General features: G+C 67.6%; 61 protein-coding genes (2 of these 61 running past the window's edge). 31 read left to right on the top strand and 30 right to left on the bottom strand.

What is annotated here, in order from left to right; genetic code table 11:
* Positions 1 to 1,355: the 5' portion of a primosomal protein N' gene (locus KB874_RS12260; protein ID WP_212536829.1), read on the bottom strand. 832 nt of this gene lie to the left of the window's left edge; only the first 1,355 of its 2,187 coding nucleotides appear in the window; its start codon is at positions 1,353 to 1,355; its stop codon lies beyond the left edge, outside the window.
* 116 nt (positions 1,356 to 1,471) lie between these two features.
* Between KB874_RS12260 and fsa the strand changes: the two genes are divergently transcribed.
* A complete protein-coding gene (gene fsa / locus KB874_RS12255; protein WP_212536828.1) occupies positions 1,472 to 2,125 on the top strand; it encodes a fructose-6-phosphate aldolase in 654 nt (217 codons plus the stop codon).
* A gap of 35 nt (positions 2,126 to 2,160) precedes the next feature.
* On the opposite strand, the gene KB874_RS12250 is transcribed toward fsa, so the two are convergent.
* Positions 2,161 to 2,550: a hypothetical protein gene (locus tag KB874_RS12250; protein WP_212536827.1), complete on the bottom strand. Its 390-nt coding sequence runs from the start codon at positions 2,548 to 2,550 to the stop codon at positions 2,161 to 2,163.
* 225 nt (positions 2,551 to 2,775) lie between these two features.
* Between KB874_RS12250 and KB874_RS12245 the strand changes: the two genes are divergently transcribed.
* The 4 genes from KB874_RS12245 to uvrC all read left to right on the top strand — a co-directional run bounded on the left by KB874_RS12245 (position 2,776) and on the right by uvrC (position 7,654).
* Positions 2,776 to 3,573, top strand: a complete 798-nt coding sequence (locus KB874_RS12245; protein ID WP_212536826.1) for a S49 family peptidase — start codon at positions 2,776 to 2,778, stop codon at positions 3,571 to 3,573.
* A gap of 169 nt (positions 3,574 to 3,742) precedes the next feature.
* Complete coding sequence (locus KB874_RS12240; protein WP_212536825.1) at positions 3,743 to 4,693, top strand: calcium/sodium antiporter; 951 nt, start codon at positions 3,743 to 3,745, stop codon at positions 4,691 to 4,693.
* 9 nt (positions 4,694 to 4,702) lie between these two features.
* A complete protein-coding gene (locus KB874_RS12235; RefSeq protein ID WP_212536824.1) occupies positions 4,703 to 5,497 on the top strand; it encodes an SDR family oxidoreductase in 795 nt (264 codons plus the stop codon).
* A 294-nt stretch (positions 5,498 to 5,791) separates the two neighbouring features.
* A complete protein-coding gene (gene uvrC / locus KB874_RS12230) occupies positions 5,792 to 7,654 on the top strand; it encodes an excinuclease ABC subunit UvrC (RefSeq protein WP_212536936.1) in 1,863 nt (620 codons plus the stop codon).
* A 94-nt stretch (positions 7,655 to 7,748) separates the two neighbouring features.
* Here uvrC and KB874_RS12225 read toward each other — a convergent pair whose 3' ends face one another.
* The gene (locus KB874_RS12225; RefSeq protein WP_212536823.1) at positions 7,749 to 8,732 is read right to left on the bottom strand and encodes a calcium-binding protein; all 984 of its coding nucleotides are present in this window, start codon (positions 8,730 to 8,732) and stop codon (positions 7,749 to 7,751) included.
* A 157-nt stretch (positions 8,733 to 8,889) separates the two neighbouring features.
* Between KB874_RS12225 and KB874_RS12220 the strand changes: the two genes are divergently transcribed.
* A complete protein-coding gene (locus KB874_RS12220) occupies positions 8,890 to 10,278 on the top strand; it encodes a S8 family serine peptidase (protein WP_249200424.1) in 1,389 nt (462 codons plus the stop codon).
* Between the two features lie 52 nt (positions 10,279 to 10,330).
* Positions 10,331 to 11,038, top strand: a complete 708-nt coding sequence (locus KB874_RS12215; RefSeq protein WP_212536822.1) for a DUF6065 family protein — start codon at positions 10,331 to 10,333, stop codon at positions 11,036 to 11,038.
* A 55-nt stretch (positions 11,039 to 11,093) separates the two neighbouring features.
* On the opposite strand, the gene KB874_RS12210 is transcribed toward KB874_RS12215, so the two are convergent.
* The 15 genes from KB874_RS12210 to KB874_RS12140 form a co-directional block, all read right to left on the bottom strand.
* On the bottom strand, positions 11,094 to 11,816 hold the full coding sequence (locus KB874_RS12210; protein WP_212536821.1) for an anti-sigma factor family protein: 723 nt from the start codon (positions 11,814 to 11,816) through the stop codon (positions 11,094 to 11,096).
* Positions 11,813 to 12,319: an RNA polymerase sigma factor gene (locus KB874_RS12205; protein WP_212536820.1), complete on the bottom strand. Its 507-nt coding sequence runs from the start codon at positions 12,317 to 12,319 to the stop codon at positions 11,813 to 11,815. Before KB874_RS12205 ends, KB874_RS12210 begins: the two co-directional genes overlap by 4 nt.
* A gap of 145 nt (positions 12,320 to 12,464) precedes the next feature.
* Entirely contained in the window at positions 12,465 to 12,806 is a 342-nt protein-coding gene (locus KB874_RS12200; protein WP_212536819.1) for a hypothetical protein, read from the bottom strand.
* 210 nt (positions 12,807 to 13,016) lie between these two features.
* Complete coding sequence (locus KB874_RS12195; RefSeq protein WP_212536818.1) at positions 13,017 to 15,077, bottom strand: 3-hydroxyacyl-CoA dehydrogenase NAD-binding domain-containing protein; 2,061 nt, start codon at positions 15,075 to 15,077, stop codon at positions 13,017 to 13,019.
* A 40-nt stretch (positions 15,078 to 15,117) separates the two neighbouring features.
* The gene (locus KB874_RS12190; RefSeq protein ID WP_212536817.1) at positions 15,118 to 15,555 is read right to left on the bottom strand and encodes an acyl-CoA thioesterase; all 438 of its coding nucleotides are present in this window, start codon (positions 15,553 to 15,555) and stop codon (positions 15,118 to 15,120) included.
* Positions 15,552 to 16,316, bottom strand: coding sequence for a TIGR02186 family protein (locus KB874_RS12185; RefSeq protein WP_212536816.1), 765 nt, complete (start codon positions 16,314 to 16,316; stop codon positions 15,552 to 15,554). Before KB874_RS12185 ends, KB874_RS12190 begins: the two co-directional genes overlap by 4 nt.
* A complete protein-coding gene (locus KB874_RS12180; RefSeq protein ID WP_212536815.1) occupies positions 16,316 to 17,227 on the bottom strand; it encodes a sulfite exporter TauE/SafE family protein in 912 nt (303 codons plus the stop codon). Before KB874_RS12180 ends, KB874_RS12185 begins: the two co-directional genes overlap by 1 nt.
* 224 nt (positions 17,228 to 17,451) lie before the next feature.
* Complete coding sequence (locus KB874_RS12175) at positions 17,452 to 18,417, bottom strand: ABC transporter permease (RefSeq protein WP_212536814.1); 966 nt, start codon at positions 18,415 to 18,417, stop codon at positions 17,452 to 17,454.
* Between the two features lie 5 nt (positions 18,418 to 18,422).
* Positions 18,423 to 18,854 carry a hypothetical protein gene (locus KB874_RS12170; protein WP_212536813.1) on the bottom strand — a complete coding sequence of 144 codons (432 nt, stop codon included), beginning with the start codon at positions 18,852 to 18,854 and terminating at the stop codon, positions 18,423 to 18,425.
* Complete coding sequence (locus KB874_RS12165) at positions 18,851 to 19,948, bottom strand: ABC transporter permease (RefSeq protein WP_212536812.1); 1,098 nt, start codon at positions 19,946 to 19,948, stop codon at positions 18,851 to 18,853. The genes KB874_RS12170 and KB874_RS12165 overlap by 4 nt, the downstream gene beginning before the upstream one ends.
* A 134-nt stretch (positions 19,949 to 20,082) precedes the next feature.
* Positions 20,083 to 21,681 carry an ABC transporter ATP-binding protein gene (locus KB874_RS12160; protein ID WP_212536811.1) on the bottom strand — a complete coding sequence of 533 codons (1,599 nt, stop codon included), beginning with the start codon at positions 21,679 to 21,681 and terminating at the stop codon, positions 20,083 to 20,085.
* Positions 21,682 to 21,818: 137 nt separating this feature from the next.
* Complete coding sequence (locus KB874_RS12155; RefSeq protein WP_212536810.1) at positions 21,819 to 22,823, bottom strand: BMP family lipoprotein; 1,005 nt, start codon at positions 22,821 to 22,823, stop codon at positions 21,819 to 21,821.
* 128 nt (positions 22,824 to 22,951) lie between these two features.
* Positions 22,952 to 23,365, bottom strand: coding sequence for a GNAT family N-acetyltransferase (locus KB874_RS12150; protein WP_212536809.1), 414 nt, complete (start codon positions 23,363 to 23,365; stop codon positions 22,952 to 22,954).
* Positions 23,355 to 24,020: a tRNA (adenosine(37)-N6)-threonylcarbamoyltransferase complex dimerization subunit type 1 TsaB gene (tsaB, locus tag KB874_RS12145; protein WP_212536808.1), complete on the bottom strand. Its 666-nt coding sequence runs from the start codon at positions 24,018 to 24,020 to the stop codon at positions 23,355 to 23,357. Before tsaB ends, KB874_RS12150 begins: the two co-directional genes overlap by 11 nt.
* Positions 24,010 to 24,573 carry a NifU family protein gene (locus tag KB874_RS12140; RefSeq protein ID WP_212536807.1) on the bottom strand — a complete coding sequence of 188 codons (564 nt, stop codon included), beginning with the start codon at positions 24,571 to 24,573 and terminating at the stop codon, positions 24,010 to 24,012. The genes tsaB and KB874_RS12140 overlap by 11 nt, the downstream gene beginning before the upstream one ends.
* A 154-nt stretch (positions 24,574 to 24,727) precedes the next feature.
* Between KB874_RS12140 and KB874_RS12135 the strand changes: the two genes are divergently transcribed.
* Positions 24,728 to 25,015 (top strand): hypothetical protein, encoded by a 288-nt coding sequence (locus KB874_RS12135; protein WP_212536806.1) that lies wholly within the window; start codon positions 24,728 to 24,730, stop codon positions 25,013 to 25,015.
* 13 nt (positions 25,016 to 25,028) lie between these two features.
* Here KB874_RS12135 and KB874_RS12130 read toward each other — a convergent pair whose 3' ends face one another.
* Together KB874_RS12130 and KB874_RS12125 are read right to left on the bottom strand one after the other, a co-directional pair.
* Complete coding sequence (locus KB874_RS12130) at positions 25,029 to 25,526, bottom strand: HugZ family pyridoxamine 5'-phosphate oxidase (protein ID WP_212536805.1); 498 nt, start codon at positions 25,524 to 25,526, stop codon at positions 25,029 to 25,031.
* 36 nt (positions 25,527 to 25,562) lie between these two features.
* Entirely contained in the window at positions 25,563 to 26,225 is a 663-nt protein-coding gene (locus tag KB874_RS12125; RefSeq protein WP_212536804.1) for a hypothetical protein, read from the bottom strand.
* Between the two features lie 123 nt (positions 26,226 to 26,348).
* Between KB874_RS12125 and parA the strand changes: the two genes are divergently transcribed.
* From parA to KB874_RS12110, 3 genes are read left to right on the top strand one after another with little or no spacing between them, the layout of a single operon-like run.
* Complete coding sequence (parA, locus tag KB874_RS12120) at positions 26,349 to 26,987, top strand: ParA family partition ATPase (protein WP_212536803.1); 639 nt, start codon at positions 26,349 to 26,351, stop codon at positions 26,985 to 26,987.
* 9 nt (positions 26,988 to 26,996) lie between these two features.
* The gene (locus KB874_RS12115; protein ID WP_212536802.1) at positions 26,997 to 27,854 is read left to right on the top strand and encodes a DUF6206 family protein; all 858 of its coding nucleotides are present in this window, start codon (positions 26,997 to 26,999) and stop codon (positions 27,852 to 27,854) included.
* 44 nt (positions 27,855 to 27,898) lie between these two features.
* Positions 27,899 to 28,588, top strand: a complete 690-nt coding sequence (locus tag KB874_RS12110; RefSeq protein WP_212536801.1) for a hypothetical protein — start codon at positions 27,899 to 27,901, stop codon at positions 28,586 to 28,588.
* Here the strand turns inward: KB874_RS12110 and KB874_RS12105 are convergent.
* Entirely contained in the window at positions 28,585 to 28,995 is a 411-nt protein-coding gene (locus tag KB874_RS12105; protein WP_212536800.1) for a L,D-transpeptidase, read from the bottom strand. The two genes, KB874_RS12110 and KB874_RS12105, sit on opposite strands and share 4 nt — an antisense overlap.
* The gene (locus tag KB874_RS12100) at positions 28,992 to 29,396 is read right to left on the bottom strand and encodes a c-type cytochrome (RefSeq protein WP_212536799.1); all 405 of its coding nucleotides are present in this window, start codon (positions 29,394 to 29,396) and stop codon (positions 28,992 to 28,994) included. The genes KB874_RS12105 and KB874_RS12100 overlap by 4 nt, the downstream gene beginning before the upstream one ends.
* Before the next feature lie 125 nt (positions 29,397 to 29,521).
* Here KB874_RS12100 and KB874_RS12095 point away from each other — a divergent pair, with 125 nt between their 5' ends.
* On the top strand, positions 29,522 to 30,223 hold the full coding sequence (locus KB874_RS12095; RefSeq protein WP_212536798.1) for a DUF1194 domain-containing protein: 702 nt from the start codon (positions 29,522 to 29,524) through the stop codon (positions 30,221 to 30,223).
* Here KB874_RS12095 and KB874_RS12090 read toward each other — a convergent pair.
* The gene (locus KB874_RS12090; RefSeq protein WP_212536797.1) at positions 30,220 to 31,653 is read right to left on the bottom strand and encodes a bromoperoxidase; all 1,434 of its coding nucleotides are present in this window, start codon (positions 31,651 to 31,653) and stop codon (positions 30,220 to 30,222) included. The genes KB874_RS12095 and KB874_RS12090 overlap by 4 nt on opposite strands.
* 252 nt (positions 31,654 to 31,905) lie before the next feature.
* Here KB874_RS12090 and KB874_RS12085 point away from each other — a divergent pair, with 252 nt between their 5' ends.
* Positions 31,906 to 33,948, top strand: a complete 2,043-nt coding sequence (locus tag KB874_RS12085; RefSeq protein ID WP_212536796.1) for a S8/S53 family peptidase — start codon at positions 31,906 to 31,908, stop codon at positions 33,946 to 33,948.
* 105 nt (positions 33,949 to 34,053) lie between these two features.
* Here the strand turns inward: KB874_RS12085 and KB874_RS12080 are convergent, their stop codons facing one another.
* Positions 34,054 to 35,124: a phosphatase PAP2 family protein gene (locus tag KB874_RS12080; protein ID WP_212536795.1), complete on the bottom strand. Its 1,071-nt coding sequence runs from the start codon at positions 35,122 to 35,124 to the stop codon at positions 34,054 to 34,056.
* A 162-nt stretch (positions 35,125 to 35,286) separates the two neighbouring features.
* Between KB874_RS12080 and KB874_RS12075 the strand changes: the two genes are divergently transcribed.
* Entirely contained in the window at positions 35,287 to 36,879 is a 1,593-nt protein-coding gene (locus KB874_RS12075; protein WP_212536794.1) for an AfsR/SARP family transcriptional regulator, read from the top strand.
* A 135-nt stretch (positions 36,880 to 37,014) separates the two neighbouring features.
* On the opposite strand, the gene KB874_RS12070 is transcribed toward KB874_RS12075, so the two are convergent.
* Positions 37,015 to 38,262 carry a lytic murein transglycosylase gene (locus KB874_RS12070; protein WP_212536793.1) on the bottom strand — a complete coding sequence of 416 codons (1,248 nt, stop codon included), beginning with the start codon at positions 38,260 to 38,262 and terminating at the stop codon, positions 37,015 to 37,017.
* 131 nt (positions 38,263 to 38,393) lie between these two features.
* Between KB874_RS12070 and KB874_RS12065 the strand changes: the two genes are divergently transcribed.
* From KB874_RS12065 to KB874_RS12050, 4 genes are read left to right on the top strand one after another with little or no spacing between them, the layout of a single operon-like run.
* The gene (locus tag KB874_RS12065) at positions 38,394 to 38,846 is read left to right on the top strand and encodes a DUF3429 domain-containing protein (RefSeq protein ID WP_212536792.1); all 453 of its coding nucleotides are present in this window, start codon (positions 38,394 to 38,396) and stop codon (positions 38,844 to 38,846) included.
* Positions 38,843 to 39,466 (top strand): methyltransferase domain-containing protein, encoded by a 624-nt coding sequence (locus tag KB874_RS12060; RefSeq protein ID WP_212536791.1) that lies wholly within the window; start codon positions 38,843 to 38,845, stop codon positions 39,464 to 39,466. Before KB874_RS12065 ends, KB874_RS12060 begins: the two co-directional genes overlap by 4 nt.
* A gap of 11 nt (positions 39,467 to 39,477) precedes the next feature.
* Positions 39,478 to 39,945 (top strand): ribonuclease HI, encoded by a 468-nt coding sequence (gene rnhA / locus KB874_RS12055; RefSeq protein ID WP_212536790.1) that lies wholly within the window; start codon positions 39,478 to 39,480, stop codon positions 39,943 to 39,945.
* Entirely contained in the window at positions 39,942 to 40,556 is a 615-nt protein-coding gene (locus KB874_RS12050) for a trimeric intracellular cation channel family protein (RefSeq protein ID WP_212536789.1), read from the top strand. Before rnhA ends, KB874_RS12050 begins: the two co-directional genes overlap by 4 nt.
* Before the next feature lie 82 nt (positions 40,557 to 40,638).
* On the opposite strand, the gene KB874_RS12045 is transcribed toward KB874_RS12050, so the two are convergent.
* On the bottom strand, positions 40,639 to 41,817 hold the full coding sequence (locus KB874_RS12045; protein WP_212536788.1) for a MalY/PatB family protein: 1,179 nt from the start codon (positions 41,815 to 41,817) through the stop codon (positions 40,639 to 40,641).
* Between the two features lie 102 nt (positions 41,818 to 41,919).
* On the opposite strand from KB874_RS12045, the gene def (KB874_RS12040) reads away from it, so the two are divergent.
* The 7 genes from def (KB874_RS12040) (at position 41,920) to KB874_RS12010 (ending at position 45,999) form a co-directional block, all read left to right on the top strand.
* Positions 41,920 to 42,438: a peptide deformylase gene (gene def / locus KB874_RS12040; protein ID WP_212536787.1), complete on the top strand. Its 519-nt coding sequence runs from the start codon at positions 41,920 to 41,922 to the stop codon at positions 42,436 to 42,438.
* On the top strand, positions 42,435 to 42,935 hold the full coding sequence (gene def, locus KB874_RS12035) for a peptide deformylase (RefSeq protein ID WP_212536786.1): 501 nt from the start codon (positions 42,435 to 42,437) through the stop codon (positions 42,933 to 42,935). The genes def (KB874_RS12040) and def (KB874_RS12035) overlap by 4 nt, the downstream gene beginning before the upstream one ends.
* Positions 42,932 to 43,429 (top strand): peptide deformylase, encoded by a 498-nt coding sequence (gene def, locus KB874_RS12030; protein WP_212536785.1) that lies wholly within the window; start codon positions 42,932 to 42,934, stop codon positions 43,427 to 43,429. The genes def (KB874_RS12035) and def (KB874_RS12030) overlap by 4 nt, the downstream gene beginning before the upstream one ends.
* An 87-nt stretch (positions 43,430 to 43,516) precedes the next feature.
* Complete coding sequence (fmt, locus tag KB874_RS12025) at positions 43,517 to 44,428, top strand: methionyl-tRNA formyltransferase (RefSeq protein WP_212536784.1); 912 nt, start codon at positions 43,517 to 43,519, stop codon at positions 44,426 to 44,428.
* 3 nt (positions 44,429 to 44,431) lie between these two features.
* Complete coding sequence (locus tag KB874_RS12020) at positions 44,432 to 44,674, top strand: hypothetical protein (RefSeq protein WP_212536783.1); 243 nt, start codon at positions 44,432 to 44,434, stop codon at positions 44,672 to 44,674.
* A complete protein-coding gene (locus tag KB874_RS12015; RefSeq protein WP_212536782.1) occupies positions 44,674 to 44,910 on the top strand; it encodes a GlsB/YeaQ/YmgE family stress response membrane protein in 237 nt (78 codons plus the stop codon). The genes KB874_RS12020 and KB874_RS12015 overlap by 1 nt, the downstream gene beginning before the upstream one ends.
* Positions 44,911 to 45,009: 99 nt before the next feature.
* On the top strand, positions 45,010 to 45,999 hold the full coding sequence (locus KB874_RS12010; protein WP_212536781.1) for a glutathione S-transferase family protein: 990 nt from the start codon (positions 45,010 to 45,012) through the stop codon (positions 45,997 to 45,999).
* A 3-nt stretch (positions 46,000 to 46,002) separates the two neighbouring features.
* On the opposite strand, the gene KB874_RS12005 is transcribed toward KB874_RS12010, so the two are convergent.
* Positions 46,003 to 46,380, bottom strand: coding sequence for a response regulator (locus tag KB874_RS12005; protein ID WP_212536780.1), 378 nt, complete (start codon positions 46,378 to 46,380; stop codon positions 46,003 to 46,005).
* Positions 46,381 to 46,539: 159 nt separating this feature from the next.
* Here KB874_RS12005 and KB874_RS12000 point away from each other — a divergent pair, with 159 nt between their 5' ends.
* A complete protein-coding gene (locus KB874_RS12000; protein ID WP_212536779.1) occupies positions 46,540 to 47,715 on the top strand; it encodes a lytic murein transglycosylase in 1,176 nt (391 codons plus the stop codon).
* A gap of 102 nt (positions 47,716 to 47,817) precedes the next feature.
* Here the strand turns inward: KB874_RS12000 and KB874_RS11995 are convergent, their stop codons facing one another.
* Entirely contained in the window at positions 47,818 to 48,303 is a 486-nt protein-coding gene (locus KB874_RS11995) for a dihydrofolate reductase (protein ID WP_212536778.1), read from the bottom strand.
* The gene (locus tag KB874_RS11990; protein WP_212536777.1) at positions 48,303 to 49,118 is read right to left on the bottom strand and encodes a thymidylate synthase; all 816 of its coding nucleotides are present in this window, start codon (positions 49,116 to 49,118) and stop codon (positions 48,303 to 48,305) included. The genes KB874_RS11995 and KB874_RS11990 overlap by 1 nt, the downstream gene beginning before the upstream one ends.
* 234 nt (positions 49,119 to 49,352) lie before the next feature.
* On the opposite strand from KB874_RS11990, the gene KB874_RS11985 reads away from it, so the two are divergent.
* Genes KB874_RS11985 through KB874_RS11965 form a run of 5 tightly spaced genes read left to right on the top strand, consistent with a single transcriptional unit; the run spans position 49,353 to position 53,595 of the window.
* Positions 49,353 to 50,339: a hypothetical protein gene (locus KB874_RS11985; protein ID WP_212536776.1), complete on the top strand. Its 987-nt coding sequence runs from the start codon at positions 49,353 to 49,355 to the stop codon at positions 50,337 to 50,339.
* A gap of 3 nt (positions 50,340 to 50,342) precedes the next feature.
* A complete protein-coding gene (locus tag KB874_RS11980; RefSeq protein WP_212536775.1) occupies positions 50,343 to 51,716 on the top strand; it encodes a porin family protein in 1,374 nt (457 codons plus the stop codon).
* A 45-nt stretch (positions 51,717 to 51,761) separates the two neighbouring features.
* Complete coding sequence (locus KB874_RS11975; RefSeq protein ID WP_212536774.1) at positions 51,762 to 52,196, top strand: VOC family protein; 435 nt, start codon at positions 51,762 to 51,764, stop codon at positions 52,194 to 52,196.
* On the top strand, positions 52,190 to 52,891 hold the full coding sequence (locus tag KB874_RS11970) for a DUF1194 domain-containing protein (protein WP_249200423.1): 702 nt from the start codon (positions 52,190 to 52,192) through the stop codon (positions 52,889 to 52,891). The genes KB874_RS11975 and KB874_RS11970 overlap by 7 nt, the downstream gene beginning before the upstream one ends.
* A complete protein-coding gene (locus tag KB874_RS11965) occupies positions 52,888 to 53,595 on the top strand; it encodes a DUF1194 domain-containing protein (RefSeq protein WP_212536773.1) in 708 nt (235 codons plus the stop codon). Before KB874_RS11970 ends, KB874_RS11965 begins: the two co-directional genes overlap by 4 nt.
* On the opposite strand, the gene KB874_RS11960 is transcribed toward KB874_RS11965, so the two are convergent.
* Positions 53,589 to 54,020, bottom strand: the 3' portion of a protein-coding gene (locus KB874_RS11960) for a MarR family winged helix-turn-helix transcriptional regulator (RefSeq protein ID WP_212536772.1). 66 nt of this gene lie beyond the right edge of the window; only the last 432 of its 498 coding nucleotides appear in the window; its start codon lies beyond the right edge, outside the window; the stop codon is at positions 53,589 to 53,591. The genes KB874_RS11965 and KB874_RS11960 overlap by 7 nt on opposite strands.

The raw sequence follows: 54,020 nt of genomic DNA, 5'->3' as shown, positions 1-54,020 counted from the left end.
ACCATCCGCGCGTCGCAATGCGGGCAGCCGATCTGTTGCCCGCAGGCGCGGCACAGCGTGACCGGCGCATAGCCCCGGCGGTTGAGGAACAGAAGCGCCTGTTCGCCCGCCTCCATCCGCTGCGTAACGGCGCGGCGCAGGGACGGCGAGATCCAGGTGTTCGGGGCCATGTCCTCGCCCCGCATGTCGAGGGCGCGCATCTCGGGCAGGATCGCGGGGCCGAAGCGCGAGGTCAGGTCGAGCCGTTGGTACTTGCCCGCGTCGGCATTTGCCCAGCTTTCGAGCGAGGGCGTTGCAGAGGCGAGCACCACCTGCGCGCCCAGGATCGAGGCGCGCAGCACCGCCATGTCGCGGGCGTTATACAGTACGCCGTCCTCTTGCTTGTAAGAGGTGTCGTGTTCCTCGTCGACGACGATCAGGCCGAGTCGCTGGAAGGGCAGGAAGAGCGCCGAGCGCGCGCCGATCACCATCTGTGCCTGCCCTTCGCCCACCATGCGCCAGACGCGGCGGCGTTCGGTCATGGTGACGCCGGAATGCCATTCGGCGGGCTTCGCGCCGAACCGCGCCTGCACCCGCGTCAGGAACTCCGCCGTCAGCGCAATTTCAGGCAGCAGGACCAGCGCCTGCCGCCCCCGGCGCAGGCATTCCGCGACGGCCTCGAGATAGACCTCGGTCTTTCCGGATCCTGTCACGCCCTTGAGCAGCGTGGTGGAATAGGTGCCATCCTGGCCGGCGCGCAGGGCCTCTGCGGCCTGTGCCTGATCGTCTGTCAGATCCTTGGAGCCGTGATCCGGGTCGAGCGGCGGAAAGGGCGTGTCGCGCGGCGTGTCCTCTTCGACGATGGCGCCCGAGGGCAGCAGCCCCTTGACCACCTGCGGTGTGACGCCCGCGCTTTCGGCCAGTTCCGACAGGGTCAGCGCCAGCCCACCCATTTCCTCTGCCGCGTCCAGCACGCGGGCGCGGGCGTCTGTCATGCGGTCGGGCTCGCCAGAACCGCGCCGGTAGACCTTGCGCATCGAGGGCGGATCGCCCAGCCCCGGCGCGCGGGTCGCCAGCCGCAGCATCGCGGGCAGCGGAGTCAGCGTGTAGGCGGCGGCGCGTTCGAGGAAGGTCCGCAACTCCGCCCGCATCGGCGCGGCATCAAGAACCCGGATCACGCTGCGCACCTTGGACAGGTCGTAATCGCCCGTGCCCTCGCCCCAGACCACGCCCAGAACCTTGCGTGGGCCCAGCGGCACCTCGACATAGGCGCCCTGGAAACAGCCGCCCTCGGGCGCGCGGTAATCCAGCGTCCGGTCCAGCGGTTGCGTGGTCAGGACGGCGATCAGGGTGCCGGGATCGTAGAAGGCGTCCATCGGGTCCGTATCTTGTTAGCGCAAACAATTTTCGCGGGCGGGGGTTCCTGCGCGCCCGTCTTTGGGGTAAGGCACGAGGTGGGGAAAGCCAAGCATCGCCTCGGAGGGCTGAGCACATGAAATTCTTTGTCGACACGGCGGAGATCGACGCGATCCGCGAACTCAACGATCTGGGCATGGTGGACGGGGTCACGACCAACCCCTCGCTGATCGCCAAGTCCGGGCGCGACATTCTGGAAGTGACCAAGGAAATCTGCGACCTCGTGGATGGCCCGGTCAGCGCAGAGGTCGTCGCGCTGGAAGCGGACGCGATGATAACCGAAGGCCGCAAGCTGGCGCAGATCGCCGACAACATCGTCATCAAGGTGCCGCTGACCTGGGACGGGCTCAAGGCCTGCAAGGTGCTGTCGGGCGAGGGCCGGATGGTCAACGTGACGCTCTGCTTTTCGGTCAACCAGGCGATCCTGGCGGCCAAGGCGGGCGCGACGTTCATCTCTCCCTTCGTCGGGCGGCTGGACGACATCAACCTCGACGGGATGGATCTGATCGCCGACATCCGTCAGGTCTATGACAATTACGGGATCGAGACGCAGCTTCTGGCCGCCTCGATCCGCTCGGCCAACCACATGAGCGAATGCGCCAAGATCGGCGCCGACGTGGTCACTGCGCCGCCCGCCGTCATCAAGGCGATGGCCAGCCACGTGCTGACCGACAAGGGCCTGGCCGGGTTCCTCAAGGATGCCGAGAAGGCCGGCATCAAGATCGTCTGACCGGGGATCGGGCGGGGCATGGCCTCGCCCGCCTTTCAGGTCCGGAAATGGCTGTTCGTCATGAACTCGTCGTTCGACATGGTCTGCGGCTTTCGGTTGCCGCGGGCATCGGTGTATTCCCCTTCGGGGTCCTGTAGCCGGAAATAGCTCTGGCTGAGGTCCAGGATAACCGTCCATCCCGTTGTCGTCGTGCGATAGAATTTCGAACGGTTCTCTGACAGTTCCGGCGACCCGAGAAAGCCGAACCCGTCGATCTGCCGGGCAAGCTGTCCGAAATTCACCCGCGTGTAATTGTGCGCGTAGTCGTCGAACCGGGCCTGCCCACGGGTGGCTGCGCCGTCCATCTCCTTTTTCTGAGCATTATACCATTTGCGCTGCTGGTTCTTGGACAGGTGCTTGGGCGCCTTGTCGCCATTCTTGCCCATTGGGGTGATCCTCCTCACAGGGGCGGTGCAGCCCCGGTAACGGGACTCACCCGCAAAAGGTATCGCCTTGCCGGGATTTTCTCAACTTTGCCGTGCAGGCCCGCCGTCGCAGGTCACCGCTCTGCCGATCTGGCCGAGCCGCGCTCCGGGGCACGGCAGCCACAACGGGCCTAAAGATGCATCCCAGCCTTGTTTGTCGCGCACCCCGCCTCTACATCGCCCGACATGAAGCGATGGATCCCTTTCGTCAAAGCAAACCCGGTTGTGTCCGTCGTGCGGTTGCAGGGCGCGATCGGTATTGCAGGCCGCGGCGGCATAAGCGACCGAACAGTCGCGCCACTGCTGGAAAAGGCGTTCCGGCGGGGCAAGCCCGCGGCCGTCGCGCTGGAAATCAACTCGCCCGGCGGATCGCCGGTGCAATCCTCGCTGATCGGTGCGCGAATACGCCGTCTGTCCGAGGAAACCAAGGTGCCGGTCATCGCCTTTACCGAGGATGTTGCGGCGTCGGGCGGCTACTGGATTGCCTGTTCCGCGGACGAGATCGTGGCCGATGCCTGCTCTATCCTCGGCTCGATCGGCGTGATCTCGGCCGGGTTCGGGGCGCATGTCTTTCTGCAACGGCAGGGGATCGAGCGGCGCGTTCACACGGCGGGCAAATCGAAATCCATGATGGACCCCTTCCGCCCCGAGAAGGAAGAGGATGTCGAACGCCTGAACCGCCTGCTGGGACAACTGCACGAGACATTTATCGCACTGGTGCGCGATCGGCGCGGTGCCAAACTGGCCGACAATCCCGACCTGTTCACCGGCGAGATCTGGGTCGGGCAGGCGGCGGTCGAGGTCGGCCTTGCCGATCGGGTCGGTCACCTGGAACCGATGATGAAACAGCGATACGGCGACAAGGTGAAGTTCCGACGTTATGAACAGCGCCGCCCGCTGTTCCCGCGCCTAGGTTTGCAGGCTGCGCAGGGCATCCTGGCCGAAATCGAGGAGCGCGCGGAATTCGCGCGCTACGGGCTGTGACGTGATCTCGAAGATCGTCCTGCTTTTCTTGGCCTTCATCGCCGTGCTCGGAATCTTCGGCAAGCTGCGCCTGCCCGGGGCCAAGCAAATCGCCGACCGCCGCTGCCGCGCCTGCGGCCGCTTTCGCATCGGCAAGGGGCCCTGCCCCTGCGGAAAAGGGTAAGTCCAAATGGTCTTCGTCTATGCGGCACTGGGTCTGGTGATCCTGCTTCTGGCTGGCGACGCGCTGGTGAAGGGAGCGGTGAATCTTGCCCTGCGGCTGGGAATCCCGGCGCTGATCGTAAGCCTGACCATCGTTGCCTTCGGCACCTCGGCGCCGGAACTGCTGATCTCGGTCAAGGCCGCGCTCGAAGGCGTACCGGGCATCGCGCTGGGCAACGTGATCGGATCGAACACGGCCAACGTCCTGCTGGTGCTGGGCATTCCCGCGCTGATCGCCGTCATGCACACCGGCGAATGCGAGACGCGCAAGAGCTTTGTCCAGATGATGTTCGGCACGGTGCTGTTCATCGGACTCGCCTTTCGCGGGGTGTTCGACTGGATCGCGGGGCTTGTGCTGCTGGCGGTGCTGGTGTTGATCCTGGGCGACCAGATCCGCGACGCGCTGGCCCATCGCCGCGCCGGTGCGCTGGAGGAGGACCTCGAAGAACCCGAAGGTGCCGACCCCGAGATGGCCGGCTGGAAGATCGCGCTGTTCCTCGTGCTGGGCCTGATCGGCCTGCCGCTGGGCGCCGATCTGCTGGTCGACAGCGCGACCGAGATCGCGCAGATGTTCAGCGTGCCGGACACGGTGATCGGCCTGACGCTGGTGGCGCTGGGCACCTCGCTGCCGGAACTGGCGACGACGGTCATGGCGGCGATCCGTCGCCAAGCGGACGTGGCGCTGGGCAACGTGATCGGCTCGAACATGTTCAACCTGCTGGCGATCATCGGCGTCGCCGCGCTGATCGCACCGATGGAGGTGGACCCCGCCCTGCTGCGCTTTGACCTGTGGGTGATGCTGGCCGCGGCGCTGGTGCTGATCCCCTTCGTGTTCATGGGGCGCAACCTGACGAAGCCCTGGGGCCTGGCCTTGTCCGCGCTGTATCTGGGCTATGTGGGCATCGTGCTGACCGCCTGAGGAGCCACGATGACCGACCCGACCCGCAAGACCGCCCTGATCACCGGCGGAGCCAAACGCCTCGGCCGGGCCATGAGCCTGTATCTCGCTGACCGCGGCTTTGACGTGGCGGTACATTATGCTGGCTCCGCTAAGGCCGCGCAGGACCTCGTGGCCGAGATCGAGGGGATGGGCCGCCGCGCCGTCGCGCTTCAGGCCGACCTGCTGGACGAGGACGCGCGGCAGGCGCTGCTGCCCCGCGCCGCCGAGGCGCTGGGCGCGCCGCTGCGGCTGCTGGTCAACAACGCCTCGATCTTCGAACGAGACACGCTGGAGGACGCGACCGCTGACAGCTGGGAGCGGCATTTCGGGTCGAACCTGCGCGCGCCCTTCGTGCTGACGCAGGCCTTTGCCGCGCAGGTTCCGGCGCCGCTGACCGACGCGATGGGAGAGCCGCTGGCGCAGGGCCTGGTCATCAACATGATCGACCAGCGCGTGCGCAAGCTGACGCCCGATTTCATGACCTACACGCTGGCGAAAGCCGCGCTGTGGACCTTGACCCGGACCGCCGCGCAGGCGCTGGGCGGGCGGGTTCGGGTGAACGGGATCGGTCCGGGCCCGACGCTTCAGGGTGAGCGGCAGAGCGCCGAGGGCTATGCCCGCCAGCGGCAATCCACGGTTCTGGGCCGCGGCGCGAACCCCGCCGACATATGCGCCGCGCTGGGCTATTTCTGGGATGCGCCCGCGGTCACGGGGCAGCTTCTGTGCATCGATGGCGGCCAGCACCTGGCCTGGCAGACGCCGGACGTGATCGACACCGAATGATCCATGGCCCGCAGAGTTTTGCACCGGTCACGCTGACGTTACGAAACTGTTAAGAATTTGTCATGTTTTCAATATTTTGCGGTGCGTTTGAAAATCTTTCAAAGGAAATCAAAGGGTTGTAAACTCGCCTAAAAATTGGGCATTCGAGCGAAGGGCCGCGAATACAAGGAAAATTTCCGTCTCTCCGGATTTTGCCTACAGAGTTGTCCACAGGAGTCGTGGATGCCTTCGGGGTTGATCCGGCATGAATGCCGTTGCAGCGAGGGGCGGGAATCAGAGACAAGCGTGACCGACATGACAGAGCAGACAACCAGCCCGGAATTGGGCCACACGGTCATCCACTCCTACTTGCGCACGCTGGACGGTAGTCCCGGCGTCTATCGCATGCTCGATGCGCAAAGTCGGGTGCTTTATGTCGGCAAGGCGCGCAACCTAAAGGCACGGGTTAGCAACTATGCGCGACCCTCCGGCCATTCGCGGCGCATCGCGCGGATGATCTCGGAAACCGCGTCGATGATGTTCCTGACGACCCGGACCGAGACCGAGGCCTTGCTGCTGGAACAGAACCTCATCAAGCAGCTCAAGCCCAGGTTCAACGTGCTGCTGCGGGACGACAAGAGCTTTCCCAACATCCTGCTCACCGACCACCCCTTTCCGATGATCTGCAAGCATCGCGGCGCCAAGACGGACAAGGGCAGCTATTTCGGTCCCTTCGCCAGCGCGGGCGCAGTGAACCGGGTTCTCAACCAGTTGCAAAAGGCGTTCCTGCTGCGCAATTGCAGCGACAGCCAGTTCGAAAGCCGCACGCGCCCTTGCCTGCAATACCAGATCCGCCGGTGCAGCGCGCCCTGCGTCGGCAAGATCTCCGAGGCGGAGTATGGCGCGGCCGTGCGTGACGCGGCGCGCTTTCTGTCTGGCAAGTCGACCCAGGTGCAGGAGGCGCTCAAGACGCAGATGATGGATGCGTCTGAGGCGATGGAGTTCGAGCGCGCCGCCGCCCTGCGCGACCGTATCCGCGCGCTGACGCAGGTTCAGACCGCGCAGGGGATCAATCCCGCCGGCGTGGCCGAGGCCGACGTGATCGCGCTGCACATGGAGGGCGGGCAGGCCTGCGTGCAGGTCTTCTTCATCCGGGCGAACCAGAACTGGGGCAACCGCGATTTCTACCCGCGCGTGGGCGAGGACGTGGAGCCCGCCGAAGTTATGCAGGCTTTTCTTGGCCAGTTCTATGACCAGAAGGACCCCGCGCGCGTGATCCTGCTGTCCCACCCGATCGAAGACGAGGACCTGATGGCGCAGCTCCTGTCCGACAAGCTGGGCCGCAAGGTCGAGCTGGCCGTGCCGCAGCGGGGCGAGAAGGCAGAGCTGGTGGACGGTGCGCTGCGGAATGCCAAGGAAAGCCTCGCCCGGCGCATGTCCGAGACGGCGACGCAGGCGAAACTGCTGCGCGGGCTGGCCGAGGCGTTCGATCTGGATGCGCCGCCGCAGCGGATCGAGGTCTATGACAACAGCCACATCCAGGGCACGGACGCCGTGGGCGCCATGATCGTCTCCGGGCCGGAAGGCTTCCTGAAAAGCCAGTATCGCAAGTTCAACATCCGCGGCGACGAACTGACGCCCGGCGACGATTTCGGCATGATGAAGGAGGTTCTGACGCGGCGGTTGAAGCGGCTCAAGAAGGACGATCCGGACCGGTCCAAGGGGCTGTGGCCGGACCTGATGCTGATCGACGGTGGCGCGGGGCAGGTGAGCGCGGTGGCCGAGATCATGGATGCCGAGGGCGTCGCGGACGTGCCCTTTGTCGGGGTCGCCAAGGGCATCGACCGGGATGCCGGCAAGGAAGAGTTTCACCGCCCCAAAGAGCGCCCCTTTGCCCTGCGCCACAACGATCCGGTGCTCTATTTCGTGCAGCGCCTGCGCGACGAGGCGCACCGCTTTGCCATCGGCACACACCGGGCCAAGCGCGCGAAAACCCAGATGGCCAACCCGCTGGACGAGGTGCCGGGCGTGGGCGCCGCGCGCAAGCGCGCGCTGCTGGCGCATTTCGGATCGGCCAAGGCGGTGAGCCGCGCCAACCTCGCCGACCTGAAGGCAGTGGACGGCGTGAGCGAGGCGCTGGCCGAGCGGATCTACGCCTTTTTCCACGAAAGGGGCTGAAACGGCGGGGCGCCTGTGGATCGCGGTCTGGATCATCCCTGGCCAGCGTCAGATCGGCAAGCGGCGCGGGACTGGTCCCGCGCCGCAGCAAGCGTCAGATGAAATCCAGGCTGGGCTCGTAGTCGAACTTGATCGCGTTGCCCAGGTCGAAGGGCGCGGTCACGCCATTCAGCGTCATCGTCTGGCCGGCATAGGCGATGGTGGTACTGGCCGACCCGAAGGTGACGGCGATCATCGACAGGTCAAGGCCCAGCGCCGCGTCGAACAGGATCTGATCGCCTTCGAGGGCGTCGAAATCCGTTACGCGGTCGCCGCCGCCAAAGACGAAGGCATCGCCGCCCGCGCCGCCGGTCAGCACATCGCGCCCCGCGCCGCCGTCCAGCAGGTCGTTTCCAGCCCCTCCCAACAGCTTGTCGCGTCCGGTCTCGCCCAGCAGGCGATCATTGCCCGCACCGCCGGCAACCGTGTCGTTCCCGGCCCCGGCCGAGATCACGTCGTTGCCGCGATCGCCCCTGACGTTGTCGGACCCGCCGCGCGCGCTGATGAAATCGTTGCCGTCGCCGCCGTTCATCCGGTCTCCGCCTGCGGTGCCGGTCAGCACGTCATTGCCCGGCCCGCCGATCAGCGAGGGCGGCGTCACCGGCTGCGCGGCGGGGAAGTAGAAGCCGGAATTGCCGTAGATCGGGCTGGTCGCCGCGATCAGCGGCAGGTCCGAGATCAGGATCTTTTCCAGTTGCAGCCCGGCATAGGCGCCGCCCATCCCCGGCGTCGGGCTTTCCGAGATGTAGAGATAGTCGGCACCGTTCTTTTCGGGATCGGGATCGACATCCAGCCCGTTTCCATCGGTCAGGAACGTCGTCACCAGACCCTCGACCGTGGTCACGGTCAGGCCGGTCACGATGCCCGAGCCGCCGGGGATCGACCCGTCGGGGTTCACGGCGCCGGGGGCGAAGGTGATCGTGACGATGTCGGTGGCTGAGAACCAGACGCGGCCGATCTCGACGGTCGTCGTCAGGCCGTTGGAGTCGAATTGCAGGGCTTCGCCGATCTGGTCGCCTTTGAAGGTCAGGGAGGTCATGGTCCGTAACTCCTGTTGAGGAAGCCGGTCCTTGTGCCGGCAGGGAGAGAACGGGCCAACCCGTCTCCTATTCCTGAAAAAGTTCATCGGATTTGCGTGGGAATACGGGCGGCGCCTCATACGTTGTGATCGAAGCAATCGAACCGGAGAGGTCTTGATGGTCATGCTTTCAAAGGCTGCGCTTCGCGCTTTGCTTTTCGCTATTGTCGTCATTCTGGCGCTGCCGTTCGGTGACCCGGTCCTTGGTCCTTCCGCCGCCTGGGCGGACGATCATGACGGCGACGACGGCGACGATGATGACGATGACGACGATGATGACGGCCGTGGGTCCGTAGGGTTTGGCGGTGGTGAAGCGCGGGCCGAGCGCGAGCGTGACAGACCCCGAGCGTCGGTTGTCCGGCGGCAGAGCATCGACACGCCCGCGCCGCGCCGGGCCGCTCCCGCCCCGGCTCCGGTCATACGCGCCATCGCCGCGCCCGAGATCCTGGCCACGGGCGTTGGCCCCGAGGACCTGGCGCAGCTATTGACCGAAGGCTTTGTCCTGCTGGAAGAGCGGTCGTTGCCTCGCATCGGCCTGGCCGTCTCCCGGCTGGCACCACCCAGCGGATCGACACTCGAGGCGGCGCGCGACCGGGTGCGCGCGTTGCCCTCGGCGCCGGTCGCGGACCTGAACCACTTCTACCGCAGCAGCCAGGCGGTCGAGATCGCCTTGCCCGCCTGCACCGATCTCAACTGTGATGCGCGGTTGCTGGCGGGATGGCCGGCACAGGGATGCGGCGCCCCGGTGCGGATCGGCGTGATCGACACCGGCGTGAACGCGGACCACGAAATCCTGTCGGGCGCGGCGCTGGAAGTGTTGAGCCTGACCGACGGCGCGGGGGATCCCTCGCAGGCCATTCATGGCACGGCCATCGTCTCGCTGCTGGTCGGCGGGCCGGACAGCCGCGTGCCGGGCCTGCTGCCGCGCGCCGAAGTGGTGGCGGTCGACATCTTCGCCCGCGAGCGGGGCGACGAACGCGCTTCGGCACTGTCGCTGCTGCTCGGACTTGATCTGCTGGCGGGGCGCGACTTGCGGGTGGTGAACCTGTCGCTGAGTGGCCCCGAGAACAGTCTGCTTTCGGACCTGATGACGCGGCTTGCCGCAGAGCGGGGCATGGTCTTTGTCGCCGCCGCCGGCAATGGCGGCCCGGATGCGCCGCCCGCCTGGCCCGCCGCGCATCCCGATGCCATCGCCGTGACGGCGGTCGATACGCGCGGGCGCGTCTGGCGCGGTGCGCAACGAGGCGACCATCTGGACCTTGCCGCGCCGGGGGTCGATCTGCTGCTGGCCACCTCGATCCGGGGTGCGCGGCCGCAGACCGGCACCTCTTTCGCGGTGCCCTTCGTCACCGCCGCGGCGGCCCTGTTGGCGCGGCTCGAGGGGATGCAGACGCCGCAGGCGGTCGCCGAAGCCCTGCGCGCCGCCGCCCGCGATGCGGGGGCCGAGGGCGCCGATCCGGTCTTCGGCGCGGGTATCGTGGATGCGACAGGGTTTTGCACGGAATAGGGTGCGGTGGTCAGCCGTTTTGTGAGTGACGCTGTCACGCAACGGAGCCGCCATGTTCGTCTTTCGACGCACCCCCGCCATCACCTTTACCTGCGCGCCCGAGGATCTGGGCGTGATCGCCCCGCCGGTCCCCGCGAAAACCTACATGCCGGACTGGTTCCGCAAGCTGCCCGCCATTGATCCCACCCGCGAAAGCCGCACTGACACCGGCCTGACGGTGAAACGCTGCATGCCTTTCCTCGACGCCATGACGACAGGCTGGATCATCCCGCTGGCCGCCACGGTGCGGCTGGAGATCCGCGAAGGCGCGACGCGCGTCGATGCCTCGTGGGATTTCGACCGGACGATGGTCTCGAACCACGCCATGCACCAGGTCGCGGGCAACCCGATGGGCGCGCGGCCGCCCTGCAAGTTCCACAATCACTGGACCATAGCCACCCCGCCTCGCTGGAGTTGCCTGTTCATCGATCCGCTGAACCGGCCCAATGGCCTTTTCCAGATTGTGTCCGGCGTGGTGGACACCGATACCTACCGCGCACCGATCCATTTTCCGTTCTTCGCCACCGGCGCTGACGGGGTGCACGTGATCGAAAAGGGCTCGCCTCTGGTGCAGGTGATCCCGTTCCGCCGCGATGCGCTGCCCGCGCAGGCCCGGATCCGGGCCGAGACATCCGACGAGGCCGCGCTGCGTGAGCGCGTGACGCGCAGCACCCGAGCGGCGCCGGGCTGGTATCGCAAAGAGGCGCGGGCGGCGCGTTAGGCGCCGCCCGCTGAATGTCGTGTCGTCGGGAACGGGGCCGCGCCGGCCCCGTCCATCATCGTTTCCAGCCGGCGGCGATGGCCGCTTGCTCGTCCTGCGGCGAAAGGGCGAGGCCTGCACCCAGCCGGTCGAGGAAGGGGGTCAGCCCCGCCGTTTCCACGCCGCCGGCCGGGACATATCCGTTTTCCGTGGTCTCTGGCAGGCGTTCGGCCAGCACCACCTCGACCCGCCAGCCGCCTGCGCCGCGGCAGGCCAGCGCCATTTCCAGCAGGCTGGCCGAGGAGTCGACGATCTCGACTTCGCGGCAAAATCCGTCCTGCACCGGCAGGCTGGCCAGGATCATCAGCGCCCGCCCTTCCAGCGTCGCGGGCACGCCCGAGGGCAAGCTGTCCAGCGCTTGCGCCAGTGGCGATCCGCCCGCCACCGCGCCGGGGACAAGCCGCGTGTCCGCGCCCGGCCAGACCAGCAGCGCCGCTGCCGCGACCGAGGCCGCCAGCGCCAGCCCGCCCGCGCCCAGCCGCAGCACGCGGCGTCGGAACGGGATCACGTTGGCGCCGGGCATCCCCGCCGCCGCCAGCAGGCGCGTCGGAACCGGTTCGGCCAGAGGCGCAGAAAAGGCCTGCGCCAGCGCCGCGTTGGCTGCCATCAGGTCGTCCACATAGGCCTGGTCCTCGGGGTGGTCGGAAAGGTGCATGACCACCGCAGCGGCGTCTTCAGGGGACAGTTCGCCATCGGCGAAGGCCGCAAGGCGCTCCTTGTCCATCATGGTGCGGGTCATTGCCGTCCTCCCTTCGTTTCTCCCAGTGCAGGCAGCAGGGCCTCGCGCGCACGGGCGAGGCGGCTCATCACGGTGCCCACGGGAATGTCCAGCGTCTCGGCCGCCTCGCGGTAGCTCAGCCCCTCGATGGCGACAAGCGCCATGACCGCGCGTTGTGTCTCTGGCAGCGCGGCCATCGCCGTGCGGGCGCGCTCCAGCATCAGCCGCGCCTCCGGCAGGCTCGCGGCCTTGCCATGGTCGCTCAGGTGCGCGTCCTCTGGATCGATGCCCACGCCCCGGGTGCGTGCGCGGCGGCGATCGTCGATCCAGGCCGTTTGCACGATGCGAAACATCCAGCTGTCCAGCCGGGTGCCGGGGCGATACTGCTGTTCGTTGCGCAGCGCCTTCTCGCAGGCCGCCTGCACGAGATCGTCGGCCTCTTGCCGGTTGCCGGTCAGCGACCAGGCAAAGCGCCTCAGCTTCGGTATCAGCGCGACGAGATCGCGCCGGAAGGTGTCCGTCATGGTCCGTCCCCGTTGGGTGCGTTGTCAGCAGAACGCGCCACGGCTCACAATTATTCCGTCGGGATGTCACTTCATGGGGCCAGAAAGAAAAATGCCCCGGCCGGGTTGGGCCGGGGCCTGGCGCGCTCGCACCGTGAGCCGGTGATCAATCGTCGTCGTCGTCCGAATTGGACGAACTGTTCGAGCTCGAATTGCTGCTTGAGTTGGACGAACTGTTCGAACTGGAGTTGCTGCTGGAATTGGACGAGCTGTTCGAACTGGAGTCCGAGTTCGAGTTGGACCGCGATCCGCGATCGTCATCATCGTCGTCGTCGCGCCGGAAGCTGCGTGCCTCGAAGCGGGTGCCGCCTTCGCGCTCGGCACGTGCCGCCCCGCCCTGGATCAGCTGGTTGAAGAAGCGGGCGAGCGGATCGTCGGCCTTGGCGGGCGTCGGGGCTGCGGTGGCTGCAATCAGCGCGGTGACAGCAGCGGTCAGGAACCTTGTCATCTGTATCTCCATCTGTTTCGGCGTCTGCCGGGTTGCAGAAGGATTACGCGCGAAGGGCGGACCTTATTCCGCCAGAACGGATCGCAGCCTGCAATCCGCCGCCCACTTGGCCGTCGTGACCATGACATTTTCCGTAGAGATCGCGTCGGGAACGCGACCCTCTGAACCTTCGGCACGAGCCTGCCCACGGCGTTCTTGAACCGGAGCAGATCAGTTGCGCTGCGCGAAGGTTCCACTGCTGTGCGCCATGTCCCGGAGGATTTCTGGCACCTGCCAGAAATGGCGGTCCTCCTGCGCGAAACTGTCGATCCTGTCGACGAGGGGCGCCGCGCCGATCGCGTCGGCCTGGTGCAGCGGACCGCCGAGGTGGCGCGGGAAGCCGTAGCCGAAGAGCAGGACCGCATCGACGTCGATCGGGCGCAGCGCGATGCGTTCTTCGAAGATGCGGCTGGCCTCCATGATCATCGCCGTCAGGAACCGGCTGACGATCTCGTCATCCGTGAAGGTGCGGGGGGCGATGCCCTTTGCCGCGCGTTCCGCTTCCAGTGCGGACAGGGCGGCGGGGTTTGGCGTTCCGTCTTTCAGGTAGTAGCCCGCGCCGGTCTTGCGCCCGAGATGGCCGGCCTCGCAGAGGCGGTCGGGCATGTCGACATAGCGTTCTTCGGGCGGGCGCGTGGCGGCGAGGCGCTTGCGCTGGGCCCAGGCGATGTCGAGCCCGGCGAGGTCCGACACGCGGAACGGGCCCATCGCCCAGCCGGCGGCCTCGAGCGCGGCGTCGATCTGCGCGAAGGGCGCGCCGTCGAGCATCATGTATTCCGCCGCGCGGCGGGTGGATCGCAGGATGCGGTTGCCGATGAACCCATCGCAGACGCCCGAGCGCACGGCGATCTTGCGCAGCCGTTTCGCAAGGGCAAAGCCGGTGGCGGCGGTTTCCGGCGTTGTGGCCTCGGCGACCACGACCTCGCAAAGGCGCATGACATGGGCGGGCGAAAAGAAATGTAGTCCCATCACGTCGCCGGGGCGCGCGGTGGCCTGCGCTATGGTGTTCACGTCGAGATAGGAGGTGTTCGTGGCCAGCACCGCGCCGGGCTTTGCGATGCGGTCGAGATCGGCGAAGATCGCCTGCTTGACCGCCATGTCCTCGAAGGCGGCCTCGATCAGGATGTCGACCTTGGACAAGGCGGCACTGTCGGTGGTGGTGGCCAGGCGGGCGAGGGCGTCGTCCTTGTCCGCCAGCTTGCCGCGTTTCACCGCGCCGTCGAGGTTGGCGTCGATGGCGGCGCGGCCCCGGGCGATCGCGGCGTCGTCGCGGTCGGTCAGGGTGACGGTCAGGCCCGCCAGCAGGCAGGCGGTGGCGATGCCCGCGCCCATCGTGCCCGCGCCGATCACGCCGATATGATCGGTCGCGCGGGGTGGGATGCCGGCCTCGGGCACCTTGGCGACGGCGCGTTCGGCGAAGAAGGCGTGGATCAGCCCGGCGCGCTGGGGCGTATCGTGGCACTCCTGGTAGATGACGCGCTCGCGGGCGATGCCCTCGCGGATCGGCAGGGTCGAGAGTTCGACGGCGTCGACGCAGCGCAGCGGCGAGTAGAGATGGGGCTGGGTCTTGCGGATGCGGGCGCGGGCCGCGTCAAGCGCGTCCGGGTCGGCGGTGACGGCCTGTGCGCCGGTGGCGCGGGTGCGCAACGCACCGTCCAGAACGGCGCGGGCGGCGTTGCGGGCCGCCTGGTCCGGCGTGTCGGTTGCCATGCCGTCGATGATCCCGGCGCTCAGCGCCTCTTCCAGCGCGATGTGGCGGCCGGTGGTGATCGCCTCGACGGCAAAGGCCTGACCGGTGAGGCGCGGCATGCGCTGTGTGCCGCCCGCGCCGGGGATGATGCCCAGGTGGACCTCGGGAAGGCCGACCTTGGCACCGGGCAGGGCAAGCCGCGCATGGCAGCCCATGGCGATTTCCAGCCCGCCGCCCAGCGTGGTGCCGTGCAGGATGCAGACGATGGGCGTGGCGCTGTCCTCGAGCCGCTGGCACACCTCGGGCAGCCAGGGGTCCAGCGGCGGCTTGCCGAATTCGCGGATGTCGGCGCCCGCGACAAAGGTGCGGCCCGCGGCGTAGAGCGCGGCCGCCTCGACCTGCGGATGGGCGGCCAGCCAGTCGACCGCCGCCACCAGACCCTGCCGCACGGTGACGCCCGCGGCATTGACCGGCGGGTTGTCGATCCGGATCAGGGCGATATCGCCCTCGTGGTCCAGTGACACGGTTTCGCTGAGCTGCATGGCGGTCCCTTCCGTTTTGGGCCGGACGGTAACGGCGGGATCAGCCTTCCACAAGCAGCGGCGCGAGGCGTGCGCGCACCGGGTCGGGGATCGGCGTGGGGCGGTGGTCGTCGCCGGTCAGGACCTGCGCGAAATGTCCCTCCGCACAGGCGCTGTCCTCGTCGTTGCGGAACAGCCCGACCTCGTAGCGCAGCGAAGACTGGCCCAGGTGGCCGATGCGCAGCCCCGCATGAACCAGGTCGGGAAAGCCCGCCTCGGCGTGATACCGCATGCCGGTTTCTACCACGAGAAAGCGCAGCGCCTGTGGTCCGCGGATTTCTATGCCGTTGTCCAGTTGCCAGAGGCTGACGGCGGTATCCATGAAGGACAGGTAGGTAGCGTTGTTCATGTGGCCGTATTCGTCATTGTCCATCCAGCGCGTCGGCAGGGCGCGGAAGGCACGGTAATCGGCGCGGGTTCCGGGCGGTATGCGTGTCATCCTGACCTCACGAAGCGGAAGGCGGCAGAAGCGCCCCAGCCCGCCGCGATGGCGAGCGCGATGCTCATAAGCCCGTAGACCAGCGGTTGCTGGTGGGCCAGTTCATATAGCCAGCGTTCCAGCCCGACCTTGCGCACGTCGATCTCGGTCGCGTAGGTCGCCACGACCCGGCCATCGCGGGTCAGGAAGATGCGCGTGGGATAGGCGCCCTCGATCAGGTTGGCGGGCAGGCTTATGCGGGTGTCGAACAGGGTGGACTCGCGCAGCGTGACGGTGCTTTCGCGCAGGTCGTAGACACCGGAATTCTCGCGGATGCGGATGACCGCCTCGGTGAAATTCTCGCTGTCGGTGACTTCGCTCGGGGCGCCGACGCTGCGGATGGCCCGTTCTATGGAGATCTTGTGGCGCAGGTCCTCGGTCGCGCTGAGCACCTCTCGCCAGGGGGCCGAGGTGGCGATGGCGTAGAAGGAGGGCGCGGCGTCCACGTCCACGGTATCGGCGTTCACCCAGATGCCGAAGCGGCGTTCCTTGCGGCGCACCGTCAGTTCCTGGTTCGGCCCGGCCAGCGTGATGATGACCTGCAGCGGCGGATCGGTGAGGATCGCGGCCTCGCGCTTGATCGCGCCGAAGATCAGGATGTCCGAGCCCTCGAACCGGGTCGAGATCGAGACGGTGTCCTGACTGAGGCCCAGAACCACCTCCTCGGCCCGGGTGGGCAGGGCGGCCATCGCCAGCAGGAGGGCGGTGAGCCACGCCCGCATCACAGCGCCCTCGCCGCGATGGAATAGATCTCGTCCGGGCGCAAAAGCAGCTCCAGCGCGATCTTGCCGCAGACCGCCAGCACCAGCAGGGCCAGCAGGATGCGCAACTGCTCGGCCTTCATCCGGGTGCCGACAATGGTTCCCAGTTGCGCGCCGATCACGCCGCCGAGGATCAGCAGAACCGCCAGCAGAACGTCCACCGTCTGGTTGGTCGAGGCGTGCAGCGTCGTGGTGAAGGCTGCGACGAAGATGATCTGGAACAGCGAGGTGCCGATCACGACCTTGGTGGGCATGCCCAGCAGGTAGATCATCGCCGGGACCATGATGAAGCCGCCGCCAACGCCCATGATCGCCGCCAGAACGCCCACGGCAAAGCCCACCACGATGGGCGGGATGACCGAGATGTAGAGCCCCGAGACACGGAAGCGCATCTTGAGCGGCAAGCCGTGGACCCAGGTGTGTTTCTTGCGCGGGGGTGGCGCGCCGCTGCGTGACTTGCGCAGGGCGCGCAGGCTTTCGACGAACATCAATGCGCCGATGATGCCCAGGAAGACGACGTAGAACAGCCGCACCAGCAGGTCGACCTGTCCCAGCGTGCGCAGGTAGTTGAACAGCATGACGCCCAGCGTCGCGCCCACCAGGCCGCCCGCCAGCAGCACCATGCCCATGCGCAGGTCCACCGTTCGCCGCTTGAAATGCGCCAGCACGCCGGAAAAGGACGAGGCGACGATCTGGTTGGCGCCGGTGGCGACGGCGACGGCGGGCGGGATGCCGATGAAGAACAGCAGCGGCGTCAGCAGGAAGCCGCCGCCGACGCCGAACATGCCCGACAGCATACCGACGATGCCGCCGAGCCCGAGGAGAAGCACGGCATCGACGGAGACCTCGGCGATGGGAAGGTAGACCTGCATGGTTCAGGCTAGTCCCAGCCCCGTCGCTTTTGCAAGCGCGGGCGGAAAGGATTCGTCAGGCGGAGCGCGCCTTGCGGCACGCACAGGCTGTCTCGGCCTGCGCGCGATGCGCTTGGCCTCGGGTGGGTGCCCGTGGCGGGTGCGCCCGGCTGTGGCAGGCGCGCGCCCTTGGCGCGTTCGGGAGCCTGCGGCGGGAGGTTGCGGAGCCTTCTGGCGCCCCGGTCTCACCTCTCCTTCACATAGGGTTCGCCGCCCGCGCGGGGCGGGATCGCCTTGCCCACAAAGCCTGCCAGGATCACAACCGTCAGGATGTAGGGCAGGGCGTCCATGAATTGCACCGGCACGACAAAGGCGCCGAGGTCGATGTTCTGGTAGCGCAGCGCGATCGCCTGGAGCAGGCCGAAGAGCAGGCAGGCAACCAGCGCATACCAGGGCCGCCACTTGGCGAAGATCAGCGCGGCCAGCGCGATGTAGCCGCGGCCTGCCGTCATCTCCTTGACGAAACCGGCCTGGAGGCCGGTGGCGAGGTAGGCGCCGGCGAGGCCGCAAAGCGCGCCGCAGATCGCGACGGCGGCGAACCGCAGTCCCACGACCGAGACGCCTGCGGTGTCCACCGCTTCGGGTGCTTCGCCCACGGCGCGCAAGCGCAGGCCGAAGCGGGTGCGGAACAACACCCACCAGGTCAGCGGCACCATGGCGAAGGCGACATAGACGAGGATCGAGTGCCCCGAGATCAGGTCGGCATAGATCGGCCCCAGGACCGGCACGCCACGCAGGCTTTCGGCGAAGGGCAGGGTGATCGCCTCGAACCGTGCGCCGCCTTCCAGGGTCGGCGTGCGTCCGCCCTGCCGGAACCAGTCCTGCGCGACCAGCACCGTCAGGCCGGACGCGAGGAAATTCAGTGCCACGCCCGAGATCAGCTGGTTGCCACGGAAGGTGATCGAGGCGAGGCCGTGGATCGCCGACAGGGCGATCGAGGCCACCATGCCCGCCAGCAGGCCCAGCCAGACCGAACCGGTGGTGAAGGCGATTGCCGCCGAGAAGAAGGCCGAGAACAGCATCTTGCCCTCGAGCCCGATGTCGAAGATGCCCGCGCGTTCCGAGAACAGCCCGGCGAGGCAGGCCAGCAGCAGCGGCGTGCTCAGGCGGATCGTGCTGTCGAGCACCTGGATGATCGTGTCGAGATCCATGTCTGTCAGCCTTCTGTTGCCGAAAGGGGCAGGTCGGCCTGCGGGATGATGCGGGCCAGACGCTCGATCAAGGGGCGGTTGCGGGTGAGCGCGGACAACGCGGCAGCGCGCGGCGTGCATTCGCCAAGGGACGGGTCGCCCCTGCTCTGGCCTCGCGTCCAGGCTAGGCCGTCGAGTGTCGCTCGCACCTCGTCCCCGTCGGCTCCGGACGGCACGAAGCCCAGCGCCTTGTGGAAGTCCATCGGGCTGCCGATCTCGTCCGGGGCATGCAGGAGCCAGGCGGGCGTCGTCACGGGGCTGCGCATCGCCTGCAGGTCGATGATCCAGGCCGACAGTTCGTCCGACGTCACCGCGCCGCTCCACGCCGCCTGGTAGACGAGGTCGAGGTCCGAGCAATCGGCCTTGCTTATGGCCAGGCTGTCTGCCCAGCCGGTCATGCCTGGCCACCCTTGCGGAAGGACAGGAACAGGCGTTCCAGCGGCATGCGCACCATGTTGTCGAGCGCCCCGGTGAACAGGATCACCAGCGCCTGGATGACGGTGATGAGTTCGCGCGGGATGTTCGTCCACAGCGCCAGTTCCGCGCCGCCCTGGTAGAGGAAGCCGAAGAGCAGCGCGGCGAGGAACACGCCGACCGGGTGGCTGCGGCCCATCAGCGCCACGGCGATCCCGATGAAGCCCGCGCCCTCGGTCGCGTTCATCACCAGCCGTTCGGCCTCGCCCATCGTGGTGTTGAGCGCCATGCAGCCCGCCAGCGCCCCCGACAGCAGCATCGCGATCACGGTGATCCTGACCGAGGAGATGCCCGCGTAGCGGGCGGCGGTCTCGGAATGGCCAAAGGCGCGGATCTCGTAGCCCAGGCGTGTGCGCCAGATCAGGAACCAGACTCCGATGCAGGCGGCGACGGCCAGAAAGAAGGTGACGTTGGCGGGAGACCCGCGGAACAGCGGTGTCTCGGCTGTCGAGAACATCTGCTGGAATGTTGGCAGGTGGGTTGCGGGCGGGAAGGTCGCGGTGGCCGGATCCATGGCGCGCGGCGGACGCAGCAGGTTCACCAGGACATAGTTCAGGACCGCCGCGGCGATGAAGTTGAACATGATCGTGGTGATGACGATGTGGCTGCCGCGTTTTGCCTGGAGATAGGCGGGGATCAGCGCCCAGCCCGCGCCGAACAACGCCCCGGCCGCCATCGCCCCAACCAGCGCTACCGTCCAGTGCGGCCACGGGATGAACAGGCAGGCCAGCGCGACGCCGAGGCCCCCGATCATCGCCTGCCCCTCGCCGCCGATGTTGAACATCCGCGCGTGAAAGGCCACCGCGACGCAAAGACCGGTGAAGATGAAGTTCGTGGCGTAATAGAGCGTGTAGCCCCAGCCGGAGGATTTCATCAGCGCGCCGTCGACCATCAGCTTGAACGCCTCGACCGGGCTTTCGCCGATGGCGAGGATCACCAGTGCCGAGATGATCGCGGCGAGGACGATCGAGAAGAGGGGCACGAGGACCGCGTCGGCCCAGGCAGGCATTCTATCCATGGCAGGGTTCCGTCACTGTCCTGGCGGCGGCGGTGGCCTCCGGCGGTTGACTGAGCGGGCTTGTGCTAACCGATCCGATGGATCGGTTAGCCCGCGTGGGGGCGAGGCCCGCTGGCAAGAAGGCGGGTCGGGGGTCACACATTGTTGCGCGCCTCGCGCTGGGCCTTTGCCTTGAGCTGTTCGTCCACCGCCTCGATCAGCGGCTTGTCGGGTTTTTCGGTGACGCCGGCCATCAGCAGGCCGAGTTCGGTCTGGTCGGTTTCGGCCGGCAGGCGTTCGCCCATGATGCGGCCGTCGAACATCACCGCGATGCGGTCAGACAGGGACAGGATCTCGTCCAGTTCGACCGAGACCAGCAGGATCGCCTTGCCCTTGTCGCGCAGGCGGATGATTTCCTTGTGGATGAACTCGATGGCGCCGATATCGACGCCGCGGGTGGGCTGGCCGACCAGCAGTATGTCGGGGTCGCGCTCGATCTCGCGGGCGAGGACGATCTTCTGCTGGTTGCCGCCGGAAAAGTTCCTTGCGGCGAGGTTCGGATTCGGCGGCCGGACGTCGAAACGTTCCATCTTCTTCGCCGCCTCGGCCTTGATGCCCGCGTTGTCCATCAGCCAACCCTTCTGGATGGCCGGGTCTCGGTGATAGCCGAAGACAAGGTTTTCCCAGGCCGTATAGGGCAGGATCAGGCCCTCGTGGTGCCGATCCTCGGGGACGTGGGCGATGCCGCGGGCGCGGCGGCTCTGGCCGTCGGAATGCTGGCCGGTCAGGTCGATTTCCTGCCCGTTGACGCGGATCGTGCCGGTCGCCGTGGTCATGCCGCCCAGCACGTGCAGCAATTCGGACTGGCCATTGCCCGACACGCCGGCGATGCCCAGGATCTCGCCCGCGCGCACGCTCAGCGAGATGCCTTTCAGGCGCTCGACGCCCCAGCTGTCGACATGGCGCAGGTTCTCGATTTCCAGAACCGGCTTGCCTGGCTGGGCGGGTTTCTTGTCCACATGCAGCAGCACCTTGCGACCGACCATCAGCTCGGCCAGCTCCTCGGGCGAGGTCTCTGACGTCTTGACCGTCGCTGTCATCTCGCCCCGGCGCATGACGCTGACGGTGTCGGTGATCTCCATGATCTCGCGGAGCTTGTGCGTGATCAGGATGATCGTCTTGCCCTGGTCGCGCAGCCCTTCGAGGATGCGGAACAGGTGGTCGGCCTCGGCCGGCGTCAGCACGCCGGTGGGCTCGTCCAGGATCAGGATGTCGGCCTGGCGATAGAGCGCCTTGAGGATCTCGACCCGCTGCTGGTGGCCGACGCTGAGGTTCTCGATCAGGGCGTCGGGATCGACGCGCAGGGCGTAATCTTCGGCCAGCTGTTTCAGCACGCCACGGGCCTTGGACAGGCTGGTCTTGAGCAGCTGCCCCTCTTCGGCGCCGAGGATGACGTTTTCCAGGACGGTGAAGTTCTGCACCAACTTGAAGTGCTGGAACACCATGCCGATCCCGGCGGCGATGGCGGCCTGTGAGTCGGGGATCTCGGTCTTCTTGCCGTTGATGAAGATCTCGCCCGCGTCGGCCTTGTAGAAGCCGTAGAGGATGGACATCAGCGTGGACTTGCCCGCGCCGTTCTCGCCAATGATGCCGTGGATCGTGCCCGGCATCACCCGGATCGAGATGTCCCGATTGGCCTGCACGGGGCCGAAGGCCTTGGAGATGCCTTTCAGTTCGATCGCGGGTTGGGTCATGGTTTCTTCCCTGTCGTCCGGAGCCATGCAAAACCCTTCCAGGGGTTTTGCCAAGAGTTTTCGAATACTCTTGGGCGCCCGTGGAAAGGGCCGCGCCGGATGTCCAGCGCGGCCCTGGCTCTGGCCTTGTCAGACGATCAGAACTGAAGCGCCGGGCAGCTGTCGTTCTCGTAGTAGCTGACCACGTTCAGCGATCCGTCGATGATCTGCTGGCGCGCGGCGTCCACGGCGGTCTTCATCTCTTCGGAGACGAGCGGCGCGTTGTTGTCGTCCATCGCATAGCCCACGCCGTCCTCGGCCAGGCCCAGCGTCATGAACTTGCCGGTTTCCAGATCGGCGCCCGCGCTCATCGCCTCGAACACGGCGACGTCGACGCGCTTGAGCATCGAGGTCAGGACCTTGCCGGGGTGCAGGTGGTTCTGGTTGCTGTCCACGCCGATCGACAGGATGTTCTCGTCGGCGGCGGTCTGGAGCACGCCCACGCCGGTGCCGCCCGCGGCGGCATAGATCACGTCGGCGCCCTGGCTGATCTGCGATTTGGCCAGTTCCGAACCCTTCACCGGGTCGTTCCACGCGGTCGGCGTGGTGCCGGTCATGTTGGCGATGATCTTGACGTCCGGGTTTACCGCCTTGGCGCCCTGGGCATAGCCGCAGCCGAAGTGACGGATCAGCGGAATGTCCATGCCGCCGATGAAGCCGATGGTGCCGGATTTCGACGCCATGGCCGCCATCATGCCCACCAGGTAGGAGCCCTGGTGTTCCTGGAAATTGATCAGCAGCACGTTCGGCGGAACCTCGGGCAGCCAGCCATCGACGTTGACGAACTTGGTCTCGGGATAGTCCTTGGCGACCTCGCCCATGATGTTGGCGATGGCGAAGCCGGTGGTGACGATCGGGTTGAACCCGGCCTCGGCAAAGCGGCGCAGCGCCTGCTCGCGCTGGGCTTCGGACTGGATCTCGATGTCCTTGTAGGTGCCGCCGGTTTCAGAGGCAAAGCGCTCGGCGCCGTTGAAGGCGGCCTCGTTGAACGACTTGTCGAACTTGCCGCCGAGGTCGTAGATCAGCGCCGGATCCGCCAGCACAGCGCCGGCGGTCAGCGCCAGCGCGGCGACGGTGCCGAGGGTCTTGGTGAAAAACGTCATGTCATTCTCCCGGAAGGTTGCGGGCCGCCCGTTGCCCGGGCGCCTCTTGTGGATGGCACAAGTTAGGACGCAGGCCGCGGGCGCGGTCAACCGGTTTTTGACCGCCCGGACAGGGCATTCGCGCAGCGTCAGGGCAGCGCCCGCGCCATGACCAGTGCGTCGTCGCGTGTGCCGTCGGGCCGGTGGTAATAGCCCTTGCGGCGCCCTGCCTCGGCATAGCCGTGACGGGCGTAGAAGGCGCGGGCGGGTGCGTTTGCAGCGGCCACCTCGAGCAGGGTCCGCGCCGCGCCCCGGGTCAGGGCCTGCGCGTGGAAGGCGTCCAGCGCTGCGCTGGCCTGGCCCTGCCGCTGGTGATCGGGATCGCAGGCCAGGGCCAGGATCTCGGCCTCGTCCGCCACGATCTGCCCCAGCACAAAAGCGCCCGGCCGGGTCACCAGCAGGCTGTGGGGCAGGGCCAGCGTTTCGGCGAATTGTGCCTCGGTCCAGGGGCGCATGTGGCGATAGGCCCGCGCGGCCAGGGACGCCAGTGCCTCAGGCGTCATCGAGAAGGACCGGCGCCACCTCGCGCGAAGGCGCGGCATCGGCAGGGCGGACATAGAGCGGCGCCGGGCGCGCAAGGGCCGGGTCGCGGAACCGCGTCGCGGCCACCCGCGCGATGGCCTCGGCCAGCGGATGGCGTGGCTCGACGGCCTCGCCGCCCAGGCGTTCGGCGCAGGCGCCTGCATGTTGGCCCACCCAGCGGCCGTCCGCCCCGGGGCGAACCGATTCGAGCGCATCAAGGGGCAGCAGGTCGACCCTGCTCCAACCCTCTAGGCCGCGATTCTGAACATAGACCAACTGGCGGGGGGCGTCGATCAGCACGACAAGCGGCGGCGCGATGTCCAGCGCCCGCGCCTCGAAGCCCGATACGCCCACGGCGGGAATGCCAAGCCCCAGCGCAAGCCCGCGCGCCGTGGCGACCGAGATGCGGATGCCGGTGAAGTTGCCCGGCCCGATGCCGACCCCGATCGCGTCGAGATCGCGCCAGCCCCTGCCCGCCTCGTCCAGCAGTTCCTGCAGCATCGCCATCAGCCGCTCGGCCTGCCCGCGACCCATGTCCTCGGTGCGGCTGGCCAGAACCGTGTCGCCAGACAGCAAAGCGGCGGCGCAATGCGCCGCCGATGTGTCGAATGCCAGGACGAGCGGCTCAGACGGCAACGGGCCGCACCTCTGTCACCTCGGGGATGTAGTGACGCAGCAGGTTCTCGATGCCCATCTTGAGTGTCAGCGTCGAGGACGGGCAGCCCGCGCAGGCGCCCTGCATGTGCAGGTAGACCACGCCACGGTCGAATCCGTGGAAGGTGATGTCGCCGCCATCCTGCGCCACGGCGGGGCGCACGCGGCTGTCCAGCAGTTCCTTGATCTGGCCGACGATGTGGCTGTCCTCGCCGTCATGCGCCGCGTGGCCACCGGCCTGCGCCGCGCCATCGGCCATGACCGGCTGGCCGGACTGGAAATGTTCCATGATCGCGCCAAGGATCGCCGGTTTCGCGTGATCCCAGTCGGTGCCCTCGGACTTGGTCACCGTCACGAAATCGGTGCCGAAGAAGACGCCCGTGACACCCTCGACCCCGAACAGGCGCTGCGCCAGCGGCGATGTTCCGGCCGCGTCGGAATTGGGGAAATCGGCGGTTCCCATCTCCAGCACGGTCTGTCCGGGCAGGAATTTCAGCGTTGCCGGGTTCGGCGTGGATTCGGTCTGAATGAACATCTGATTTGCCCCTTTTTCGGCCCTGCACCTTATATGCGGGTCGCGCCGTCCTGCGTCAAGGATTGGAACCGTTCTAAACTGTATTCCGGGGGCGGGAACCCTTCGTTAATCATTGTGGCATTATCAAGGCAACGAGCCCCTGCCGGAGATCGCCATGCCGCACATGACCCTTAGCCCCGACGCCGTTTTCGTGTCCTGCCGGTCCTCCGGCGGGCGGCCCTATCCGCGCTTGCGGCCCATTTTGGCAGGCGAGGACGGGGGCGAGGCGCTGGATCGTCTCGGCGACCGGATCGAGCAGATGGAATACGCGCTAGCGCATTTCCTGTCGGTCGAGGGCGAAGGGCCGCTTGCCGCGCGGCTGGATGCGATCGAGGCGCGGCTTGATGCGCTGCTGTCGCCGCCGCGACTGCCCGATCGCGTCGCCGTCCATCCTGTTTTCTGACCGGGCGGGACGATCAGACCCCGCCGGGTGGTGCTGACAGGTCGGCGGCGGTCAGAACAAAGGCCTTGCCGAAGCCGCCATTCAGATGTGCGGCGTTCACCTCGATCCGCATCAGGGCAAAGTCGCCAAAGCCGATATAGAGTTTCGCCTTGGGCTGTAGCACCAGGTAATGCGCCGCCAAGGCCGCGTGATCGGGTTCGCCGTGCCGCACGAATCGGGCCTGCCCCATCAGGCTGAGGCGCGGCCACGTCAGCGGGTCGCCCTTTGGTCCCGGCTCGCCCACCATCAGCGAACAGGCGGAGTTGGCCTTCAGCGCCTTCGTGTGGTGACTCAGGTCCGACACCAGCGCCAGCGGCAGCCCGTCCGGCCCAGGCACCACGGCGATTCGACTGACCTGGGGCACGCCGCTCTCGGGATCGAGCACGCCCAGCGATGCGAATCGCGCGTCGTGGATCAGCTGGCGCGCCAGCGCGCGGGCCTCGTCATCGGTGGGGCGGATCGGGTCGGTCATGGACGAAATCTAGTGCAGGGCTTTGCGGGCGGCCAGTCAGAACTCGGCCCAAAGTCCCATCGTCACGCCCATGTCGCGGTCGCCAACCAGGCCGATGCCGACGCCGGTTTCCAGTTTCAGCCGCTTGGTCAGAGGCGTCACCAGGGATGGTGCGAACCGCACGAACGCGTCCTCGTTGGCGGGCAGGCCAGTCTGCACCTGGAGGATCAGCAGCCGCCCCTTTTGCAGGCTGCGGCCCCAGGTGATGTCGGATTTCAGGTCGACCCGGCTGTTGCTGACGCCGATTTCGGCCAGGCTGTCGATGCCCAGCCAGCCGCGTTCCAGGCTCCACCCGACCGACAGGCCGGGGCGCAGGACGGGCTCGTTCTCGATCTGGCCCGCGCCCAGTTGCAGCGCCATCTGTGGCCCGCGTTCGGCCTGGCGCAGGGGAATCTGCACGAATCCCACTGCTTTCGACGCGCCCGATACCGCGCGGCCCAAGTCGAGCCCCAGCGTCAGCCGAGGCGACAGCCCGTATTCCAGGTAGACCGTGTTGTATTGCGAGGTCGGTTCCATGCTGGTCCAGGTCATGATGTCCTGCGGCCAGCCCAGTCGCACGGTCGTGGCGACAAAGACGCTGCCGGTCTCGCGCTGCCACGCACCGGCCATGGCCGCGCCGGGCAGCAGCAGGCAGAGCAGAAAGGCAAGGGCTCGGGACATGGCGGGGCTCCGGATGGGGCATCCTTCGTCAATCTTGGTTAACGGGCGGTTAAGCCGCGGCGCGACGGCTGGATTCCCGAATGCTGCGGGTGCAAAGTGACTTGACTTCGGAAAGGGCGATTCATGGCAGGACAGGTGATCACGGTGGCGCAGCAGAAGGGCGGCAGCGGCAAGACCACGCTGGCGGCCAACCTCGCGATCGGTTTTCGGGAACGCGGCCTGCGCGTGGCGCTGGTCGACCTGGACCCGCAGGGCAGCCTCGGGCGCTGGTTCATGACCCGCGCCGAAACGCCCGACCTGGTCAAGGGGCTGGAGTTCGCCACCTCCTCGGCCTGGGGCATTTCCTATGAATGCCGCAAGCTGGCGGGCGAGAACGACCTGGTCATCATCGACACGCCGCCCAAGGCCGACAGCGACCTGCGCCCGGCCCTGCGGGTGGCCGACCTTGTGATGGTGCCGGTGGCTGTCAGCCATGTCGACCTCTGGGCCACCGAATCCGTGCTGGACCTGGCAGAGCGCGAGGGCAAGCGCGCGCTGGTCGTGCTGAACCGGGGCAAGGCGGGTACGCGGCTGGGCGCCGAGGTGGCCGAGGCCGCGGCGGGCCTTGCCGCCCAGGTCCTGCCGCAGGCGTTTGCCCACCGTGTCGCCTATGCCGAGGCGCTGGGCCGTGGCCGTGGCGCGGGCGAGATGGGGCGCGGCCCGGCGCGCGACGAGGTCGCTGCGCTGACAGAGGCGGTGGCGCAGGCGCTGGCGGCGGGGTAAGGGATCGGCATGACCGATCTCGACGCCCTCCGCTCTCTCATCCGCCGCGACGCCGCCGACCGTGGCCAGACGATCTCGCGGCTGGGGTATTTCTGTGCGCCGTTCCGCCCGGCTGATGGGCCGTTCCGCGACAAGGTGATCAAGGTCTATCGCGGGCTCTCGGATGGCGCCGCGCTGGACCGGCTGGCGCGCTGCCATGATGACTATGTCGCCGCCCTGCTGGGTGCGGGCGTTCCGATGCCGGAAACCAAGTTCCACCTGCTCGACCTCGATGGCGCGCGCGTGCCGGTGATCGTGCAGGAGGCTCTGTCGACCGACAGCCTCATGCGTCCCCGGATGCAGGCCGACGATCTGGACCAGACCCTGGCCATGATGGAGGCCGCCGGCGAGGTGATCGCGACCTTCTGGCTGTCGGTGCGGGGATCGGACACGCGCATCGGCTTTCACCCCTCGATCCGCAACTTTGCCATCGTCGATGGGCGCGCGGTATTCTTCGACACCTTCCCGCCGCTGATCCATTATTCACGCGACGAGATGGGGCGGATGTTGCTGCAATTCTCCGAAAAGCGGCTGATGCGGATGGTGGGTCCACTGATGCAGGCGCGCGTGACCGGCATCCAGGACGAATGGTATTCGCCGCCCGAGACCCTGGTGGGCCTGGTCGGCTCGGCCTGCCGTTTGCGGCCGGACCATGCGGGCGCCTACCTGGACTGGGGCCGGGATTTCGTCGCGCGCCGGATGCAGCCCTGGGCCGACGAGGCGCTGGCCGGGCTGAACGCACCGCCGCGCCTGCCGGGCTACTGGACCGGGTTCCGCAAGTTGCTGGGTCTTCAGGGCGAGCCCAACATCGACGACAAGCGCGGCTGAGCGACCCCTTGCCAAGCCCCGACGCCCGCGCGACTGTCCCGGTCATGCGCGCTCTGATCCTTCTCATCGTCCTGCTGATTCCGGCTGCTTGCGGCCGGCCTCTGACCCCGAACGAGACCGCCTTTCTGACGGCCCTCAAGGGCGAGCAGATCGACACGGACAGCATCCGCATCATCGGCGACAACCCGGCGGGGTCCTATGTCTACAGCATCCCGGTGCGTCCCCGCGTCACCTGCCAGGAACGCATCTGGCCGCCGATCGAGCGCGCCCGCACGGTCGAGGTCTCTCCGGCGGCCTCTGTCCTGTTCAACACGATGTTGATTCGCAACGACCTTTACCGGCCCGACATGATGCAAGGCTGGCCGGATGAGATCGATCTCTATGACGCGATGCTGTTCGCGCATGAATCGGTGCATGTCTGGCAATGGCAGAACCGCGACCGCACCGGATATACGCCGCTCAAGGCGCTGCGCGAGCATTCCGGCGGGGCCGATCCCTACCTGTTCGACCCGGACAACACGCGTGGTTTTCTCGATTACGGCTATGAACAGCAGGGCAGCATCGTCGAGGAATATGTCTGCTGCCGCCTGCTGGACCCGCAGGCGCCGCGCACGGACCGCCTGCGCGCGATGATCGCGCAGGAAATGCCCATCGACGGGCTAGACGCCGTGCTGGACCGGCCGCGCGTGCGCCTGCCCTGGGCGGGGGCGCAGACGCAGGGCATCTGCCGCTAGTCGTGGATCACCACGCGCGTCTCGGCCATGCCGACCTGTTTGACCGCGGCATACAACGCTTCGGCGTTCTCGGGTGCCAAGCGCACGCAGCCAGCCGAGGCGGGCGTGCCCAACCGGTCGACCTGCGTCGTGCCGTGGATGGCATAGTTCCCGGCAAAGAAGATCGACCACGGCATCGGCGCGTTGTCGTAAAGCGTCGAATAGTGGATTCGCTTCATCAGGTAGGGGGTGAAGGTGCCCGTGGGCGTACGCTTGCCCGTCCGCGCGGTCGAAACCGGCCAGACCCACAGCAGGTCGCCCGCTTCGGACACGGTCATTTCCTGGTCGGACAGGTCGATCTCGATCCGCAACGTCTCGGCCGTCGCCGCCGTGGCGGCGAGGCACAGCGCCAGGGCGAACCGGATCATTCGATCCGCTGGATCTCGCGCAGGTAGGTCACCAGGTCGACCACCGGGCGCGAGGTCAGGATCGGCTGGCCCGAAGGCGCCTTGATCGGCACGTCGAACACGCCCTCGAAATACTCGCCATAGACCGGCATGGGCGAGCCGTGGCTGACCAGCGGCTCGCGCCCGTCGATGCGCATCACCACGCGTTCCATCGGAAAGACGCCGCCGTTCCTGATTTGCAATTCGGTCAGGTTGGTGGGCGGGATTAGCAGCACACCGGCCATCGGCCCCTCTCCCTTGCCCTCCAGCCCGTGGCAGGTGGCGCAATGGGTATGATAGAGCGCGCGGCCCACATCCGCGTCCTGCGCGGCGGCGGGCAGGGCGGGCAGCACCAGCATGGCGATCAGGGCAATGCGAGACATGGGCGATCCTCCTATGATGCCATCCTGTCAGATTGGCGCATCCGCGCCACGACCGCCTTGATCCGGGTCAAGCTGGAAGCGCGGCCTGCCCGCGCTACCCTTCGCACCAACATGGAGGGCATCTGATGCGATGGTTGACGGTCTGTCTGGGTCTTGCGGCGGGGGCCGCGGTCGCGCAGGACACCGACCTAGAGCTGGTGTTGCTGGCCGATGCCTCGGGCAGCATCGACCAGTTCGAGATCGCCTTTCAGCGCCAGGGCTATGCGCAGGCGATCACCGACCCCGAGGTTCTGGCCGCCATCGGCAACACCGCCTATGGCACCATCGCCGTGACCTACGTCGAATGGGCCGCCAACCAGGCGGTGGTGGCCGACTGGACGCTGATCGATGGCCCTGAAAGCGCGCAGGCCTTTGCCGCCGAACTGCTGGACAAGCCGCGCCAGGCCTATGGCCGCAACGCCATCGGCGCCGCCCTGCTCGAGGGGTTGCGCCTGATGGACACCAACAATTTCGATGGCTGGCGACGGGTGATCGACTTTTCCGGCGACAGCGCGAACAGCTGGTCCGGCCCCACGATCGCCGAGGCGCGCGAGACGGTGGTGGCGGCGGGGGTCACGATCAACGGGCTTCCGATCCTGCGGCCCGACGATCCCGGCCGCGCGCAAGGCGGGCTCGAGGCTCTGTATGAACGGCAGATCATCGGCGGCGTGGGCGCCTTCGTGGTCACCGCCGAAAGCCGCGAGAGTTTCGCCGAAGCGGTCAAACGCAAGCTGATCCTGGAAATCTCGGGCGAGATGCCGTCGCGGGACGTGGCCGATTTCCGCTAGCTGACCGCGGTCAGATGTGCCGCGCGCGGGCCGCCATCCTGCGGCCAGGCCACCGGCTGGCCATTGCGGCGCAGCTCTGCGTGGCCGCGTCCAAAGGCGCGGGGATGGGCGGACAGCGTGACAGGCCGCCCGTCGAAATCCCGGAAGCCCAGCGTCGCGCTGCGGTTGTCGCGTTCCAGCGCGCCGCGCAGCAGGCCCAAGGCGATCGCCTCGCCCAGGCGCAGGTCCTGGTGGTTCTCGGCCGGGTAGTGCGTGGCGGCGGCACAGCGCGCCAGCGCGATGTTGGCCGCCAGCGTATCGACCGAGGTCGCCAGGTCGGGCTCTGTCCCGGCCAGCCGCAGGGCGCGGCCCTGTCCAGTGCGGAACAGCGCCTTGAGCAACGTGCCCAGCGCCCCGGCCACAACCATGTGCGGGGCAAGATCGGCAGGGTGGGGCGCGTCGTCATGCAGCAGCGGCAGGAACAGCAGCCGGTCGATCCGGCTGCGCCCCGGATGGGCATGGTTGGCCCGGCTGACCCAGTCGAGCAGGCGCGGTGCGGCGTGATCCAGTTCCGCGGCGGCCTCGCGCAGCGACGGGCAGCAGGTTGCGCAGTCCTCCTGCGCCAGCAGGACGGTCAGCCGCGCGGCGGTCACCGCGGGTCGCGACAGCCGGTCGAGTTGACCGGCGCGGCGCAGGGCCAGTGCGCCGGCCTGCGTCTCGGCCTCGGCCATCAGGGCCATGACGCGGCCGCCAGTCCAGTCCTCTTGCCCGGCCAGCCCGGGGTCCAGCGCCGAAGCGCGGGCCAGCGCCGCAAGCGCCACATTGTAGAAGGGGCGCGCGGGTGGCATCGCTTGCACCCTCGCGACCAGAGCGCGCAGGCTGTCGGGCGGCGCGGTGCCGCCTGTCCCCGGGAGCCGCGACACGCCGGCTCCGGCCTGTTGTCCTGCCCATGCCAGCCAGGCCGACATCGGCGCCCCGGGCGCGGGTCTCGGCCCGGCCGTGCGCGGGCCTTCATGGGCCCTGTCGGCCAGCAGCTGCGGCGACAGGCCGTCATCGGCCAGCGCCACCGGACCCCGCAGCAGCCCCGCCAGCGTCAGCTGCCCGTCGCCGTTGCGGGGCAGGGCGCGGCGGCGGGCGGCCTCTCCGCTGCGGTCCCGCGCGGTGCGCAGGCCATGCTGGGCGTCGAACCAGCGCAGGCTGCGCAACTCGCACAGCACCTCGTGCATGTTTGTCCGCTGGCCCGGCAGGGCGCGATGCGGATCCGCCAGCGCCGTGACCGGCAGGTCCAGCGCCAGGCCAAGCGCCCAGAGCTGTGCCAGCTCCGCCGCCAGTTCGCTAGCGCCGAGATGCGGCGCTGGCGAGGGTGGCAGGGCCGGTGCGCGGCGATCTTGCGATGCGCTCCCCTCGATTACTCGAAGGCCGGTGCGGAATGTCGTGTCGTGCCGTGTCATGGCGTAGCTCCTGTCCCCGGTCCGGCCGGGTCTGTTGCCCGACGCTGCGTCAACCACGCTTATGCGCCCATTTCGTGACCGCAGCGTGATTTCGGCGCGATTGCTCCGTGAATTCGACGTGAGTTCGCGTATTCGGCGCCTTCGGGAGGCCCGCCTGCGTGAATCCTGCGCAAACCCGGGTGTCGCGCCTTGACGCAGAGGGGGGCGGGCCGTTTCATCGGTCTCGATCCTGTCCCAATCGCGGAGCGCGCCATGACCCTCAGCTGGACCGAAAGCCGCCCGACGCAGGCGCGCGATGCCTATCTCGACTGGGCCGCCCTGCTGGCCGGGCGCGATCCGCGGCCCGACCCGCCGGGCGCGCGGTTCGAGCCGATCTTCGTCCGGCTCAGCGCGGGTGCCGAAGGGCGCGCGCCGCTGGTCGCCGCGCTGAGTGCGACGGACGGGCCGCTGCGGATGGACGCGCATGAGCGTGACTTTCTCGAGGCGCGGCTTGGTCCGACCGATCCGTATCGGGGCCTCGCGGACGACTATGCGCTCTACCGCCGCTGCGGCACGCCCGACAGCGCGCACGCGGACCTGTTCGAGGTGATCGATACCGGCTTTCCCGTTTCGGTGGGCCCGTCTGCCGAAACGCCGCCCGCCGTCGCGCCGCTGCCCGCCTCGGACAAGCCGGGGCAACCCATCGTCGCGGTGATCGACGATGCCATCGGCTTTCTCAACGCACGGTTCTGCCGGGCCGATGCGCCGGGCAAGCGGCGCAGCCGCCTGCACGCGATCTGGCTTCAGGCGCTGGAGCGGGGCGATCCCGGCGGCGGTGTCGCGGCGGGCCACGTGCTGACCCGCGACGCAATCGACAGTTATCTGGCGATGCCAGACGAGGATGCGGCCTATGCCGCCTGCTATGCCCGGACCTTCACGCCCGACAGCGCGGCGGGCCTGTGGCGGTCGTCCTGGCATGGGACGCATGTGCTGGACCTTGCTGCAGGCGCCGACCCGCTGGATGTCGCCGACCCGGCGCGCGACTGGCCGCTTCTGGCGGTGCAACTACCGCCCGAGGCGATCGAGGACACGTCGGGAATGCGCGCCGAAAGCTACCTGGTGCAGGGGCTGCGCTGGATCCTGCGCGCGGCGCGGCAGATCGACCCCACAGCGCCGGTAATCGTCAACCTGTCACTGGGAATCGTTGCCGGGCCCAAGGACGGGACGCTGTTCGCCGAATGGCAGGTCGCGCGCGAGGCTGCCCAGTGGGAGGCCGCGACCGGCCAGAGGGTGCGGATCGTCTGGGCCTTCGGCAATGCCTGGCGGGGCAACCTGGTGGCGGCTGCCGAGCTTTCGGCACGGACCGTGCCGGACCGCGCGATCGACTGGCGCCTCCAGCCAGAGGACCGCACTGCGAACCACCTGGAACTGCGCGCCCACGGCGTTCCCTCGACCGCGCTGACTATCGGCCTTACCGCGCCGGACGGCACCTGTTCCGGCCTGCTGCCGATCCCGCCGGGCGAGATGCGCAGCCTCGAGCGCGACGGCCAGCCCGTCGCCCGAATCTACCATCTGCCCGACAGGGTGCTTGCCCCCGGCGTGATCCGCGCCGCGCATTACGTCGTCGTCACGGCGCCGACCGAACCGCATGCGCTGTCGGTGCCTGCGGCGCCCGCCGGGCGTTGGGTGGTTCGTCTGCGCCTCGCGAAGGGGGCAAAGGCGCGCGTCACCGCGCAAGTGCAGCGTGACGATTCGGTGCGCGGCAACCGCATGCAGGCCCGGCAAAGCTATCTCGACGGGAAGGAAACCGGTGCCTGGGACCCGGTCTGGCACGAGCATACCGGCCTCGCCCCGGACGGGCCTGTCTGCCATGCGGGCACGCACAGCGCCTTTGCCAGCATCGTCGCGCGGCAGGTTCTGAGCGTCGGCGCGGCGCGGCACGATGCGGAATCGGATGCGCCCGTCATCACGAATTACCGCGCCTCGGATTACAGCGCCGAGGGCGGCGACTGGTGCGCCGCGGGCCCCAGCCTCGGGGCGGTGGTGGATGGTGGGCCGTTCCAGCCGGGGATCCCCGGCGCGCATCGCCGCAGCGGCACGGTGCGCCGGTCCAACGGCACTAGCGCGGCGGCGGCCTGCGTGACACGAGCGCTGGCCCTGTCGGCCGACCGGATCGTTCAGGTCGGCAGCGCCGGCACCGTGATGAACGATTTCGACCCGGCGCGTGTCACCCTGATCCCCATCGGGGGCAAGGAGGCGTCCCGCCTTGGTGCCGCCGTCCTGCTGCCTGACAGCGCGCCTTCGGTCATGGCCTGACGGCTGACCGGCACAGCCGTCAAAAAGAACTTGGCCGGGGGTCAAGCCCCCGGCCCACTCATTACGCACCGTGCCGGACGTTCCGGCACGTCACCGCTTAAACCTTTACCATTCCTTCAGCGCCTCGGCCCACATCTCGAGCATCCAGACGGGAAACAGTCCGTCCGCCGTTTCGGGATCGAGAGACACCACCTCTGTCATAACGGTTTTCTCGTCCTTCAGTTCCGATGACAGCACGGAAAGATTGAAATCTTCTTGAAAAGTGGTGCCGTCAAAGCTGCGACGCGTCAGCCGGCTGCTACGGTCGCACAGCCGCACGACCGCCTCGGCGAGGCTTATGCCCAGCACCGCGCCAGCCATGCTGTCGGTTGGGAAATGCACCCCGGCCACGGTCCGGTTCGCCGCGATGCGCGCTGCGTGGCGAAAGAAAGGATTGCCAGCGGCGATGCTCGCGATCGGATCGGTCTCTCCCAGCACCAGCCGGCTGAGGATCGTGGCCATGGCGAAGGACTCTGTCGCGTGGCCCGAGGGCCAGCTGCCATGCCCCGGCGTCTGGATCATCGGTTGCAGCCTTGTCGAAAAGGCGATGGGGCGCGGCACATCGAACCCGTGTTTCAGGCGCATTTCCAGCACCACGCAGAGCCGGCTGATCGCGTGCGCCAGGGTCAGCGTCCACTTGGTCGCGTCCGGCGCCATGTAGCCCACCAGCGCGAAGAAACTCAGGATGTCACCGGTCTGCATGACGATTTCGCCGGTGCGGTCGCCGCGCAGGTCGGCGGCGGCGCGCACGAAGGCCAGTTGCTTTTCAAGGACCGGCGCGGTCGGGGCATGCAGCGAGACGAGCGTCTTGCCGTTCAGGGTGACGCTGCCTTGCCGGTTGGCGGCACTGCCCGAGGCCAGCGTCACGCCGAAGGGCGCCGCAAGCGCCTGGTCGATCACCGCGCGGCGCGGGTCTGGCGCCATCGCCTTCAGTGCGGCCAGTGCGCTGCGAGGGGCTTTGGGACTGCGATCCGGGCTGCCGTCCCAATAGCCCACCGTCCCGTCGCGCGCCGCGCCCAGAACCGAAGCGGTAAAGCCGGTATCGGGTCCGGCCTGGTGGTTCTCGGTCGCCTGATGGTTCTGGTGGTTCTGATGATTCTGATGGTTTTGGTGGTTCTGATGATTCAAGATCGGCATTCGGTCCCTCCCCCGGATGGTCGGGCGATGGTGCGCATCCTTGGCCTGGCATCCAACCCTTTTCTGCGGCGGCGCCGAGAAATTTACGCGGAATTAACGACCGTTGCCGGGCTGCCGGGCCAGTGCTAGCTTTTGCGCGGGTGGCCTCTTGGGCAGGATCGTATGGCAAAGGCGACAGATCGAGTCAGGATCACCGTGCTCGGCCCGTTCCGGGTTGAGGCGGGCTGTGGTTCGGACATCACGCCGAAGGGCGCCAAGAACCAGGCGCTGCTGGCGATCCTGGCGCTCAGCCCCGACATGGCGCGACCGCGCCGCTGGCTGGAAGACCGGCTGTGGTCGACCTTCGGCCCCGAACAGGCCAGCGCCAACCTGCGCCAGGCGCTGAGCAAGCTGCGTTCGGCCCTGGGCGGCGAGATCCTGTTGGCCGATCGCACCACCGTCTCGCTCGACCCGGCCCGGGTTGCCGTCGACCTGCTGGAAACCGTCCTGCCCGAGGACCCGCGCACCGAGCTGTTGCAGGGGCTCGACGTGCGCGACCCGGAATTCGAGGAATGGCTCCGGATGGAGCGCGCCGAACTGGAGCGGCTGGTTGCCCGCGCCCGCCCCGGAACCGCGCGCGGCGTGCTGATCGGCGTCCGCTCCGAGGCGCAGAATCCCGGCCGCGATCCCATGTTGGGCGAGATCCTGGCGAACCAGATTGGCGAGAACATCGCCGAGCATGTCCGCGCCTGGCGGCAGGCCGAAGACGGCGCACTGCCCGGCGCGCCCCCGGCCGACGTGAACGTGGTCACCCAGGTCGTGCCCGATGGCAACGGCCACACGATCTTCATCAAGGCGGTCCACCAGCCCTCTGCACGCATACTTTACTCCAAGCTGCTGCATCTCGACCGGATCGAGGACATCCTCGAGACGCAGGAAACCGTCGCCAAGACCGTGTTCGAGGCGGCCGATCACGTGGTGGGCAAGATCCCCCTCGTGCTCGACAGCAACCGGGCCGAGGCGAGGGCGACCTCGCTGTCGCGGCTGGCGCTGTATCGCATGTTCAGCTTCGAAAGCGACAGCCTGCGCGAGGCCTGGGGCCTTATGAACCAGGCCTTCCAGCATGACGAGAACGGGCTTTACCTGGCCTGGGGCAGCATGATCCGCCTGACCCAGATGATGGAGATGCCAGCCGCCGACCAGGCCGCCCTGCTGGAAGAGGCCGACGCGCTCCAGGCCCGCGCGCTGGAGATGAATGCCGACAACCCGCTGGTCCATGCCATCGTGTCCAAGGTGCGGGGCACGACGCTGGGCGACCCGGTTGGCGTGCTGGAAGAGGCGCAGATCGCGCTGGAGCGCAACAAGGCGTCGGCTTTTGCGTGGAAGTCCCTGGCCGAGGCTTACATGCTGGCGGGCCGCCTCGACGAGGCATTCGACGCCTCGGCCAAGGCCTGCCGGATCGCCGCCGGATCGCCCTTCCGGCATTACTGGGACACCGGGCATTGCGTGATCGCGGTGGCCTGCAACCGGCCCGACGAGGCCATCGTCGCGGGCGAGGCGGCGGCGCGGGCCGCCCCCCTGTCGCGCCCGGCGCTGCGGCACCTGCTGGCGCTTTACGCGATGCGAGGACAGCTGGACAAGGCTCATGCCGTGGCGGCCAAGCTGGCCAAGATCGAGCCGGGCTTCAGCCTCGACCGGATCGTCAACGACGAGTCCTACCCGGTGCGCACCCTGCGCAACAAGGGCCTGTTGGAGCCGATCCGCGCTCTGCTGTGAGCGGGTCGACGGGCCTGTGACACGCCGACCCGCCTGGGGCTCTGTCTGTCGCTTATCGGGCTTGAACCGATGGCGTCTTTCCGGACGACCCCCGCGGTAGTTGGAAACCAGGGAAGGGGCACCCGCGCGCCACGGTCAGCGCAGCGCCTCGAGCAGAGTGCGCGAGGGTGCGCCCGTTTCCGGCAGGCCGCGCGCCCGCTGGAAGGCGCGGATCGCGGCCTCGGTCTTCTTGCCGAAGACGCCGTCCACCGTGCCCACGTCGAACCCGGCGCGGTTCAACCCGGCCTGGATTGCCTTGCGGTCCTGCAGTGTCAGGCCGTCGGCATCGGGGCCGAAATCACCGGCCAGCGGTCCGTCGCCGGCCAGCCGCCCGGCGAGGTAGCTGACGGCAATGCCGTAATTCTCGGACGGGTTGTAGCGCAGGATCATGTCGAAGTTGCGGAAGGCCAGGAAGGCGGGCCGCCCCACGCCCATCGGCGCCAGCACCGCTGCCGCACCGAAATCGGGCAGGGTGCCGCCGCGCGCAGGCCGGACGCCCGCCGCGCGCCACGCGGCCACGCTGCGCTTGTTGGCGCGCCCGGTCGGGCCGGTGAAGCCCTGCGGCAGCGTCACCTCCAGCGACCAGCCCGCGCCACGCGTCCAGCCGGCCTTTGACAGGAAATTCGCCGTGGTGGCGAAGGCATCGGTCGGGTCGTCCGTCCAGATGTCGCGCCGCCCGTCGCCGTTGAAATCGACCGCATGCGCCTGGTAGGCGTTGGGAATCAACTGGGTATGGCCCATCGCCCCGGCCCAGCTGCCCACCAACTGCTCGGGCCGCGCATCGCCGGTCTGCACGATGCGCAGCGCGTCCATCAGGTTCGCCTCGAAGAAGCGGCCGCGCCGGCCCTCCCAGGCAAGCGTCGAGGTGGCCGAAATCACCGGGATCGTGCCGCGTTTCGTGCCGAAATAGCTTTCCACCCCCCAGATCGCGGCGAGGATCTCGGGCGCCACGCCATAGCGCGCCTCGACCTGCCGCAACGTGCCGAGATGCCGGGCGTAAAGCGGCCGGCCAAAGGCCACCTTTTCCTCGGGCGCGACGATGGCGATGTAATCCTCGAGCGTGCGGGTGAACTCGGTCTGGTTGCGGTCGCGCTCGATGACGCCGGGCAGGAAGCCCTGCCCGCGAAAGGCGGTGTCGAGCGTGGCGCGGCTGATGCCCTGTGCCATCGCGCGCTCGCGGAAGGCGGCGACCCAGGCGTCATAGGCCGGGTTTGGCTGCGGGCGCAGTCCCGGGTCCGTCGCCGGATCGCGGCGCGCAACCTGCGGGATTCCCGCGCCGCCCATGCACCCCGAAAGCGCCAGCGCCGCCGCGCCCAGCCCGAATTGCCGCCTGTCGATCGTCATGTTTCTGCTCCGCCTGCTCTTTTTTCCCGACACTACAATCAAGCGGCGAATCCGTCCATCGCGGCGGCGCGGGCATTCACCAATCGGCGAAGAGGCGCTATGTCGAAGGCCATTCGTCACGAGGAGGCCCTATGTTGCAGATACCCCGATCCGCCCTGATCCTTGGCCTGGCCGGGGTGATCCCCTTTGCCTGGGGCGCGCTTACGCTGGTCTCGGACCCGCTCGCGTCTTGGGGTACGGGCGCGCTGGGGCCGCGTTTCGTCGGTCCCTATGTGCAGCTGTTCTACGGTTCGGTCATCCTGTCCTTCATGTCCGGCGTGCTGTGGGGCTTTGCCACCAAGGCGCAGGGCGGTCAGGCGGCGACGGGTTATGCGCTGTCGGTGATCCCGGCGCTCTGGGCCTTCTTCATGACGGGGGGCGGCCCGGTCTCGGCCGGGATGAACCTGATCTTCGGCTTTCTCGGCCTGCTGATCCTCGACTGGCAGTTCTGGCGCTGGGGACTGGCCCCGGCCTGGTGGATGCGGTTGCGGGGGTTGCTGACCGCCCTGGTGGTGGCAAGCCTCGCCGTGGGGGTGATCCTGTGAGCGATGACGAGACCCTGCGCGTCTACGACGCCCGCGCCGCCGAGTATGCCGATGCGCTGGGCGCGGACCCCGCGTCGAACGCGGCGCTGTCGGCCTTTATTGCGGCGCTGCCCAAGGGCGGGCGCGTTCTGGATCTGGGCTGTGGGCCGGGCACCTGGGCGCGCCGCATGGTCGAGGCGGGGCTGACGGTCGAGGGCTGGGACGCCTCCGAGGGCATGATCGCAATCGCGAGCCGCGTGCCGGGTCTGACGGTGCGGCAGGCGCGGTTCGAGGATCTCGACGCCGAGGCCGCCTATGACGGGATCTGGGCCAATTTCAGCCTGCTGCACGCGCCGCGCGCCGACATGCCCGAACACCTGGCGCGCATTGCCCGGGCCTTGAGGCCCGGCGGCGTCCTGCATGTCGGCCTCAAGGAGGGCACGGGCGAGGCGCGCGACAGTCTCGGCCGCTTCTACGCCTATTACGGACTGGACGAGTTCCGCGACCTGCTCCGAGACGCGGGGCTGCGGCCGGACGGCGCGCGGCAGGGGGCGGACAAGGGGCTTGATGGCACGGTCGCGCCGTGGTTCACCCTCAGCGCAACGAAGCAGCCCTCAAGCAGCGCAGCGGCAGGGCAGTGACAGGACGCCTGATGCCCGATCTTTACGCCTATACCGACGGAGCCTGCTCCGGCAATCCCGGACCGGGCGGCTGGGGCGTGCTGCTGCGCGCGATGGATGGCGAGACCATCGTGAAAGAGCGCGAACTCAACGGCGGCGAGGCCGAAACCACCAACAACCGGATGGAACTGCTGGCCGCCATCGCCGCGCTGGAAAGCCTGTCGCGCCCGTCGCGGATCACCGTTATCACCGACAGCGCCTATGTGAAGAACGGCGTGACGGGCTGGATCCACGGCTGGAAGCGCAACGGCTGGAAGACGGCGGCGAAGAAGCCGGTGAAGAACGTGGAACTGTGGCAACGCCTCGAAGAGGCCGCGCAGCGTCACGACGTGACCTGGGAATGGGTCAAGGGCCATGCCGGCCATCCCGAGAATGAGCGCGCGGACGAGTTGGCACGCGAAGGCATGGCGCCGTTCAAGCCGGGCAAGCCGCGCGCATGACCCTGCTGGTGCTGCTGGATTACGCGGCGGTCCTGGTCTTTGCCCTGACCGGCGCGCTGGTCGCCAGTCGGGCGCAACTGGATATCGTGGGCTTCGCCTTTCTCGCCTGCCTGACCGGCATGGGCGGTGGTACGCTGCGCGACTTGCTGCTGGACCGGACCGTGTTCTGGATCGCCGATCCCAACTACCTGGCGGTGGCCAGTGGCGCAGCGGCAGTCGTCTTCTTCACCGCGCATCTGCTGGAAAGCCGCTATCGCGCGATCCTGTGGCTGGATGCGGCCGCGCTGGGCGTTGCGGTCGCCGCCGGATCGGGCATCGCCCTGTCGCTGGGCCATTCCGCTGCCATCACGCTGGTCATGGGCATCGCCACGGGCTGTTTCGGCGGGCTGATGCGCGACGTGGTCGCGAACGAGGTGCCACTGGTGCTGAAACAGGGCGAGCTTTACGTCACCTGCGCCTTTGCCGGATCGCTGGCGACGGTTCTGGTCGCGCCGCTGGGTGCGGTGCCCGCCGCGCTGGCCTGCGCCGCCGTCACCATCGCCCTGCGTGCGGGGTCCATGGCTTTCGGCTGGCGCCTGCCGGTCTACCGGGCGCGCCCGCCGAAGTCGTGACCCGTCTTCATATTCCCGGATGAACTCTGGCGGATCCCGCTGGCAGGCGGACGGGGCAGAGCCCCCTGCGCCCTCGCCGGGTTCATTGAAGATCGGAAAAGGCACGCTGCAAACGTTGCCCGGCGTCCTCGATCCGTGCCCGCGGCATGGCGAGGTTGAACCGCATGAAGCGTTCGCCCCCCGCGCCAAAGGAAGGCCCCGGGCTGGCGGCGATCCTGGCCACGTCGCGGATGCGGGGCATGAACTCGTCGAAATCCATCCCGGTGCCCGAGAAATCCACCCAGCCGAGATAGGTCGATTGCAGCGGCAGGGACCGCACGCCGGGGATCGCGTTCACCAGCGCATCGAAAGCCGCGATGTTGCCTTGCAGGTAGGCGACCTGCGCATCGACCCAGGCGGCGCCCTCGGGCGAATAGGCGGCGGTCGTCATCACCATGCCAAGGCTTGCCGCGTCATAGTCCAGTTGCCGCAACCGCCCGCGCATCGCGTAGCGCAGGCCCGCGTCGGGAATGATCAGGCTGCCGACGCGCATGCCCGCGACGTTGAAGGTCTTGGAGGCCGCGGTGGGCACCACCAGCCGGTGCGTCACCTCGGGGCAGGCGACATGCATCGGCACGAAGGTCTGGCCCGGATAGACCAGGTCGTGATGCACCTCGTCCGAGACCAGCAGCAGGTCGTTGCGCTCGGCGAAATCGGCGACGGCGCGCAATTCCTCGACCGTCCAGACCCGGCCCGACGGGTTCTGCGGCGAGCACCACAGCAGGATCTTCTCGCGCCCGGTCAACCGCGCCTGCGCATCGTCAAGGTTCAGGTGATAGGTGTCGCCATCCCGCTCCAGCGGCAGTTCGGTGGCGATGCGACCGGCCTTTTCGGTCTTGATCCGGAACTCGTGGTAGACCGGGGTGAAGAAGGCCACGCCGTCGCCCGGCTCGCTCCAGACCTCGAGGCACATGGCGATGCCGAAGCCCAGTCCCTGAACCGTCACCACCCAGTCGGGATCGACTTGCCAGCCGTGGCGCGTTCCCATCCACCAGGCCACCGAGTCATAGAGCGGCTGGCGCACGCCCATGTAGCCGAAGATGCCGTGATCGGCCGCCTGCCGCACCGCCTCGATCACGCAAGGCGCGGTGGGCCAGTCGCTGTCGGCCGTGGTCATGCCCAGCCCGTCGTCGGGGGATACGCCGAATCCGGCCTTCATCCTGTCCCACTTGCTGCTGCCGGTGCCCCGGCGGTCGATGATCCGGTCGAAAAGCTCGTTCATGCTGTCCTCGCTGCCCAGTCCTGGCGGCAGGCTATGCGATGGCGCGGCGGTTGCAACCCCGCGCCGCTTGCGCGCCCGCGCGCGATTCCCTAAATGCGTCGCATGAAACTGCCGATCCTGATCCATCCCGATCCCCGCCTGAAGAAGGTCTGCGCCGAGGTTCCCGACCTGTCGGACGACCTGCGCCGCCTGGCCGACGACATGCTGGAAACCATGTATGACGCGCCGGGCATCGGCCTGGCCGCGCCGCAGGTGGGCGTGCTCGACCGGCTGATCGTGCTGGACTGCGCCAAGCCCGACAAGCCGCGCCCGCTGGTCATGGTCAACCCGCGCGTGCTCGCCTCTTCGGACGAGGAGAACACCTACGAGGAAGGCTGCCTGTCGATCCCCGAGCAGTTCGCCGACGTGACCCGCCCCGCCGAGGTCGAGGTCGAGTGGCTCGACCAGGACGGCAAGCTGCACAAGGAAGGCTTTGGCGGGCTCTGGGCCACCTGCGTGCAGCATGAGATCGACCACCTGGATGGCAAGCTGTTCATCGACTACCTAAAGCCGCTGCGGCGCCAGCTGATCACCCGCAAGATGGTCAAGCTGAAGAAAGAGCTGGCGCGGGAAAAGGCATGAACGTGCTGCCGATCCTGCGCTGGCCCGACCCGCGCCTGGCCCAGCCCTGCGCCGAGGTGTCGGGGGACGTGGCCGGACAGGCAGAGCTGATCCGCGACATGTTCGCGACGATGTATGCCGCGCCGGGCCGCGGGCTTGCCGGGCCGCAGGTGGGCGTCATGCTGCGGCTTTTCGTTATAGATGCGGGCTGGAAGACCGGCGACAAGACGCCGCGCGTCTGCATCAACCCGCATATCCTGTCCGCGTCCGAAGATGTCTGCGCCATGGACGAGGGCTGTCTGTCCGTTCCGGGCGTGACGGCCGGCGTGACCCGGCCCGCAGAAATCGTGCTGGGCTACACGGACGAACTGGGCGTCGCGCAGCGCGTGGCCCTGACCGGGGCCGAGGCGCGGATCGCGCAGCACGAACTCGACCACCTGGACGGGGTGATGCATTTCGACCGGCTGGAGCCGGGCGGGCGCGCCGCGCTGCTGGCCGAATACGAGGCGTTGCCGTGACCGTTCGGCGCTGCCTGCCCTGGCCCGACAAGCGTCTGCGCACGCCCGCCGCGCCGGTCGCGGCGATCACCGACGAGATTCGCGCGATCTGGACCGACATGATCGACACGATGGAGGCGATGCCCGGCGTGGGCCTTGCCGCGCCGCAGATCGGCGTGGGGCTGCGCCTTGCCGTGGTCGACGCCTCCGAACAGCGCGGTCAGGCGGTGCGCATGGCCAATCCCGAGATCCTGCATGCCAGCGTTCAGATGCGCGAGCACGAGGAGGCAAGCCCCAACCTTCCCGGCGTCTCGGCCGTTGTCAGTCGCCCGCGCGCGGTCACGGTGCGGTTCCTGAACGCGGGTGGTGTTGTCGAGGAACGGGATTTCGTCGGGCTCTGGGCGACCTCGGTGCAGCACCAGGTCGACCACCTCGACGGCAAGTTGTATGTTGACCGGCTGAGCAAGACCAAGCGGGACATGCTGATCCGCAAGGCGCAGAAACTGGCGCGGTGACTGTCGGGGCCGGGGCAGGGGGCTCTGCCCCCGTCGCGCATCGCGCGACTCCCCCGGAGATTGTCGGGCAAGATGAAGGAGGGACGGATGCGCGTCGTGTTCATGGGATCGCCGGACTTTTCGGTGCCGGTGCTGGAGGCGCTGGTGGCGGCGGGGCACGAGGTCGCCTGTGTGTATTGCCAGCCGCCGCGTCCCGCCGGTCGTGGCAAGCAGGACCGCCCGACGCCAGTGCACACGCGGGCCGAGGCGCTGGGCCTGCCGGTGCGGCACCCGGCCTCGCTGAAGGGACCCGAGGCGCAGGCGGATTTCGCCGCGCTGGGCGCGGATGTGGCGGTGGTGGTGGCCTATGGGCTGATCCTGCCGCAGGCGGTGCTGGATGCGCCGCGTTTCGGTTGTCTCAACATCCATGCCTCGTTGCTGCCGCGCTGGCGGGGGGCGGCGCCGATCCATCGGGCGATCCTGGCGGGCGATGCCGAGACGGGTATCTGCATCATGCAGATGGAGGCGGGCCTCGATACCGGGCCGGTCCTGCTGTCCGAGGCGACCCCGATCGGTGCCGAGGAGACCACCGGCGCGTTGCACGATCGGCTGAGCGCAATGGGCGCGCGGCTGATCGTCGAGGCGCTGGCGCGTTTGCCTGACCTTGCGCCGCAGGTCCAGCCCGAGCATGGCGTCACCTATGCCGCCAAGATCGACAAGGCCGAGGCGGCTGTGGACTGGACGCGCCCCGCTGTCGAGCTGGACCGGCAGATCCGCGGCCTGTCGCCCTTTCCCGGAGCCTGGACGCTGCATGAGGGCGAGCGGATCAAGCTGCTGGGCAGCCGCCTGACGGATGGGCAGGGCGGGCCGGGCACGGCGCTGGATGACGCATTCGCCATTGCCTGTGGTGTCGGTGCGGTGCAGGTTACAAAGGCGCAGCGCGCCGGGAAGGGCGCGCAGGAGGCCGAGGTTTTCCTGCGTGGCCATCCGATCCTGAAAGGCGCCCGGCTGGGAGAATAGACCATGTTCCCGACCCTGATCGGCACCGTCGTCATTGCGGGTATCGTCGGCTATGTCTCGGAAAAGACGGGGTTCACCCGGAACGGCATCCTGCCCAGCATCATCATCTGCATCGGTGGCGCCTTTCTGATGTATTTCGTCTGGATCATGTTTGGCATCGGCTTTCGCCGCCCTGGCGTGAACGCCATCGCGGCCTCGGTCGGCGCGCTGATCATCGTTCCCACCCATTGGCGGAGGTTGAAGTGATGGGTATCGTCTGGCTGATCATCATTGGCGCGGCGGCAGGCTTCCTGGCGACCCGGTTCATGAACGTGCAGACCGGCGTGGTCGAGACCGTGCTGATCGGCATGGCGGGGGCAGTGATCGGCGGGCTGGTTCTGCGCTTCATGCTGGCGTTCATGGGGGCCATCGGCGGGCTGGTGGGGGCCGTTCTGGGGGCGATGCTGCTGATCTGGGCCTGGAAGGCGATCCGGGACAGCTGAGCGGTTCTGCGCGTCACTGCGCAGCCGCTGCGCTATGATCGGCGTTTTCGCACAGGTCGGGGCGGTCTATCTGTCCTCTATCGCAGAAGGAGGATCCCGATGGGCATGCTGGTCGACGGAACATGGCAGGACCGCTGGTATGACACAGGCAAGACGGGCGGCAAGTTCGTGCGCTCGACCTCGAGATACCGCAACTGGATCACGCCGGATGGCGCGCCGGGCCCTTCGGGCGAGGGCGGGTTCGAGGTCGAGGCAGACCGCTATCACCTTTATGTCAGCCACGCCTGTCCCTGGGCACATCGCACGCTGATCTTCCGCGCCTTGAAGGGGCTCGATGACCTGATCCCGGTCAGCGTCGTGCATCCCGACATGCTGTCTGACGGCTGGACCTTTGCGACGGACGACAGCGGCGCGACCGGTGACCTCCTGCATGGGCTGCCCTTCCTGCGCGACCTGTATCTGAAGGCCGATCCGCAGGCGACGGGCCGGGTCACCGTGCCGGTGCTGTGGGACCGGCGGCGCGAGACCATCGTCTCGAACGAGTCTGCCGAGATCATCCGCATGTTCAACGCGGCCTTCGACCACATGACCGGCAACAGTGCCGATTTCTGGCCCGAGGATCTGCGCGAGGCGATCGAACCGGTCAACGCACGGATCTACGACACCGTCAACAACGGCGTCTACAAGGCCGGTTTCGCCACCACGCAGGAGGCCTATGACGATGCGGTGACGCCGCTGTTCGAGACGCTGGACTGGCTGGACGCGCGCCTGGCGCGCAGCCGCTACCTGATGGGCGACCGGGTGACCGAGGCGGACTGGCGGCTGTTCACCACGCTCATCCGCTTCGACTCGGTCTATCACGGGCACTTCAAATGCAACCGGCGACGGATCGTCGATTATCCGAACCTCTGGCCCTACCTACGCGAACTGTATCAATGGCCGGGCGTGGCGGACACGGTGAACATGGCGCATATCGTGCGCCACTATCACTACAGCCACGACTCCATCAATCCACACAGGATCGTGCCTGTCGGGCCGGACCTGGACTTGGACGCCCCGCACGGGCGCGAGCGTCTGCGGGCGGCCTGACGCTCAGGCCGCGCCGTAATGGTTCACCATCTGCGCCAGGTCAGCCGGGTCGGTGGCGCTGGGTAGAAAGGCGCAGGCATTGTTGAAGAACTGAAAGATCGAGCCGTCGGAAAAGAAGGTCGTGTTGGTGACGAAGATCACCCTTGCCGCGGGCTCATACAACTCGGCCCAGTCCGCGACCGACAGCGCGCCGCCATCGTGCAGATCGAGATCGAGCACGATCACGTTGTAACGCCGTTCGCGGATACGGTCGCAGGCCTCTTCGCTGGTCGAGGCAATGTCGACGGCGCATCTCATGCGCTCCAGGTGCCCGGACCAAAGTCCGGCCAGCGCCGCATCGCTTTCGACGATCAGGACGTTTACTCCGGGTGAACCACGCATAGCTTTGAATCTGTTGGCTGCATGCGTAACCTTGCATTAAAACACGTTAGCGAGTCGTTAACGCGTTGCCTGAACGGCGGGAAGTCGCCCATTGGCCTGCGGCTTGCCTCTGCGCCCGGCGCTGCTAGTGTCGGCGCAAGGCAGGCAGGGGGATGTGGGATGCGCGCGACGGTTCTGGCGGCGGCGATGATGGCCGGGGGCATGGTGCAGGCGCAGACCGTGCCCTGCGGCGGCGATTTCGGCGCCTTCGTCCGGGGCCTTTCGGCCGAGGCGCAATCGCTGGGCTTCGATGCGGCGGCGGCTGATGCTTTCCTGCGGGGTGTGCGCCTGGATCCGGACGTGCTGCGGGCGGACCGGCGGCAGGGCATCTTCCAGGATCCGTTCATCACCTTCTCGCGCAAGCTGATCTCGCAATCGCGGCTCGACAAGGGGCGGCAGATGTCGGACCGTTTCGACGCGGTGTTCGACCGGATCGAGCGTGACTATGGCATCGCGCGCGGCGTGCTTCTGGCCTTCTGGGCCTTCGAGACGGATTACGGCACCTTCCAGGGTGATTTCAACACGCTGAACGCGCTGGTAACGCTGGCGCACGACTGCCGTCGCCCCGAGATATTCCGGCCGCAGATCTTTGCTGCGCTGCAACTCCACCTGAACGGCGATTTCGACCCGGCGACCACCACGGGCGCCTGGGCGGGCGAAATCGGTATGGTGCAGATGCTGCCGCGCGACATTCTGGAAAACGGGGTGGACGGCGATGGCGATGGGCATGTGCTGCTCAAGACCTCGGCGCCGGATGCGCTGATGTCGGGGGCGAAGATGCTGTCGCACCTGGGCTGGCGCCATGGCGAGCCCTGGTTGCAGGAAATCGCGCTGCCCGAGGCGTTCGATTGGTTCGAGGCCGGGCTGCATGTCGAAAAGACGGTGGCAGAGTGGGAACGGCTGGGCGTGCGGGCGCGCAGCGGGACGCTGGATGACGGGCGGCTGATGGCCTCGATCCTGCTGCCGCAGGGGCGCAAGGGGCCGGCCTTCATCGCCTACCCGAATTTTCGCGTCTATTTCGAGTGGAACCAGAGTTTCACCTATGTCCTGACCGCCGCCTATTTCGCCACCCGCCTGCAAGGTGCGCCGGTCTATGAGGCCGGCAATCCCGAGCCAGGCCTCGCGGGCGAGGATATGAAGCAGTTGCAGCGCAAGCTGGCAGCGCGCGGTTTCGACGTGGGCGAGATCGATGGTATTCTGGGAAGCGGCACGCGCAACGCGGTGCGGATGGTGCAGCGCGAGCTGGGCATGCCGGCCGACGCTTGGCCGACGGCGGCGCTGCTGTCACGGCTGTAGGGGGCTCTGCCCGTTCGGTCCTCAAGACTGCTACCGGCAGCCCTGTCGCTGCGCGGACCGGTCCTGACCCCGCCGCGGGAGTTCATAGGGCAAGATGAAGGGCTAGACGCCGCGTCGCATCCATTCGTGCAATGTGCAGGCGGGGCTGTCGGCCCGCAGCGGCAAGACCTGGATCTCGTGCCATTCGGTCTCGTCGAAGGCGGGAAAGCGCGTGTCGGCATCCGGCACGTCCAGCGCGACCTCGGTGATCAGCAGGCGGTCGGCGCGACCCAGCAGGCCCTCGTAGATCGAGGCGCCACCGATGCCGTAGACGCGGGTCATCCCGGCATCGCGCGCGATCTCCAGCGCTGCGTCGAGGCTGCGCGCGACATGGTCGGCCCCCTCGGCGGTGCCGCTGGTGACGACGATGTTGAGGCGGTTCTTCAGCGGGCGGACCGGCAGGCTTTGCCAGGTCCTGCGGCCCATAATGAGCGCGCCGCCCAGCGTCTCGCGCTTGAACATCGCCAGGTCCTCTGGTGCGTGCCAGGGGATGTCGCCATCCCGCCCGATTGCGCCGTCCCGGGCGCGCGCCACGATGAGTGTCAGCATCAGACCGCCACCGGCGCCTTGATGGCGGGATGCGGGTCGTAGTTCTCGAAGGCAAAATCCTCGTATCGGAAGTCGAAGATCGAGCCGACGTCGCGCGCGATCCGCAGCGTGGGCAGCGGGCGCGGGGCGCGGGACAACTGGGTTCTGACCTGCTCGACATGGTTCGAATAGATATGCGCGTCGCCCATCGTGTGGACGAAATCGCCGACCTGGTAGCCGGTCACATGCGCCAGCATGTGCGCCAGCAGCGCGTAGGAGGCGATGTTGAAGGGCACGCCGAGGAACATGTCGGCAGAGCGCTGGTAGAGTTGCAGGTGTAGCCTGCCGTCGAGGATGCGCACCTGCCAGAGCGTGTGGCAGGGCGGCAGGGCCATGGCGTCGACCTCTCCGGGGTTCCAGGCGCTGACGATCAGGCGGCGTGAATCCGGCGACGTGCGGATCATCTCGACCAGCTTGGCGATCTGGTCGACCTCTCCGATCACCGGGCCGTCGGGGCCGCTCGCGACCTTGGGGAAATGCCGCCACTGGTGGCCATAGACCGGGCCGAGATCGCCGTTCTCGTCGGCCCACTCGTCCCAGATTCTGACGCCGTTCTCCTTGAGATAGCCGATGTTCGTGTCGCCCGAGAGAAACCACAGCAACTCGTGCACGATCGAACGCAGGTGCAGTTTCTTGGTCGTGACCAGCGGAAAGCCATCGGCCAGCGGATAGCGGCACTGCATCCCGAAGCAGGACAGCGTGCCGGTGCCTGTCCGGTCGCTGGACGGCACGCCGGTTTCGAGAACGGTCTTCAAGGCCTGGAGATAGGTGTCCACCGCATGTCTCCCTGTCGCAATCGATGCCGTTACGGGCGCCGCTGGTGCCCGCAAGAAAAGGATAGCGAAAATCGTCCACACGATGAAGGGCTTTCGGGGTGGTTATCCACAAGATATTGTAGAGGCAGTTTTGCCGCACCTGTGGCGAGGCTGTGGCACCCATGCGTTGACTTTTGTCCTCCCCTCCCGCAGGTTGGCTACAAAGAAAAAACGGGCAAGACCTGAGGCAGTCAGATGTATCGCTATTTCCTTGCGCTCGCGCTGACGGGCGCTCTTTCGGCTTGTGGCGAAGAGGGTGGAAACCCCCTTCTGAGCGGAGATCCGGTCGCGCAGTGTCCGCAACCGCTGACCGAGTGCGAGCCCGCCTCGGGCGGCGGCACCGATGCGCCGGATCCGGTGGCCGATCAGCTTTTTGCCTCGGACTTCTCCGACGACCTGACGGCCAATGCCGTGACCTATGACCCCGCGACGAACGAGGTCCGGATCAATAACCTTCCCTTCGACGGCGACGACAACATCTATGCCGCTGATGCCGCGGCAACGGCGGCCCTGTCGGGCACGCAGTTCGGCGCCTATCGCAACGTGGCGGGTAGCAACCAGTATTACGCCGTGTTCCGGCGCACCGCGTCGGGCTATGGCCAGGCGATGGCGGTGGGGGGCGACAGCTATCTGAGCTTCGGTTATGGCGGCGCGGCGGCACAGCGGTTGAACGGCGATGGCGCCTTGCCGAGTGCCAATGGCACATACGTGTTCAACGGCGAATACGCCGCCGTACGCACGGTGATCGACACCAGTGTCGATCCGTCGCAAAGCCGGGTGCAATATGTTGCAGGCACCGTCCAGCTGGACGTGGACATCCGCGACTTTGACAATATCGGCGCTGTCGAGGGGGTGGTGGTCAACCGCACCTTCTTCGACAACAACGGCGTGCGCCTGAACGAGCTCGACGGTGTCAACTACATCTCGCTGGCCACCACCAACATCAACTTCGACAGCTGGTCGATCAATGCCGGCTCGGCGCAGGTCGTGGCAAGCGCCCCGGGCCTGACCGGCAGCGCGACGGGCGACTGGCAGGGTCTGTTCACCGGTCCCAATGGCGAGGAAATCGCGGGCATCGTCGTGGTCGACGGCACCGGCCCGATCGGGGTTGATCCGGGCACCGGCGATTTCATCGAGGTCCAGACGCGCGAGACCGGCGGGTTCGTCGCCGCGCGGCCTTGATCCATGAGGCCCCGCCGCCGTTTCGGTCGGCTGTGGGTCGCGCTGGCGGCGGTGCTTTGCGCGGTTTCGGTCCAGGCCGAAGAAATCTCTCTGACCCTGCCCGAGGCGCGCAGTGCCGCGGCGAGGCTGCTGGCGGCAGGCCGCCCGCAAGAGGCACTGGCCCTCTCCGAAGGCGTGCTGCAAGGGGCGCCTGACGATGTACCCGCGCTGGTGATGAAATCCCGCGCGCTGCGCGACCTTGGCCGCACCGATGCCGCGCTCGAGACCGCGCGGCAGGTCTGGCGGGTGGCAGATAGCGACGAGGACCGGTTCTACGCGGCACTGGTGACGGCGCAGGCGCAGGCCTCGGGCGGACGACGCGGCATTGCGCAGTTCTGGCTGCGGCGGGCGGCGCAGATCGCCCCCGATGACGGGCTCAAGGCGCTGGCCATCCGCGATTTCCGGCATGTCCGCAGCACCACGCCCTGGCGCCTTGCCCTGGCCTTCTACGCCGAGCACAGCGACAACCTGAACGACGCGCCGGAGACCAACACCGTTCCTTATGGCCGTTACCTGACCGTGACGCGGACCAATGCCGTGCCGCTGTCGGGGCTGCGTTACGGGGTGAGGGGCAAGTTCACCTACACGATCCCGATTTCGGCGCAGGCGCGCACGCATCTGGGTGTCTTCGCCGGGCTGGGCCGGGTGCAGCTGTCGGACGAGTCGCGGCAGTTCGCCTGGGCCGACCCCGAGGATTACCGGACAGAGACCCTGGGCGGCGACCTGCGCCTCGAGACCCGCAGCGCGGCGGGGGACCGGATCGCCAGCGCAGGGCTGCTGGCCTATCGGCAATGGCAGGGCGGGCAGGCGCTGGCCGACGTGGTGCGGCTGGACCTGGGTTTGCAGCAGCGGCTGGCGACAGGGCTGATCGGCTCTGCCGGGGCTTCGTTCGAGACGGTGCGTCGCAAGGACAACGCGCTGGGAGATTCCGACACGGTCCAACTGTCGCTGGGGCTGGAACGGCGCCTGCCGCATGGCACATTGGGCCTGTCTCTGACCACGTCGGACACCGACTCGGCCATTGGCAGCATCGCGCGGCAGACCGACGGGATCGGGCTGCGCTATGCCTTTGCGCGACCCTTGCCGGGTGGCCTGCTGCCGGCCCTGACCCTGGACTGGCGCAGCATCGACTATGATGCGCCGCCGCCGATCTACGCCACCGGCGCGAGGCAGAGCGACCGCGAGTGGCAACTGGGCCTCGACGTGACCCTGACCGAGGCCGAGTATTTCGGTTTCGCCCCGACCTTGGGGGTTTCCTTCACCGACCGACAGTCCAATTATAGCCTCTACGAAAGCCGCAGCACTGACCTGCGGCTGGGCCTGAAATCGGTGTTCTAGGCGGGCGCCGCTTGGCGGAGGCGCGTCGGACGGAAAGGAAAGTTCATGGGGATCAAGTTTCTGCACACGATGGTCCGGGTCAAGGACCTGGAGAAATCCAAGGCGTTCTATGAATTGCTCGGGCTGACCGAGCGCCGGCGGATGGACAGCGAGCAGGGCCGTTTTACGCTGGTGTTCATGTGCCCGCCTGAACAGGCCGATGGCCATCACGACGTTGAGCTGACCTACAACTGGGATGGCGACGACGCGCTGCCCGGCGACAGCCGCCATTTCGGCCATCTCGCATATACCGTGCCCGACATCTACGCCATGTGTCAGCACCTGATGGATGCCGGAGTGACGATCAACCGCCCGCCGCGCGACGGGCGCATGGCCTTTGTCCGGTCGCCGGACAATGTTTCGGTTGAGTTGTTGCAGGAAGGGCAGGCGCAGGACCCGCGCGAGCCCTGGGTCAGCATGCCCAACACGGGCCATTGGTGAGGGCCTTTCTGACCGTACTGGCGCTGGTTCTGGCGCCCTTGCCCGTGGTGGCGCAGGACTGCCGTCTTGCGCTGCTGCTGGCCCTCGACGTGTCGTCTTCGGTGGACGAGGCGGAATACGTCCTGCAACGCGACGGAATGGCTGCGGCGCTGATCGAGCCCGACATCGTCGACGCGATCCTGTCGCAAGGTGGCCCCGTTGCGTTGGGCGTCTACGAGTGGAGCGGGCGGCGCCAGTCGCACGTGGTGCAGGACTGGACGCTGTTGCGCAGCGAGGCGGACATCGCCGCGGTGGCGGCGCGGATCGCTGCGGCGGAACGCTCCTACAGCCGGTTTCCCACCGCGCTGGGCTATGCGCTGGGCTTTGGTGCGACGATGATGCGGCAGGCGCCGGCCTGCGAACGGCGGGTGATCGACGTGTCGGGCGACGGCATCACGAATGACGGGTTCTGGCCGCAACTGGCCTATGAGCATTTCCCCTTCGACGGGATCACGGTGAACGGTCTGGCGGTGCTGGGCGCCGATCCGGACGTTCTGGATCACTACCAGTTCGAGTTGCAACACGGGCCCGGCGCCTTTGTCGAGACGGCGCAGGGCTATGAGGGGTTTCGCCAAGCGATGGTGCGCAAGCTCTATCGAGAGATCAACAACCAGGTGGTGGGGCAGGCCGCGCGGCCGGGCCACGGACCGGGATGAAGGCGGTTGCGCTGGCCTGCCTGGCGGTCCTTGGCGCCTGCGACACGGCCGAGGCCGCCTGCCGGCAAGCGTTGGCGCTGGGGCTGGACGTGTCGGGATCGGTCGACAACCGCGAATATCGCCTTCAGACCGATGGGCTGGCCGCCGCGCTGACCCATCCCGATGTGCTGAACGCCTTTCTCGACATGCCCGAGGCACCCGTCGCCCTGTCAGTGTTCGAATGGAGCGGACCAGGGGCGCAACGCCTGCTGGTGGACTGGACGTTCATCACCGACGAGGCCGCGCTGGCCAAGGTCGCGGCGCGCCTGCGGGGCGCCGGGCGCGCGACGATGGACCTGTCCACTGCCCTGGGAGAGGCCAAGGCCTATGGCGCGGGACTGCTGGCGCGGGGGCCGTCGTGCTGGCGCAGCGTGCTGGACCTGTCCGGCGACGGGCCGTCGAACGGCGGGCCAAGGCCGCAGGATGTGCGTCCGGCGGGCATCCTCATCAACGGGCTGGTGATCGAGGGGACGGGCGCGCCCGCGTCCGACGGCACCGGTATCGGCGAACTGTCCGATTACTACCGTGCCTACGTGATCGCGGGCGTCGATTCCTTCGTCGAGACGGCCCTGGGCTTTGAAGCCTTCGAAAAGGCGATGGCGGCCAAACTCCTGCGCGAATTGCAGGTTGTTGTCATCGGCAGCCGGCAAGGCCCGCGTCAGTAGATGTAGCGGATCTGGTCGGACCAGTAACGTTCCACTCGGCGCAGAGACGAGGTGATGTCGTCCAGCCCCTCGATCGACAGTACCGCCTTGGACTGCAAGCCGTCGGCATGGCGCACGAAGAGCCCCTCGACGATGTCGCGGATCTCGCGCCCGCGCTGGGTCAGCCGTACCCGGACGGACCGCCGGTCGATCTCGCACCGCTGGTGGTGCATGTATCCCATCTCGACCAGCTTCTTCAGGTTGTAGCTGACATTGCTGCCCTGGTAATAACCGCGAGTCTTGAGTTCACCGGCCGTCACCTCGTTGTCGCTGATGTTGAACAGCAACAAGGCCTGCACCGCGTTGACGTCGATGATGCCCAGCCGTTCGAATTCATCCTTGATGACATCCAGCAGCAACCGGTGGAGCCGTTCCACAAGCGCCAG

The sequence above is a fragment of the Thetidibacter halocola genome (assembly GCF_018224955.1).
GTDB lineage: Bacteria > Pseudomonadota > Alphaproteobacteria > Rhodobacterales > Rhodobacteraceae > Thetidibacter > Thetidibacter halocola.
This window is presented reverse-complemented; position numbering and strand designations above follow the sequence as displayed.

Coding starts and splice junctions, on each gene's coding strand:
- KB874_RS12050 (WP_212536789.1), top strand. CDS start 39,942: ATGACCCTGCTGGTGCTGCTGGATTACGCGGCGGTCCTGGTCTTTGCC.
- KB874_RS11995 (WP_212536778.1), bottom strand. CDS start 48,303: ATGCTGACACTCATCGTGGCGCGCGCCCGGGACGGCGCAATCGGGCGG.
- KB874_RS12095 (WP_212536798.1), top strand. CDS start 29,522: ATGCGATGGTTGACGGTCTGTCTGGGTCTTGCGGCGGGGGCCGCGGTC.
- KB874_RS12130 (WP_212536805.1), bottom strand. CDS start 25,526: ATGACCGACCCGATCCGCCCCACCGATGACGAGGCCCGCGCGCTGGCG.
- KB874_RS12175 (WP_212536814.1), bottom strand. CDS start 18,417: ATGGATCTCGACACGATCATCCAGGTGCTCGACAGCACGATCCGCCTG.
- def (WP_212536787.1), top strand. CDS start 41,920: ATGAAACTGCCGATCCTGATCCATCCCGATCCCCGCCTGAAGAAGGTC.
- KB874_RS11965 (WP_212536773.1), top strand. CDS start 52,888: ATGAAGGCGGTTGCGCTGGCCTGCCTGGCGGTCCTTGGCGCCTGCGAC.
- KB874_RS12020 (WP_212536783.1), top strand. CDS start 44,432: ATGTTCCCGACCCTGATCGGCACCGTCGTCATTGCGGGTATCGTCGGC.
- fsa (WP_212536828.1), top strand. CDS start 1,472: ATGAAATTCTTTGTCGACACGGCGGAGATCGACGCGATCCGCGAACTC.
- KB874_RS12075 (WP_212536794.1), top strand. CDS start 35,287: ATGGCAAAGGCGACAGATCGAGTCAGGATCACCGTGCTCGGCCCGTTC.
- KB874_RS12160 (WP_212536811.1), bottom strand. CDS start 21,681: ATGACCCAACCCGCGATCGAACTGAAAGGCATCTCCAAGGCCTTCGGC.
- KB874_RS12005 (WP_212536780.1), bottom strand. CDS start 46,380: ATGCGTGGTTCACCCGGAGTAAACGTCCTGATCGTCGAAAGCGATGCG.
- KB874_RS12135 (WP_212536806.1), top strand. CDS start 24,728: ATGCCGCACATGACCCTTAGCCCCGACGCCGTTTTCGTGTCCTGCCGG.
- KB874_RS12210 (WP_212536821.1), bottom strand. CDS start 11,816: ATGACCCGCACCATGATGGACAAGGAGCGCCTTGCGGCCTTCGCCGAT.
- KB874_RS12105 (WP_212536800.1), bottom strand. CDS start 28,995: ATGATCCGGTTCGCCCTGGCGCTGTGCCTCGCCGCCACGGCGGCGACG.
- KB874_RS12150 (WP_212536809.1), bottom strand. CDS start 23,365: ATGACGCCTGAGGCACTGGCGTCCCTGGCCGCGCGGGCCTATCGCCAC.
- KB874_RS12185 (WP_212536816.1), bottom strand. CDS start 16,316: ATGCGGGCGTGGCTCACCGCCCTCCTGCTGGCGATGGCCGCCCTGCCC.
- KB874_RS12000 (WP_212536779.1), top strand. CDS start 46,540: ATGCGCGCGACGGTTCTGGCGGCGGCGATGATGGCCGGGGGCATGGTG.
- KB874_RS11975 (WP_212536774.1), top strand. CDS start 51,762: ATGGGGATCAAGTTTCTGCACACGATGGTCCGGGTCAAGGACCTGGAG.
- KB874_RS12045 (WP_212536788.1), bottom strand. CDS start 41,817: ATGAACGAGCTTTTCGACCGGATCATCGACCGCCGGGGCACCGGCAGC.
- KB874_RS12170 (WP_212536813.1), bottom strand. CDS start 18,854: ATGACCGGCTGGGCAGACAGCCTGGCCATAAGCAAGGCCGATTGCTCG.
- KB874_RS12235 (WP_212536824.1), top strand. CDS start 4,703: ATGACCGACCCGACCCGCAAGACCGCCCTGATCACCGGCGGAGCCAAA.
- KB874_RS12240 (WP_212536825.1), top strand. CDS start 3,743: ATGGTCTTCGTCTATGCGGCACTGGGTCTGGTGATCCTGCTTCTGGCT.
- KB874_RS12100 (WP_212536799.1), bottom strand. CDS start 29,396: ATGTCTCGCATTGCCCTGATCGCCATGCTGGTGCTGCCCGCCCTGCCC.
- KB874_RS12180 (WP_212536815.1), bottom strand. CDS start 17,227: ATGCAGGTCTACCTTCCCATCGCCGAGGTCTCCGTCGATGCCGTGCTT.
- KB874_RS11985 (WP_212536776.1), top strand. CDS start 49,353: ATGTATCGCTATTTCCTTGCGCTCGCGCTGACGGGCGCTCTTTCGGCT.
- KB874_RS12200 (WP_212536819.1), bottom strand. CDS start 12,806: ATGACAAGGTTCCTGACCGCTGCTGTCACCGCGCTGATTGCAGCCACC.
- KB874_RS12155 (WP_212536810.1), bottom strand. CDS start 22,823: ATGACGTTTTTCACCAAGACCCTCGGCACCGTCGCCGCGCTGGCGCTG.
- rnhA (WP_212536790.1), top strand. CDS start 39,478: ATGCCCGATCTTTACGCCTATACCGACGGAGCCTGCTCCGGCAATCCC.
- KB874_RS12190 (WP_212536817.1), bottom strand. CDS start 15,555: ATGACACGCATACCGCCCGGAACCCGCGCCGATTACCGTGCCTTCCGC.
- KB874_RS11980 (WP_212536775.1), top strand. CDS start 50,343: ATGAGGCCCCGCCGCCGTTTCGGTCGGCTGTGGGTCGCGCTGGCGGCG.
- parA (WP_212536803.1), top strand. CDS start 26,349: ATGGCAGGACAGGTGATCACGGTGGCGCAGCAGAAGGGCGGCAGCGGC.
- KB874_RS12110 (WP_212536801.1), top strand. CDS start 27,899: ATGCGCGCTCTGATCCTTCTCATCGTCCTGCTGATTCCGGCTGCTTGC.
- KB874_RS12070 (WP_212536793.1), bottom strand. CDS start 38,262: ATGACGATCGACAGGCGGCAATTCGGGCTGGGCGCGGCGGCGCTGGCG.
- KB874_RS12065 (WP_212536792.1), top strand. CDS start 38,394: ATGTTGCAGATACCCCGATCCGCCCTGATCCTTGGCCTGGCCGGGGTG.
- uvrC (WP_212536936.1), top strand. CDS start 5,792: ATGACAGAGCAGACAACCAGCCCGGAATTGGGCCACACGGTCATCCAC.
- KB874_RS12085 (WP_212536796.1), top strand. CDS start 31,906: ATGACCCTCAGCTGGACCGAAAGCCGCCCGACGCAGGCGCGCGATGCC.
- KB874_RS12080 (WP_212536795.1), bottom strand. CDS start 35,124: ATGCCGATCTTGAATCATCAGAACCACCAAAACCATCAGAATCATCAG.
- KB874_RS12125 (WP_212536804.1), bottom strand. CDS start 26,225: ATGTCCCGAGCCCTTGCCTTTCTGCTCTGCCTGCTGCTGCCCGGCGCG.
- KB874_RS12010 (WP_212536781.1), top strand. CDS start 45,010: ATGGGCATGCTGGTCGACGGAACATGGCAGGACCGCTGGTATGACACA.
- KB874_RS12225 (WP_212536823.1), bottom strand. CDS start 8,732: ATGACCTCCCTGACCTTCAAAGGCGACCAGATCGGCGAAGCCCTGCAA.
- def (WP_212536786.1), top strand. CDS start 42,435: ATGAACGTGCTGCCGATCCTGCGCTGGCCCGACCCGCGCCTGGCCCAG.
- KB874_RS12215 (WP_212536822.1), top strand. CDS start 10,331: ATGTTCGTCTTTCGACGCACCCCCGCCATCACCTTTACCTGCGCGCCC.
- KB874_RS12015 (WP_212536782.1), top strand. CDS start 44,674: ATGGGTATCGTCTGGCTGATCATCATTGGCGCGGCGGCAGGCTTCCTG.
- KB874_RS12090 (WP_212536797.1), bottom strand. CDS start 31,653: ATGACACGGCACGACACGACATTCCGCACCGGCCTTCGAGTAATCGAG.
- KB874_RS12245 (WP_212536826.1), top strand. CDS start 2,776: ATGAAGCGATGGATCCCTTTCGTCAAAGCAAACCCGGTTGTGTCCGTC.
- KB874_RS12140 (WP_212536807.1), bottom strand. CDS start 24,573: ATGTTCATTCAGACCGAATCCACGCCGAACCCGGCAACGCTGAAATTC.
- KB874_RS12205 (WP_212536820.1), bottom strand. CDS start 12,319: ATGACGGACACCTTCCGGCGCGATCTCGTCGCGCTGATACCGAAGCTG.
- KB874_RS12115 (WP_212536802.1), top strand. CDS start 26,997: ATGACCGATCTCGACGCCCTCCGCTCTCTCATCCGCCGCGACGCCGCC.
- KB874_RS12195 (WP_212536818.1), bottom strand. CDS start 15,077: ATGCAGCTCAGCGAAACCGTGTCACTGGACCACGAGGGCGATATCGCC.
- KB874_RS12220 (WP_249200424.1), top strand. CDS start 8,890: ATGGTCATGCTTTCAAAGGCTGCGCTTCGCGCTTTGCTTTTCGCTATT.
- KB874_RS12250 (WP_212536827.1), bottom strand. CDS start 2,550: ATGGGCAAGAATGGCGACAAGGCGCCCAAGCACCTGTCCAAGAACCAG.
- KB874_RS12165 (WP_212536812.1), bottom strand. CDS start 19,948: ATGGATAGAATGCCTGCCTGGGCCGACGCGGTCCTCGTGCCCCTCTTC.
- fmt (WP_212536784.1), top strand. CDS start 43,517: ATGCGCGTCGTGTTCATGGGATCGCCGGACTTTTCGGTGCCGGTGCTG.